General features: G+C 60.8%; 55 protein-coding genes (2 of these 55 running past the window's edge). 28 read left to right on the plus strand and 27 right to left on the minus strand.

Going from position 1 to position 56,571, the window contains the following annotated elements; all coding sequences use genetic code 11:
* On the minus strand, positions 1-758 hold the 5' end (the start) of the coding sequence (locus R1W00_RS10990; RefSeq protein ID WP_317262781.1) for an FAD-dependent oxidoreductase. The gene continues 1,738 nt to the left of window position 1, outside the view; the window shows 758 of its 2,496 coding nt (coding positions 1-758); its start codon is at positions 756-758; its stop codon lies beyond the left edge, outside the window.
* Between the two features lie 127 nt (positions 759-885).
* On the minus strand, positions 886-1,872 hold the full coding sequence (locus R1W00_RS10995; protein ID WP_317262782.1) for a D-glycerate dehydrogenase: 987 nt from the start codon (positions 1,870-1,872) through the stop codon (positions 886-888).
* A 126-nt stretch (positions 1,873-1,998) separates the two neighbouring features.
* On the opposite strand from R1W00_RS10995, the gene R1W00_RS11000 reads away from it, so the two are divergent.
* Together R1W00_RS11000 and R1W00_RS11005 are read left to right on the plus strand one after the other, a co-directional pair.
* Entirely contained in the window at positions 1,999-2,490 is a 492-nt protein-coding gene (locus tag R1W00_RS11000) for an SH3 domain-containing protein (RefSeq protein ID WP_317262783.1), read from the plus strand.
* Positions 2,491-2,543: 53 nt separating this feature from the next.
* Entirely contained in the window at positions 2,544-3,449 is a 906-nt protein-coding gene (locus R1W00_RS11005; protein ID WP_317262784.1) for a cation diffusion facilitator family transporter, read from the plus strand.
* A gap of 15 nt (positions 3,450-3,464) precedes the next feature.
* Here R1W00_RS11005 and R1W00_RS11010 read toward each other — a convergent pair whose 3' ends face one another.
* From R1W00_RS11010 to R1W00_RS11035, 6 genes are all read right to left on the minus strand, one after another.
* Positions 3,465-5,483 carry a M3 family metallopeptidase gene (locus R1W00_RS11010; RefSeq protein WP_317262785.1) on the minus strand — a complete coding sequence of 673 codons (2,019 nt, stop codon included), beginning with the start codon at positions 5,481-5,483 and terminating at the stop codon, positions 3,465-3,467.
* Positions 5,484-5,541: 58 nt separating this feature from the next.
* Positions 5,542-6,585: a molybdopterin-synthase adenylyltransferase MoeB gene (locus R1W00_RS11015; RefSeq protein WP_317262786.1), complete on the minus strand. Its 1,044-nt coding sequence runs from the start codon at positions 6,583-6,585 to the stop codon at positions 5,542-5,544.
* Entirely contained in the window at positions 6,586-7,053 is a 468-nt protein-coding gene (gene dut, locus R1W00_RS11020) for a dUTP diphosphatase (protein ID WP_317262787.1), read from the minus strand.
* Positions 7,050-8,246, minus strand: coding sequence for a bifunctional phosphopantothenoylcysteine decarboxylase/phosphopantothenate--cysteine ligase CoaBC (gene coaBC, locus R1W00_RS11025; RefSeq protein WP_317262788.1), 1,197 nt, complete (start codon positions 8,244-8,246; stop codon positions 7,050-7,052). Before coaBC ends, dut begins: the two co-directional genes overlap by 4 nt.
* Positions 8,247-8,345: 99 nt before the next feature.
* A complete protein-coding gene (locus tag R1W00_RS11030; RefSeq protein WP_317262789.1) occupies positions 8,346-9,146 on the minus strand; it encodes a ChaN family lipoprotein in 801 nt (266 codons plus the stop codon).
* Complete coding sequence (locus R1W00_RS11035) at positions 9,143-10,021, minus strand: RNA polymerase factor sigma-32 (protein WP_317262790.1); 879 nt, start codon at positions 10,019-10,021, stop codon at positions 9,143-9,145. The genes R1W00_RS11030 and R1W00_RS11035 overlap by 4 nt, the downstream gene beginning before the upstream one ends.
* A gap of 173 nt (positions 10,022-10,194) precedes the next feature.
* Between R1W00_RS11035 and R1W00_RS11040 the strand changes: the two genes are divergently transcribed.
* Positions 10,195-10,896: a glutathione S-transferase gene (locus R1W00_RS11040; protein WP_317262791.1), complete on the plus strand. Its 702-nt coding sequence runs from the start codon at positions 10,195-10,197 to the stop codon at positions 10,894-10,896.
* Between the two features lie 83 nt (positions 10,897-10,979).
* Positions 10,980-12,488 (plus strand): YifB family Mg chelatase-like AAA ATPase, encoded by a 1,509-nt coding sequence (locus R1W00_RS11045; protein ID WP_317262792.1) that lies wholly within the window; start codon positions 10,980-10,982, stop codon positions 12,486-12,488.
* On the opposite strand, the gene R1W00_RS11050 is transcribed toward R1W00_RS11045, so the two are convergent.
* From R1W00_RS11050 to rsmI, 4 genes are all read right to left on the minus strand, one after another.
* Entirely contained in the window at positions 12,464-13,399 is a 936-nt protein-coding gene (locus R1W00_RS11050; RefSeq protein ID WP_317262793.1) for an alpha/beta hydrolase fold domain-containing protein, read from the minus strand. The genes R1W00_RS11045 and R1W00_RS11050 overlap by 25 nt on opposite strands.
* Positions 13,372-14,310, minus strand: a complete 939-nt coding sequence (gshB, locus tag R1W00_RS11055; protein WP_317262794.1) for a glutathione synthase — start codon at positions 14,308-14,310, stop codon at positions 13,372-13,374. The genes R1W00_RS11050 and gshB overlap by 28 nt, the downstream gene beginning before the upstream one ends.
* A gap of 80 nt (positions 14,311-14,390) precedes the next feature.
* Positions 14,391-14,750, minus strand: coding sequence for a YraN family protein (locus tag R1W00_RS11060; protein WP_317262795.1), 360 nt, complete (start codon positions 14,748-14,750; stop codon positions 14,391-14,393).
* A complete protein-coding gene (rsmI, locus tag R1W00_RS11065; RefSeq protein ID WP_317262927.1) occupies positions 14,747-15,568 on the minus strand; it encodes a 16S rRNA (cytidine(1402)-2'-O)-methyltransferase in 822 nt (273 codons plus the stop codon). Before rsmI ends, R1W00_RS11060 begins: the two co-directional genes overlap by 4 nt.
* Before the next feature lie 134 nt (positions 15,569-15,702).
* Between rsmI and R1W00_RS11070 the strand changes: the two genes are divergently transcribed.
* The 3 genes from R1W00_RS11070 to murJ are packed head-to-tail and all read left to right on the plus strand — an operon-like array spanning position 15,703 to position 21,204.
* Complete coding sequence (locus R1W00_RS11070) at positions 15,703-16,878, plus strand: penicillin-binding protein activator (RefSeq protein WP_317262796.1); 1,176 nt, start codon at positions 15,703-15,705, stop codon at positions 16,876-16,878.
* A complete protein-coding gene (locus R1W00_RS11075; RefSeq protein WP_410901548.1) occupies positions 16,838-19,654 on the plus strand; it encodes a [protein-PII] uridylyltransferase in 2,817 nt (938 codons plus the stop codon). The genes R1W00_RS11070 and R1W00_RS11075 overlap by 41 nt, the downstream gene beginning before the upstream one ends.
* Entirely contained in the window at positions 19,654-21,204 is a 1,551-nt protein-coding gene (murJ, locus tag R1W00_RS11080; RefSeq protein WP_317262797.1) for a murein biosynthesis integral membrane protein MurJ, read from the plus strand. The genes R1W00_RS11075 and murJ overlap by 1 nt, the downstream gene beginning before the upstream one ends.
* Here murJ and R1W00_RS11085 read toward each other — a convergent pair.
* Positions 21,201-21,884 carry a rhomboid family intramembrane serine protease gene (locus R1W00_RS11085; RefSeq protein WP_317262798.1) on the minus strand — a complete coding sequence of 228 codons (684 nt, stop codon included), beginning with the start codon at positions 21,882-21,884 and terminating at the stop codon, positions 21,201-21,203. The genes murJ and R1W00_RS11085 overlap by 4 nt on opposite strands.
* A gap of 90 nt (positions 21,885-21,974) precedes the next feature.
* Here R1W00_RS11085 and trpS point away from each other — a divergent pair, with 90 nt between their 5' ends.
* The 12 genes from trpS (at position 21,975) to R1W00_RS11145 (ending at position 32,762) form a co-directional block, all read left to right on the plus strand.
* On the plus strand, positions 21,975-22,997 hold the full coding sequence (gene trpS / locus R1W00_RS11090) for a tryptophan--tRNA ligase (protein ID WP_317262799.1): 1,023 nt from the start codon (positions 21,975-21,977) through the stop codon (positions 22,995-22,997).
* Positions 22,998-23,274: 277 nt separating this feature from the next.
* Positions 23,275-23,730 (plus strand): universal stress protein, encoded by a 456-nt coding sequence (locus R1W00_RS11095; protein WP_317262800.1) that lies wholly within the window; start codon positions 23,275-23,277, stop codon positions 23,728-23,730.
* Positions 23,731-23,869: 139 nt separating this feature from the next.
* Entirely contained in the window at positions 23,870-24,487 is a 618-nt protein-coding gene (locus tag R1W00_RS11100; protein ID WP_317262801.1) for an FMN-dependent NADH-azoreductase, read from the plus strand.
* Positions 24,488-24,604: 117 nt separating this feature from the next.
* Complete coding sequence (locus tag R1W00_RS11105) at positions 24,605-25,168, plus strand: NifU family protein (RefSeq protein WP_317262802.1); 564 nt, start codon at positions 24,605-24,607, stop codon at positions 25,166-25,168.
* Positions 25,158-25,805 (plus strand): tRNA (adenosine(37)-N6)-threonylcarbamoyltransferase complex dimerization subunit type 1 TsaB, encoded by a 648-nt coding sequence (tsaB, locus tag R1W00_RS11110; protein WP_317262803.1) that lies wholly within the window; start codon positions 25,158-25,160, stop codon positions 25,803-25,805. Before R1W00_RS11105 ends, tsaB begins: the two co-directional genes overlap by 11 nt.
* The gene (locus R1W00_RS11115) at positions 25,802-26,221 is read left to right on the plus strand and encodes a GNAT family N-acetyltransferase (RefSeq protein WP_317262804.1); all 420 of its coding nucleotides are present in this window, start codon (positions 25,802-25,804) and stop codon (positions 26,219-26,221) included. Before tsaB ends, R1W00_RS11115 begins: the two co-directional genes overlap by 4 nt.
* Positions 26,222-26,368: 147 nt before the next feature.
* Positions 26,369-27,358: a BMP family ABC transporter substrate-binding protein gene (locus tag R1W00_RS11120; RefSeq protein ID WP_317262805.1), complete on the plus strand. Its 990-nt coding sequence runs from the start codon at positions 26,369-26,371 to the stop codon at positions 27,356-27,358.
* Positions 27,359-27,446: 88 nt separating this feature from the next.
* On the plus strand, positions 27,447-28,985 hold the full coding sequence (locus R1W00_RS11125) for an ABC transporter ATP-binding protein (RefSeq protein ID WP_317262806.1): 1,539 nt from the start codon (positions 27,447-27,449) through the stop codon (positions 28,983-28,985).
* Positions 28,985-30,082: an ABC transporter permease gene (locus R1W00_RS11130; RefSeq protein WP_317262807.1), complete on the plus strand. Its 1,098-nt coding sequence runs from the start codon at positions 28,985-28,987 to the stop codon at positions 30,080-30,082. The genes R1W00_RS11125 and R1W00_RS11130 overlap by 1 nt, the downstream gene beginning before the upstream one ends.
* Positions 30,082-31,047, plus strand: a complete 966-nt coding sequence (locus tag R1W00_RS11135; RefSeq protein ID WP_317262808.1) for an ABC transporter permease — start codon at positions 30,082-30,084, stop codon at positions 31,045-31,047. Before R1W00_RS11130 ends, R1W00_RS11135 begins: the two co-directional genes overlap by 1 nt.
* Before the next feature lie 63 nt (positions 31,048-31,110).
* Positions 31,111-32,019, plus strand: coding sequence for a sulfite exporter TauE/SafE family protein (locus tag R1W00_RS11140; protein ID WP_317262809.1), 909 nt, complete (start codon positions 31,111-31,113; stop codon positions 32,017-32,019).
* Complete coding sequence (locus R1W00_RS11145) at positions 32,016-32,762, plus strand: TIGR02186 family protein (RefSeq protein ID WP_317262810.1); 747 nt, start codon at positions 32,016-32,018, stop codon at positions 32,760-32,762. Before R1W00_RS11140 ends, R1W00_RS11145 begins: the two co-directional genes overlap by 4 nt.
* Here R1W00_RS11145 and R1W00_RS11150 read toward each other — a convergent pair.
* From R1W00_RS11150 to ccrA, 3 genes are all read right to left on the minus strand, one after another.
* Positions 32,753-34,297 (minus strand): ATP-dependent RecD-like DNA helicase, encoded by a 1,545-nt coding sequence (locus tag R1W00_RS11150; RefSeq protein ID WP_317262811.1) that lies wholly within the window; start codon positions 34,295-34,297, stop codon positions 32,753-32,755. The genes R1W00_RS11145 and R1W00_RS11150 overlap by 10 nt on opposite strands.
* 48 nt (positions 34,298-34,345) lie before the next feature.
* On the minus strand, positions 34,346-34,576 hold the full coding sequence (locus tag R1W00_RS11155) for a hypothetical protein (protein WP_317262812.1): 231 nt from the start codon (positions 34,574-34,576) through the stop codon (positions 34,346-34,348).
* Positions 34,577-34,687: 111 nt separating this feature from the next.
* Positions 34,688-35,977, minus strand: a complete 1,290-nt coding sequence (gene ccrA, locus R1W00_RS11160; protein WP_317262813.1) for a crotonyl-CoA carboxylase/reductase — start codon at positions 35,975-35,977, stop codon at positions 34,688-34,690.
* Between the two features lie 337 nt (positions 35,978-36,314).
* Here ccrA and R1W00_RS11165 point away from each other — a divergent pair, with 337 nt between their 5' ends.
* The 3 genes from R1W00_RS11165 to deoD all read left to right on the plus strand — a co-directional run bounded on the left by R1W00_RS11165 (position 36,315) and on the right by deoD (position 39,413).
* Complete coding sequence (locus tag R1W00_RS11165) at positions 36,315-38,282, plus strand: protein meaA (protein ID WP_317262814.1); 1,968 nt, start codon at positions 36,315-36,317, stop codon at positions 38,280-38,282.
* A 116-nt stretch (positions 38,283-38,398) separates the two neighbouring features.
* A complete protein-coding gene (locus R1W00_RS11170) occupies positions 38,399-38,698 on the plus strand; it encodes an H-NS histone family protein (protein WP_317262815.1) in 300 nt (99 codons plus the stop codon).
* A 7-nt stretch (positions 38,699-38,705) separates the two neighbouring features.
* Positions 38,706-39,413: a purine-nucleoside phosphorylase gene (deoD, locus tag R1W00_RS11175; protein ID WP_317262816.1), complete on the plus strand. Its 708-nt coding sequence runs from the start codon at positions 38,706-38,708 to the stop codon at positions 39,411-39,413.
* Here the strand turns inward: deoD and R1W00_RS11180 are convergent.
* The 11 genes from R1W00_RS11180 to R1W00_RS11230 all read right to left on the minus strand — a co-directional run bounded on the left by R1W00_RS11180 (position 39,410) and on the right by R1W00_RS11230 (position 47,985).
* A complete protein-coding gene (locus R1W00_RS11180) occupies positions 39,410-40,255 on the minus strand; it encodes an urea carboxylase-associated family protein (protein ID WP_317262817.1) in 846 nt (281 codons plus the stop codon). The two genes, deoD and R1W00_RS11180, sit on opposite strands and share 4 nt — an antisense overlap.
* Positions 40,256-40,593: 338 nt before the next feature.
* Positions 40,594-40,752: a hypothetical protein gene (locus R1W00_RS11185; protein WP_317262818.1), complete on the minus strand. Its 159-nt coding sequence runs from the start codon at positions 40,750-40,752 to the stop codon at positions 40,594-40,596.
* Between the two features lie 158 nt (positions 40,753-40,910).
* Positions 40,911-41,690, minus strand: coding sequence for a succinate dehydrogenase iron-sulfur subunit (locus tag R1W00_RS11190; RefSeq protein ID WP_317262819.1), 780 nt, complete (start codon positions 41,688-41,690; stop codon positions 40,911-40,913).
* A 14-nt stretch (positions 41,691-41,704) separates the two neighbouring features.
* Complete coding sequence (gene sdhA, locus R1W00_RS11195) at positions 41,705-43,510, minus strand: succinate dehydrogenase flavoprotein subunit (RefSeq protein WP_317262820.1); 1,806 nt, start codon at positions 43,508-43,510, stop codon at positions 41,705-41,707.
* A 13-nt stretch (positions 43,511-43,523) separates the two neighbouring features.
* The gene (gene sdhD / locus R1W00_RS11200) at positions 43,524-43,895 is read right to left on the minus strand and encodes a succinate dehydrogenase, hydrophobic membrane anchor protein (RefSeq protein ID WP_317262821.1); all 372 of its coding nucleotides are present in this window, start codon (positions 43,893-43,895) and stop codon (positions 43,524-43,526) included.
* Positions 43,896-43,907: 12 nt separating this feature from the next.
* Complete coding sequence (gene sdhC, locus R1W00_RS11205; RefSeq protein ID WP_303965163.1) at positions 43,908-44,291, minus strand: succinate dehydrogenase, cytochrome b556 subunit; 384 nt, start codon at positions 44,289-44,291, stop codon at positions 43,908-43,910.
* 168 nt (positions 44,292-44,459) lie between these two features.
* On the minus strand, positions 44,460-45,491 hold the full coding sequence (locus R1W00_RS11210; RefSeq protein WP_317262822.1) for a MaoC family dehydratase: 1,032 nt from the start codon (positions 45,489-45,491) through the stop codon (positions 44,460-44,462).
* A gap of 3 nt (positions 45,492-45,494) precedes the next feature.
* Positions 45,495-45,698 carry a DUF1737 domain-containing protein gene (locus R1W00_RS11215; RefSeq protein WP_317262823.1) on the minus strand — a complete coding sequence of 68 codons (204 nt, stop codon included), beginning with the start codon at positions 45,696-45,698 and terminating at the stop codon, positions 45,495-45,497.
* Positions 45,699-45,702: 4 nt separating this feature from the next.
* Positions 45,703-46,257 (minus strand): NnrU family protein, encoded by a 555-nt coding sequence (locus R1W00_RS11220; RefSeq protein WP_317262824.1) that lies wholly within the window; start codon positions 46,255-46,257, stop codon positions 45,703-45,705.
* A complete protein-coding gene (locus R1W00_RS11225; RefSeq protein ID WP_317262825.1) occupies positions 46,257-47,114 on the minus strand; it encodes a CoA ester lyase in 858 nt (285 codons plus the stop codon). Before R1W00_RS11225 ends, R1W00_RS11220 begins: the two co-directional genes overlap by 1 nt.
* 115 nt (positions 47,115-47,229) lie before the next feature.
* Entirely contained in the window at positions 47,230-47,985 is a 756-nt protein-coding gene (locus tag R1W00_RS11230) for a sulfite exporter TauE/SafE family protein (RefSeq protein ID WP_317262826.1), read from the minus strand.
* A 159-nt stretch (positions 47,986-48,144) separates the two neighbouring features.
* Here R1W00_RS11230 and mdh point away from each other — a divergent pair, with 159 nt between their 5' ends.
* The 6 genes from mdh to odhB all read left to right on the plus strand — a co-directional run.
* Positions 48,145-49,107 carry a malate dehydrogenase gene (gene mdh / locus R1W00_RS11235; protein ID WP_303965178.1) on the plus strand — a complete coding sequence of 321 codons (963 nt, stop codon included), beginning with the start codon at positions 48,145-48,147 and terminating at the stop codon, positions 49,105-49,107.
* Positions 49,108-49,382: 275 nt separating this feature from the next.
* Positions 49,383-50,576: an ADP-forming succinate--CoA ligase subunit beta gene (gene sucC / locus R1W00_RS11240; protein ID WP_303965181.1), complete on the plus strand. Its 1,194-nt coding sequence runs from the start codon at positions 49,383-49,385 to the stop codon at positions 50,574-50,576.
* Positions 50,577-50,581: 5 nt separating this feature from the next.
* Positions 50,582-51,145 carry a hypothetical protein gene (locus R1W00_RS11245; RefSeq protein WP_317262827.1) on the plus strand — a complete coding sequence of 188 codons (564 nt, stop codon included), beginning with the start codon at positions 50,582-50,584 and terminating at the stop codon, positions 51,143-51,145.
* A gap of 35 nt (positions 51,146-51,180) precedes the next feature.
* The gene (gene sucD, locus R1W00_RS11250; protein WP_317262828.1) at positions 51,181-52,068 is read left to right on the plus strand and encodes a succinate--CoA ligase subunit alpha; all 888 of its coding nucleotides are present in this window, start codon (positions 51,181-51,183) and stop codon (positions 52,066-52,068) included.
* Positions 52,069-52,417: 349 nt separating this feature from the next.
* Entirely contained in the window at positions 52,418-55,375 is a 2,958-nt protein-coding gene (locus tag R1W00_RS11255) for a 2-oxoglutarate dehydrogenase E1 component (RefSeq protein ID WP_317262829.1), read from the plus strand.
* A 6-nt stretch (positions 55,376-55,381) separates the two neighbouring features.
* On the plus strand, positions 55,382-56,571 hold the 5' portion of the coding sequence (odhB, locus tag R1W00_RS11260; RefSeq protein ID WP_317262830.1) for a 2-oxoglutarate dehydrogenase complex dihydrolipoyllysine-residue succinyltransferase. Its footprint extends 319 nt past the window's final position; only the first 1,190 of its 1,509 coding nucleotides appear in the window; its start codon is at positions 55,382-55,384; the stop codon falls past the right edge of the window.

Raw genomic sequence — 56,571 nt, forward strand, 5'->3', positions numbered from 1 at the left:
CGGTAGGCGACCAGTTCGGGATCGGGCTCGGTCACGATGAACTGGTGCTCAACGGGGATCGCGGGGATCTTGATGCCCAGCAGTTGCGCGGTGCGCTGTGCGTGGTTGCCGGTGGCGGTCACGACGTGCTCGGCGGTGATGACGATCTGTTCCTCGGTCGGGACAAGGTTGCCGCCGCGGTCCATCATCTTGGTGCAGGTGACAAGCCACGCGCTGCCGTTCCATTCATAGCCATCGACCTGCCATTTGCGTTCGATGGTCACGCCGCGCTGACGGGCGCCCTTGGCCATCGCCATGGTGACGTCGGCGGGGTTAATGTAGCCGTCGGTCGGGTGATAGATCGCGCCCTTCAGGTCGTCGGTATTGATCAGCGGCCAACGCTCTTTGATCTGCTCGGGCGTCATCCACTCATAGGGCACACCACAGGTTTCTGCGGTTGACGCATAGAGCATATATTCATCCATGCGCTCGTCGGTTTGGGCCATACGCAGGTTGCCCACGACCGAAAAGCCAGCGTTCAGGCCAGTCTCTTCTTCAAGCGTCTTGTAGAACTTGATCGAATAGTCGTGGATGTGGGTGGTGGCGTAGCTCATGTTGAAGTAGGGCAACAGGCCTGCCGCGTGCCAGGTCGAGCCGCTGGTCAGCTCATCCCGTTCCAACAGCATAACATCCTGCCACCCTGCACGCGCAAGGTGATACGCAATCGAGGTCCCGATTGCACCGCCGCCGACTACAAGGGCTTTGACATGGGTTTTCATGAGGCGCGACTCTTCTCTAGGGGTATGTTTTCCTAGGAATACCCAGATTCAGACGCGCCGCGCGTTTAGCCACCGACCGGAAATAGGAAAAAACCGACCTGTGTCGTTTTTCCGACCTCCAATCGCGTCACAGCATCGAGGGCACGACCATATCCGGCGGACGGTGGCCGTCAGCAAAGGTCTTGATGTTGATGATGACCTTTTCGCCCATCTCCATCCGTCCCTCGACCGTGGCCGAGCCCATGTGCGGCAACAGAACCACGTTGCTGAGTTCACGCAGGCGCGGGTTGATTTCATGGCCGTGCTCGAACACGTCCAGACCCGCACCGGCCAGCTCCCCGGCCCGCAACTGGCGCGTCAGGGCGTTTTCGTCGATCACCTCACCACGCGAGGTGTTCACGATCACCGCGTCCTTTTTCAACAGTTTCAGGCGACGCGCATTCATCAAATGGAACGTGGACGGCGTGTGCGGACAGTTGATCGACACCACATCCATACGCGCGATCATCTGGTCTAGGCTCTCCCAATAGGTGGCCTCATGCGCGGCCTCGACCTCGGGGCGCAGACGAGTGCGGTTGTGGTAATGGATCTGCATGCCAAACGCGCGCGCGCGGGTCGCCACGGCCTGACCGATGCGGCCCATGCCAAGGATGCCCAGACGGCGACCGCCGACTCGACCGCCCAGAAACGCGGTGGGGGTCCAGCCCTCCCATTGGCCGGACTGCATCACGGCCAGACCTTCGGGAATGCGCCGCGTCACGGCCAGAATCAGGGCCATGGTCATGTCGGCGGTGTCATCGGTGACAACGCCCGGCGTGTTGCTGACCAAGATGCCGCGCTGACGGGCGGTGTGAACGTCGATGTGATCCACACCCGCGCCATAGTTCGCGATCAGTTTCAACCGGTCACCGGCGGCCGCCAGCATCCCCTGATCAATCCGGTCGGTGACCGTCGGCACCAGTACATCGGCCCGCTGCATCGCGCGGATCAGATCTTCGCGCGACATCTTGTCGTCGGCCACGGACAACTCGACGTTGAAGAGTTCGGAAAGACGGGTCTCAACCACCTCCGGCAACCGTCGCGTGACGACAACACTTAGACGTTCTGCTGGCATTCAGGGCCCCCCGTTCTCTTTCCAAGCCTGTCCCTTGATGGCAAAGTGTCCCAGAACGGGGCGCTGCACAAGACCCCGACGCCAGAGATGGCGCAAACACGGCGAACGTATTTCATGAGGCGGCATATGCGACACTTGCTTTGGGCAGTTGCGTTGAGTGTGGGACTATCAGGTCTGGCACAGGCACAGGACGTGGGGCCCGTGACGAACCTGCCCCTGCCGCGGTTTGTGTCGATGAAGGCCAGCGAGGGCTTTGCCCGCCGTGGTCCCGGTCGCACGCATAAAATCGACTGGGTCTACAAGCACCGCAACCAGCCGTTGGAAATCACCGCCGAGTTCGGCCACTGGCGTCGTGTACGTGATCAGGACGGGTTTGGCGGGTGGATGCATTATTCCCTGCTATCGGGGGTGCGCACGGTTCTGGTGACCACGGATTTCGCGTCACTGCACCGCGCGCCGGACGCCGAAACCATGGTGACCGCCAATGCCGAGATGGGCGCGGTGGCGCGTTTGCTCGCCTGTGTCCCCGCGTGGTGCGAGATTTCCGCCGGTGGCGGTGCCGGTTGGATCAAGAAATCCGACATCTGGGGCGTCAACGACGACGAAGTGTTTGAATAGCCCCCAGAATCCAATAAGGGGACGCCCCCCGCAACAGATCGAAGGGCGCGCCGATGGCACAGAATGACGATACACGGTTGAACCTGTCTGCGGGCGTGGCCTCGGTCGGGGTGGCGTTTGTGCTGGTCGCGCTCAAGCTCTGGGCGTTGAGCCAGACCAACGCCCTGTCTGTGGCGGCGTCACTGGCCGATAGCGCGATGGATTTGATGATCTCGCTGGGCGGGTTGGTGGCGATCTATTATGCCGCGCGCCCCGCCGATGACGATCACACCTTCGGGCACAGCTCGGCCGAAGATCTGGCCGCGCTGGGACAGTCGTTGTTCATCCTGATGTCGGCAGGCGCGATTGGCTGGACTGCGTTTATGCGTCTGTTGTCGGGCACGCCGTCGACCCTGATGGATCAGGGCGCGGGGATCATCGTCATGGCGATCTCGATTCTACTGACCGTGGTTCTGGTCCTGTGGCAACGGCGCGTGGCCAAGCGCACCGGCAACCGCGTCGTAGCAGCGGATTCGTTGCATTACATCGGCGACCTGCTGCCCAGCATTGGCGCGATCGTCGCCCTGTGGGTCTCCTCGCAATTCGGGATTGGCCAGATCGACAATATCGTCGCCATTGCCGCCGCCGTCTTTATGGCCGTGGGTGCGGCGCGTCTGTTCACCGGCGCATGGAACGCGTTGATGGACCGCGCCGCCGATCCGGACCTGATCGCGGGGATTGAGGACATCGTGCGCGATTGGCCCGGCGTGCGCGGTTACCACGACCTGCAAACCCGCACGGCCGGCAGCAAGGTTTTCGTCAACATCCATATCGAATTGGACGGGGATCAGACCCTTTATGTTGCGCATGGGATCGGCGCAGGTCTGAAACGCGCGATTGTCGAGGCCTATCCGCAGGTCGATTTGATCGTGCACAAGGACCCCGCCCGCAACGCACAGGCGGCACGCGGCGGGGCCTGAACCCCGCCCCGATTGTTAGGCCAGACCGCGACCGGCCAACAGGGCCTCGGGCCCCGGCAAACGACCACGGAACGCGACATAGAGCTCATCCGCGTCTTGCGATCCGCCGGTCGACAGGATGAACTGCTCCAGCCGCTTGGCCGTGTCCGCGTCGAACGCATCCCCCACCTCGTCAAAGGCGGCAAAGGCGTCGGCGTCCATCACCTCGGACCACATGTAACTGTAATACCCGCTGGAATAGCCGTCGCCCGAAAAGACATGCGCGAAATGCGGTGTGGCGTGGCGCATGGTGATCGCATCGGGCAGGCCCATGTCCGACAGGATTTGCGCCTGTGCGGCCATCGGATCGGCGGGCGGTGTGCCTTGGTGGAACTTGATATCGACCATCGCGCTGGCGACATATTCGACCGTCTGGAACCCCATGTCATAGGTCGCCGCCGCCAACAGCCGGTCCAGCAGGTCCTTGGGCATCGGCTCGCCCGTCTCGGCATGGGTCGCGAATTCGGTCAGGACCTCGGGCACCTCCAGCCAGTGTTCGTACAGCTGGCTGGGCAGTTCCACGAAGTCACGCGCCACGGACGTGCCCGAGATGCTCTCATACGTCACATCGCTTAGCATCTGGTGGAGCGCATGGCCGAACTCATGAAACAGCGTGCGCGCATCGTCATAGGACAGCAACGCCGGTTGCCCCGCAGGCGGTTTGGCAAAGTTACAGACGTTATGCACGATGGGACGGACATCGCCGCCCAGCTTGCGCTGGCTGCGGCTGGCCGAACACCATGCGCCCGACCGTTTCGATCCGCGCGCGAAATAATCGCCCATGAACACGGCCACATGTTGGCCGTTGCGGGTGACCTCATAAACGCGGACATCGGGGTGATAGGCGGGCACGTCCAGAGGCGCGAACTCCAACCCGAACAGGCGGTTCGCGCAGGCAAAGGCGGCCTCGATCATGCGGTCCAGTTGCAGATAGGGTTTCAGGACGGCTTCGTCCAAATCATGCTCGGCCTTGCGGCGTTTTTCCGAATAATACCGCCAATCCCACGGGGCCAGCGGTTCATTCACGCCGTCCTGTGTCATCAGATCCTGCAGCACCTCGGCATCGGCCAGTGCGGTCGCCTTGGCCGGTTCCCACACCCGTTTCAACAGGGTTTCAACATTCGCGGGCGTCTTGGCCATTTCGGTCTCAAGCTTATACGCCGCGAAATCTGCGTATCCCAACAGGGTCGCGCGTTCATGGCGCAGGGACAGGATTTCGGCGGCGATATCGCGGTTGTCGGTTTCGCCCCCGTTGGCCCCGCGCGCGGTCCATGCGGCAAATGCTTTTTCGCGCAGATCGCGACGCGGCGAGAATTGCAAAAACGGCACGATCAACGACCGCGACAGGGTCAGAACGGGACCGTCTGCGCCCTTTTCCTCACCCGCGGCGCGGGCACCGTCCCGTACGAAACCGGGCAAACCGTCGAGGTCCGCCTCGGCCAGCGGCATAAACCACCCGCGCTCATCCGCCAGCAGGTTTTGCGAGAATTGCGTGCCCAGAACAGCCAGACGCGATTTCACCTCGGTCAGGCGATCGCGCGCATCGCCCTGCAACTGTGCCCCCTGACGGACGAACCCGCGATGGGTCAGTTTCAGAACCTGCGCCTGTTCATCGCTCAGGTTCAGGTCCGCGCGCGCCTGCCACAGGGTATCGATGCGCGCAAACAAGGCGGCGTTCATCGAAATCTCGGACGAATAGGCCGACAGTTTCGGCGCGAATTCCCGTTGCAGGCGTTCGCGTTCCGGCGTGCTATCGGCGCCCGCGACGGAATAGAACACCCCCAGCATCCGACCAAACCGGTCCCCCGCCAGTTCCAGCGCATCGATCGTGTTTTCAAACGTCGGCGGGTCGGTCTGATCGGCGATGGCGGCGATTTCGGCGCGCGCCTCATCAATCAGGACCTCGAACGCCTCTTCGAAATCAGCGTCGGAAATGTCGGCATAGGGGGGCAGGTCAAACGGTGTCGACCAGTCGCCAAGCAACGGGTTGGTCATCAAGAAAACTCCTTTGTCACACTCAAGCTAGGGTGCCCCGTGACAAAGTTCCAGAGCCCTAATGCACGTCCCCACAAACGGGGCAATCGGCGCGGCGTTTGACGGTCATCTGGCGGTTCTCACCATAAAGGGCGTCATAAAATTGCAACCGCCCGCGCAGGGATTGACCCGCATCGACGATGTCCTTGATCGCCTCAACCGCCATCATCGACCCAACCACACCGGGCAGGGCACCCATGACCCCCGCCTCGGCGCAACTGGGGGCCAGACCGACCGCCGGTGCCTTGGGGAACACACATTCGTAACATGGCGCATCACGGGCCGGATCATAGAGGCTGATCTGTCCTTCCCATTGGGTGATGGCGGCGGAAATCAACGGCTTGCCCGCCGCGACGGCGGCGCGGTTCACCATATACCGCGTGTCGAAATTGTCCGTCCCGTCAAGGATCAGGTCATAGTCCGCGAACATCTCAACCGCCGTTTCTGCGTCCAGACGGCGGTGATAGGGGCGCACGGTGATATGCGGGTTCAGGGCCAGCATCGCCTCTTGGGCCGAAAACACCTTGGGCATGTCCAGACGGTCGTCGGTATGGATGATCTGGCGTTGCAGGTTCGACAGATCGACCGTGTCATCATCCACGACGCCAATCGTCCCGACCCCAGCGGCGGCCAGATACATCAACGCGGGTGAGCCAAGCCCCCCTGCCCCGATCACCAGGACCTTGGCGTTTTTCAGACGTTTCTGACCGGGACCGCCCACCTCACGTAGGACGATATGACGGGCGTAGCGTTCCAGTTCGGTCGCGGTGAACTTGTCCGGCGCGACCACGGGCGCGGGCTCATCCGTGCGGGCACGGGCGCGCAGTTGCCCCAGCGCCCAGCGATAGCCATAGACCAGCGCAACCGCCCCCCCAAGGACCAGCCATTCGTTCCGCGTCCCGCCAAGGTTTTCGACCATCGGGTGACCGTCCGGCAGAACCGACAACAGGATCAGAACCCCAAGGTACAGCAGGCCCAGCATCACCATCCGCGCCCGCACCGGCACGTTCAGGATCGCGCCAAAGCCCCAGATCAGGACCGCAATCGCCAGAACCGAAACCATCTATGCGCGCCCCGTGCTGCCAAACCCGCCCGCGCCACGGTCCGTGTCGCTGAGGTCCTCGGCGGTGGCAAAAACGCCCTGCACGACGGGTGCCACGACCAATTGCGCGATCCGGTCGCCATGGGCGATCTGAAACGGCTGATCGGACAGGTTGATCAACAACACCCCCAGCGGCCCGCGATAATCGCTGTCGATTGTGCCGGGTGCATTGGGGATCGAAATCCCGTGTTTAAAGGCAAGACCCGAACGCGGGCGCACCTGAATTTCGAACCCTTCAGGGATTTCAACGCGCAAGCCCGTGGGGACCAACGCCCGCTCACCCGCCGCCAAGGTCAGGCCGGTCTCACGATCCTCGGGGCGCAGGTTCGCGCGCACATCCGCGCCCGCCGCGCCCGTGGTTTCATAGGACGGCAGGGCCACGCCCGTATCCGCCCAGTCGTCGAACAGCACCTTGATCATCGGGGTCATGTCAGGGCCTTTGCGATTTTGGCGGCCAGATTGCGCGCGACCTCATCCTTGCCCGCGCGAGGCCAGCTTTCGCCGCCCTCGGCGGTGATCACGGTCACGGCGTTTTCCGCGCCGCCCATGATGCCGGTTTCGGGCGACACGTCATTGGCCACGATCCAATCGCACCCTTTGCGCGCCCGTTTCAGGGTCGCGTTGGCGATCACGTCATCAGTTTCGGCGGCAAAGCCCACGACCAATTCGGGGCGGTGTTCCTCCAGCTGGCTGATGGTGGCCAGAATGTCGGGGTTCTGGGCGAATTCCAGCTGCGGCAGGCTGCCCGAACCGTCCTTTTTCATCTTGGACCCGCTGGCATTCGTCACCCGCCAATCGGCGACAGCGGCGGCAAAGATCGCGGCATCGGCGGGCAAGGCGGCGTGCACGGCGTCATACATGGCCTGTGCGGTTTCCACGGCAACGACGTCCACGCCCGCAGGCGGCGCGACAGAGGCGGGGCCGGTGATGAACGTGACCTTGGCGCCCAATGCGACAAGGGCCGCCGCAATCGCGCTGCCCTGCGCGCCCGAGGACCGGTTCGCGATATAGCGCACGGGATCAATCGGTTCATGCGTCGGACCCGAGGTCACAATGACATGGCGACCGGTCAGCGGCCCGTCGGCGAAATGATCCGCGACGGCGGCAACGATCTGATCGACCTCGGACAGACGACCGGGACCGAATTCACCACAGGCCATCGCGCCCTCTTCGGGCCCGACGCAGGTGATCCCGCCACCGGTCAGGGTCGCCAGATTGCGCCGCGTCGCGGGGTGTTCCCACATGCGCACATTCATTGCGGGGGCGATCATCACCGGTGTATCCGTCGCCATCAACAGGGTGGACGCCAGATCATTGGCCAGACCGTTTGCCATCTTGCCCATCAGATCGGCGGTGGCAGGCGCCACAAGGATCAGATCGGCCGAACGGGACAGTTGGATATGGCCCATTTCGGCCTCTTCGTTCAGATCGAACAGGTCGCGATAGACCTTGTGTCCGGCCAATGCGGCAACGGACAGGGGCGTCACGAATTCCTCGGCCGCGCGGGTCAGAACGGGCACAACCGTTGCGCCCTGATCACGCAACCGGCGCATCAGGTCCAACGATTTATACGCGGCAATTCCGCCGCCAATGATCAGCAAAATACGCTTGCCCGCCAGCATGTTTGCCCCCCGCGACTGTGGCTTTGGGATATGTCTACGCGCGGGGGGATGCGGTGACAAGCACGGCCTGACCCCGCCTTTGGTGCCGCCCGGCCCGACCTATTTCGAAAACGCGGCGCAGGGATCGTCGCGTTCGACCGGATCGGTGACGCGCCAGAGGTCAAAGGGCACATCGCCCTCGGGCGGCTCCTCAAACTGACCATAGGCGATGACGTCCGTGATGCCCGCATGGGCCAGCGCGGCGGGAATACCGCGATCACGGCGGGCGTGGCCGTTGCCGGTGATGACGATCACCGGACCGCCGGTGTCCGATAGGGCTTGCGCCGTCACGGCGGCGAATGTCGCATCGCGCAGGCGCTGGGCCTCAACCATGCCGCCCAGCATCTGTTCGGGCAGGGCGTTGCAATGGGCCACCTGTTGGTCGGCCTCGCGCGCGGCCTGCTGGGCATCTGGCAGGGGTTTATCCAATCCGAACCGCGCCGCATCGCCGTCAAACACCGCCGCCGCACCTGAACCAATGGCCGCACGTACCGTGTCACGCGGCGCGGCGGCACCGTAAACACGCGCCTCGCCCAGCGCGGCAAAGATCGGATAATAGATATCGAAATCCGCCCAACCGGACGCCTCCCACCCTAAAGCGGCCTCAAGAGCCGCTGCATCGCCCAAAAGCTCGGGCGAGGTCGCGGCGGCTTGTTCGGGCGACAGCATCTCAAACACCACGGCGGAGGGGCGCTGGGCCGCAATCACGTCGGCCTGAAATTGATGATGGTGCGGGTTATCATGCACCTCGCCCACGATCACGATGGGCGCGGGCGGGATGTCGGCAACTGTGGCGATGTCGCGTGCCCACGTGGGGCACCCCATCAGGCACAGGGCCGCGATATGTAAGGTCTGTCTCACATCAAGAAGTGATGGACCTCACGGCTCTGGGTTTCAAGGTTTTTGCGCATTTTTTGAAACGCGGCGGCCTCTAGCTGGCGGATGCGTTCCTTGGACAGGCCCAGTTCCTCACCCAGACTTTCAAGGGTGCGGCTGTCGTCCTTGAGCTTGCGTTCCTGCACGATATAGCGTTCGCGGTCATTCAACGCAGACATCGCGTTCAACAGCCATTCGCGCAGTTGTTCGGTGTCATGGGCGTGCTCAACAGCGGCATCGGCCTGTTCGCCGGTATCCTCAATCGTGTCAATCCATTCCCGCCCCTCGTCCTCGGACGACTGGGTGGCGTTCAGGGAAAAATCCGACCCCGACAGGCGACCCTGCATGGTTTCGACGTCGTTTTCGGACACGCCAATTTCGATCGCGATGCGTTGTTTCAACTGATGGCCGTCCAGCTCTTCACCGGCGGCGGCGGCCTCACGTTCGATTTGGGCCTGAACGCGGCGCATGTTGAAAAACAGTGCCTTTTGCGCCGAGGTTGAGCCGGTGCGCACCATCGACCAGTTTCGCATGACATAATCCTGAACGGAGGCCTTGATCCACCAGACGGCATAGGTCGAAAAGCGCACGCCACGGTCGGGATCAAATTTCTCGGCCGCTTTCATCAGGCCAAGGTTTGCCTCTTGGATCAGGTCATTCATCGGCGCGCCATAACGTTTGAACTTGGACGCCATCGAAATTGCCAGTCGCATATAGGCGGTGATCAGGCGGTGAAGCGCCTCTTCGTCACGTTGATCGCGCCACGCATAGGCCAGCTGTGCCTCGGTTTCTGCGTCGAGCAATTCCGCCTTCATCGCGCGGCGTGAAAATTTCTGGTCGGCCTGTCCGTCGAATGCCATGTCCCGCTCCTGATCTTACCGGTCGGTTTCATGATGGGTACGTGGGCAAACGCGGATTGGATCACTTTGGTTCCGGAAATTTACCGAACGGGCGGCACGGTTCAGCGTTCGTGATCGGTGCCATCACCAAATATCGTTTTGTATGGCGGGGCTTTGCGGCTAGCCGTTGGGGTATGAGCTATGATCTTTTTATTGGTGATAAAACCTTGTCCAGCTGGTCTTTGCGCGGCTGGCTGTTGTTTGAAAAATTCGGCATTCCGGTCACAGAGCACGCGATCGGGATGTATCAGGGCACGATGTCCGAGGACATGAAGCCCCTCTTCCCCGCCCGCACCGTACCCGTAATGCGCACGCCCGAGGGCCATATCGTGCAGGACACGCTGGCCATGGCCGAGACCCTGAACGACCGTCATCCCGATGCGGGCATGTGGCCCAAGGATGCAGGCGCGCGGGCACTCGCGCGTTGGATCACGGCGGAAATGCATTCGGGCTTTGGTGCCCTGCGCGGGGCGTGCCCGATGAACCTGCAACGTATCTGGTTGGGGTTTGAGCCATCCGACGCCGTTCTGGCCGATCTGGCGCGGCTAGAGACCCTGTGGTGTCAGGCGCGCACAACCTATGGGCAAAACGGTCCGTGGTTGTTTGGTGACTATAGCATCGCCGATGTGTTCTACGCCCCCGTCGCGACGCGTATCATCACCCACAAACTACCGGTCAGTGACATGGCGATGGATTATGCGCACGCACATATCAACGACCCCGCCTTCCTGAAATGGCGCGAGGGCGCGTTGACCGAGGACTACGGCGACACGTTCAAGGGCAGCTATCAACTGCCCCTCGACTGGACCCCGTGGCCCGAGAGCCTGTGGTCTTAACGCCCGTCCGCGCGCGTTAACCCCGCATTAACCCTGTTCGCCCAATGGTTAACCATCGGGTGAACAGGTCAGGATGGTCGGTCATGGTGGCACGCGCCTACACGGTCGCGTTTGAAGGGGTTGAGGCGCGCCTCGTCGAGGTGCAATGCGCCGTCACCCCCGGTCTGCCCGCGTTTTCCATTGTCGGCCTGCCGGACAAGGCCGTCAGCGAGGCCCGCGAACGCGTCCGCGCCGCGATGGCGTCGATGATGCTGGCCCTGCCGTCCAAACGCGTCACCGTGAACCTGTCCCCTGCCGATCTGCCCAAAGAGGGGTCGCATTTCGACCTGCCCATCGCCCTAGCCCTCTTGGCCGCGATCGAGGTGATCCCAAGCGATGAGGTTGAGCGTTCCCTTTCCCTTGGGGAAATGTCGCTGGACGGGGTATTGATGCCCGTTGCCGGTGCCCTGCCCGCCGCCGTTCTGGCCGCCGAAGAGGACCGCACGATGCTCTGCCCCGCGCCCAGCGCGCCCGAGGCCGCATGGGTCGGCGCGACCGAGGTCATCGGCGCGCGCACCCTGTCCGATGTGATCCGCCATTTCACCGGCGCGGCCGTCCTTTCCCCCGCCACCCCGGGTGAGGTCACCGCCGCCCCCGCCACCCGCGACATGCGCGACGTCAAGGGACAGGAACGCGCGAAACGGGCGCTGGAAATCGCCGCCGCCGGACATCACCATATGATCATGACCGGCCCGCCCGGCGCGGGGAAATCCATGCTGGCCGCGCGGATGCCGGGGCTGTTGCCCGATCTGACGCCCGCCGAGGCCTTGGAAACCTCCATGATCCATTCGTTGGCCGGTCTGATTTCTGAGGGCGGCATATCGCGCAGCCGCCCGTTTCGCGATCCCCACCACACCGCATCGGTCGCCGCGATTGTCGGGGGCGGGCGCGGGGCCAAACCGGGTGAGGTGTCTCTGGCCCATCACGGGGTTCTGTTTCTGGACGAAATGCCCGAATTCAACCGCGCGGTTCTGGAAACCCTGCGCCAGCCGTTGGAAACAGGGCGGGTGACCGTGGCTCGGGCGAACAACCATGCGCATTATCCGTGCCGGTTCATGTTGCTGGCCGCCGCGAACCCGTGCCGTTGCGGGCATCTGTCCGATCCGACCGCCGCCTGTTCCCGTGCGCCTGCGTGTGGCGAGGACTATCTGGGCCGGATTTCGGGACCGTTGCTGGACCGGTTCGATTTGCGGGTCGAGGTGCCGCCGGTGTCCTACCGCGATCTGGACCTGCCCCCCTCGGGCGAGGACAGCGCGATAATCGCCGCCCGCATCCGTACCGCGCGCGACGTTCAAACCGCGCGGTTCTCAGAAATGGATGGGGTCGGCACCAACGCCCATGCCGAGGGTCATGTGTTTGAGGAGATCGCGACGCCGGATGCCGAAGGGCAGGCGATGCTGGGCCGTGCGGCGGACCGGTTTAACCTAAGCGCGCGGGGCTATCACCGTGTGTTGCGGGTGGCGCGCACCATCGCCGATCTGGACCACAGCGCGGACGTCCGCGCGCCCCATGTGGCCGAGGCGCTCAGCTATCGCTTGCCGTCCCAGCCCTGATCGACCAGCCATCTGGCCAGCGTATCAATCGTGCCCATCGCCTCGGGCAGCATCCGCCCGAAAATCGGCCATGCGTGGGGCAGGTTCTGCTCAATCACCTCATGCACCAGCGTGCCATTCGCGCGCAGCTTGTCCGCCATCCTGCGCGTGTCATCCAACAGGGCCTCGGTTGCCGAGGCGGTCAAAAACGTCGGCACATCAACGGGATAATCCCCGAACAGGGGCGACGCGTGCGGATGAACCGCCGATTGCCCCTGTAGGTAATAGTCCGAAATCTCGAACCGGCGCGCGATGGGCAACATCACCTCGGTTTTCGCATTGGCCAGAACGGACGCGCCCGAAAACGTCAGGTCGGTCCACGGTGAAAACGCGAAACAGGCGTGCGGTAAGGGCAGGTTTTCCGCCGCAGCCGCCGCCACAACGGCCAAGGCCAGTCCGCCCCCCGCACTGTCCCCGCCAATCGCGATCTGATCGGGTGAAATGCCGCGCTCAATCAGCCCGCGATAGGCCACCAGACCATCGTCAAAGGCCGCCGGAAACGGATGTTCGGGCGCCAGACGATAGGAGGTCATCCACGCACAGGCGCCACAGCGGATCGCCATCTGCGCCACAAGGGTTTTGTGCGTATCCAGCCCGCCCATGATGTAGCCACCACCATGGAAATACAGCAGATGCGCCGCCCCCGTTTCGGGGCCGGTGATGCGCAATCCGGGCAGATCGCGAACGATGTTCACGGGGGTGTAGGTCGCGCCTCGGGGGCTGCGGAAAAACAGGCGCGCCTTGCGCCGGAACGATTGGCGCGCCTCCTCAACAGATGCAATGCGGGCCAACGCGGGCTTTTCCACATGGGTCAGCGCCGCGTTCAGAACCCGCCCGCGCAGGCTTAGCGTTTGTCCTCGATCACCTGCCATACCTGCGCCGCCACGTTGGTGCCATCGAACCGCTCCAGCTCTTGCATACCGGTGGGCGAGGTCACGTTGATTTCGGTCATGTAATCGCCGATCACGTCGATACCGACGAAAATCTGGCCGTTCTCGCGCAGGGTCGGGCCGATGGCCGCACAGATTTCCAGATCGCGTTCGGTCAGCGCGACCTTTTCCGGACGTCCACCCACATGCATGTTCGAGCGCGTTTCGCCCTCGGCCGGCACACGGTTGATCGCCCCGACGGGTTCACCGTTCACAAGGATCACACGCTTGTCCCCCGCAGAGACGGCGGGCAGGAATTTCTGCACGATCATCGGTTCGCGCGACATGCCGGTGAACAGCTCATGCAGCGAGGCAAGGTTGCGGTCGCTGTGATCCAGACGGAACACGCCCGCCCCGCCATTGCCATAGAGCGGCTTCAGGATGATATCGCCGTGCTCGGCCTTGAACGATTTGATCGTCTCCAGATCGCGCGCAATCATGGTCGGCGGGATGAAATCGGAGAACTGCAGCACCAACAGCTTTTCAGGGAAGTTGCGCACCCAGAACGGGTCATTCACGACCAGCGTCTCAGGATGGATAAAGTCCAGCATATGCGTCGTGGTGATATAGCCCATGTCGAACGGCGGGTCTTGGCGCAGCCACACAACATCCCAATCGCCCAGATCTTCGACCGTTTCGTCGCCAAGGGTGAAATGGTTGCCGATCTCACGCCGCACGGTCAGGGGCCAGCCCCGCGCCTTGACCCGACCATTGTCCCAGAACAGACGATCGGGCGTGTAGTAAAACAGGGTATGCCCCCGCGCCTGCGCCTCTTCGGCCAGACGGAACGTCGTGTCGGCGTTGATGTCGATCCCGTCGATGGGATCCATTTGAATAGCGACCTTCAAAGACATGCACAGTCCTTTCCATAGTTGGGCCATACATGGACCGTGACGGGGTGTGTTGCAATCTCACATTCCCGTTAGGCCGGTGTTCAGGTCCCCAGAGCGTTCTCGATAATCTGTATCTGTCCGGCCTGATCTACAAGGGCCACATCGAACCGCATCGGGGTCAACTGCCCCGTCGGCAGGCGCCCGACATATTCGGATGCGGCGGCAAACAGGCGGCGGGTTTGGGCCGGCGACAGATGGGTCGCGGCGCGGGCGAAACTTTTGCTGCGCTTGACCTCCACAAACGCGACCGTTTCTGCGTTCTGCACGATCAGGTCGATTTCCCCGCCCTGCCCGCGCCAGCGATGTTCTAACACCTCATAGCCCCGCGCGGCGTAATCGCGGGCGACGATGTCCTCGGCGGCCAGACCGCCGTAATGGGCGTGCTGACCCCGTGATTTCATTTCTGGTGCGCCAAGGCCATTTGGTACACCTGACGTTTCGGCAGGTTCAGGGCGGCGGCGACCTCGGCAGCGGCGTCCTTGACCGAAAGGCGCGTCAGGGCCTCGGTCAGCGCGGCCTCGACATCCTGTTCGCTGGCCTGTTTGGGCTCAGCGCGGTCGATCAACACGACGATCTCACCCTTGACCGGATGCTCGGCCAAGGAGGCCGCCAATTCGCCCAAAGTGCCGCGTCGGGTTTCCTCGAATCGTTTGGTCAACTCACGGCACACCACCCCGCGCCGATCCTCGCCCATGATACTGGCCAGATCGGCCAGTAACGCGGCGACACGTTTGGGTGATTCATACATGATCAACGTCGCCTGAATCTCGGCCAGATCGGCGATCCAACTGCGCCGCGCGGATTTTGCCGTGGGCGCGAAACCGGCGAACATGAACCGGTCCGACGGTAGGCCCGCAACCGTCAGCGCCGCCAGAATGGCCGACGGTCCGGGCGCGGTCAGAACGTCTATGCCTGCATCAATTGATGCACGTGCCAGCTGATACCCCGGGTCGGCCACAAGGGGCGTTCCCGCCTCGCTTGCATAGGCGATTGAGGCGCCGCCGGCCATTTGTGCGACCAATTTGTCACGCACTCCGGGGGGGCTGTGCTCATGATAGGCGATGACATGCCGATCCCCCAAGGCAACGCCGTGAATCTGCATCAGATGTCGTAAGGTGCGGGTATCCTCGGCCACCAGAACATCGGCCGAGGCCAGAATATCAAGCGCGCGCAACGTGATATCACGGGCCGCACCAATAGGGGTCGCCACGAAATACAGTCCAGGGTTGAGTTTGGTTTCGATTGGGGTCAAAGAACACCCGCTTTCTTTATGTAACGTTTACTTGCAGGGGCTTAGGTCTTAACCTGCGCCGCAAGTTGGGCCCCGGGAACCGGGATTGAGGAGTTTGATTTATGTTGGCTATTTTCAAAGGCCGCTGCAAGCCGTTCGCCAAACCTGCGGCACTTGGGGCAGCGATGTTGGCATTGGTCGCGTGTCAGCCGGTTGCAACCGGTTCGGGCCCCAGCATCAACACCCGCAACGCCGTGCCCGTGGCCCTGTTGGTGCCCGGCGGATCGGCCAACGCTGCCGATGATCTGGCCGCGACCAGCCTGCAAAACGCGGCGCGTCTGGCGATTTCGGACCTTGAGGGCGTGGAAATCGACCTGCGCGTCTATAACACTGCTGGCAACCCCGATCAGGCCGCCGCCATGGCCCAAGAGGCCGTGTCCGAGGGCGCCAAGATCATCATCGGCCCGCTTTATGCGCAAAACGCCAATGCCGCCGGCCTGGCCGTCGCATCGCGCAACGTGAACGTGCTGGCCTTTTCCAACAACACCGAGATCGCGGGCGGCAACGTCTTTGTCCTTGGCCCGACCTTCCAGAACACCGCCAACCGCATGGTGTCCTATGCTGCGCGTCAGGGCCGTGATCAAATCCTGATCGTGCGTGACCAGAACGTCGCCGGTGAACTGGGCGCGACCGCCATCCGCAACGCCGCGTCGCGTTCGGGCGCGACCATCGTGGGCGAGCAATCCTATGAATTCTCGCAAAACGGTGTGGTTCAGGCGATCTCGGGGATCGCGTCGGCCACCCGCAGCAGCGGTGCCGAGGCCCTGTTCTTTACCGCCGATAGCGCGGGCGCCCTGCCCCTGTTGACCCAGTTGTTGCCGGAAAACCGCGTGGACCCGTCGCAATATCAATTCATGGGCCTGACCCGCTGGGACATCCCGCCCAGCACACTGTCCTTGCCCGGTGTTCAGGGCGGTTGGTTCGCCCTGCCCGATCCGGCACTGACCACCGCGTTCGAGAGCCGCTATCAAGCCGCATTCGGTCAACCGCCCCTGCCATTCAGTGCCTTGGCCTATGACGCGATTGCCGCTATTGGTGCGCTTGTCCAACAGGGGGACAGCAACGCGCTGACCGTCGGCAGCCTTACCCAAGCGCAGGGTTTTGCCGGTGTGAACGGTGTGTTCCGCCTGAAAGCGGACGGAACGAACGAACGCGGCCTAGCGGTCGCAGAAATCCAGAATAATCAGGTGGTAGTGATTGACCCTGCACCAAGAAGCTTCGGCGGCGCCGGTTCCTGACCAACGTCCCAATGACCCCCGCGATCGCACGCCGGATGGATTGATCTGTCCGGCGTCGACTATTTTCGACCAAGCCGCGCTGGACGCCGCGATTGAGGCCGCACGCCAAAACGGCGACGCGCCCCGCGACATCCGCAATATGGTGGTCAAGCACCTGAACGAGGCGCGCAAACACGGCAATGACGTCATCGCCGCGGCGTTTACCAAACACCCGTTTGCCGCCGAAAAGACCGTTCGCGCCTATGCCTATCTGACGGATTGTCTGGTGCTGAACGTGTTTCGCACCTCGTCCCAGATCCTGCACCCGCTGAGCACCCCGACCGAGGGCGAGCGTATGTCGGTCATCGCCGTGGGCGGCTATGGCCGCGCGGAAATGGCCCCGCATTCGGACGTCGATCTGTTGTTCGTGACGCCTTACAAGGTGACCGCTTGGGCCGAGAGCGTGATCGAATCCGCGCTCTATATGCTGTGGGACCTCAAGCTGAAGGTCGGCCATTCCAGCCGCACGATCAAAGACTGTCTGCGCCTCGGACGTGAGGATTACACGATCCGCACCGCCCTGTTGGAGCACCGGTTCCTCTGTGGCGACGAAAAGCTGGCGGATGAGTTGCACAACCGCCTGTGGAGCGATTTGTTCAGTTCGACCGCCGCCGATTTCGTCGAGGCCAAGCTGCAGGAACGCTCGGATCGGCACCGCAAACAAGGCGGTCAGCGTTACGTTCTAGAACCCAACATCAAAGAGGGCAAAGGCGGTCTGCGCGATCTGCAATCCCTGTTCTGGATCGCGAAATACGTACACCACGTGGACGACCCCGAGGCGCTTGTCGATCTGGGCGTGTTCACGGCGGACGAATACCGCCAGTTCGACAATGCCGAGAACTTTGTCTGGGCCGTGCGTTGTCATCTGCACCTGATTTCCAATCGCGCGATGGATCAGTTGACCTTTGATATGCAGATCGAGGTCGCCAGCCGCATGGGATACACCGATCACGGCGGGCGTCGTGCGGTTGAACATTTCATGCAGGACTACTTCTACCACGCCACCCATGTGGGCGATCTGACGCGGATTTTCCTGACCGCGCTGGAGGCGATGCACGTCAAAAAAGAACCCGCGATCCTTGGGTTCTTTCGCCGTCGTCGCAAGACCAAGCCCCTGTATGAGATCATCCATAACCGTCTGGCGATCAAGGATGACACCGAGTTCTTTCAGGACAAGTTGAACATCCTGCGCCTGTTCGAAGAGGCCCTGCGCACGGGGATGTTGATTCACCCCAACGCGATGCGCGCGATCGCGGCGAACCTCCATCTGATCGATGACGAGATGCGCAACGACAAGAACGCAAAGCGTCTGTTCATGGACCTGCTGTTGAAACACGGCAACCCCGAACGCTCGTTGCGGCGGATGAACGAATTGGGGGTGCTGGGCGCCTTTGTGCCCGAGTTCAAACCCATCGTCGCGATGATGCAGTTCAATGTCTATCACCACTACACGGTGGATGAACACACGATCCAGTGCATCTCGGTTCTGGCCCAGATTGAGCGCGAAGAACTGGTCGAAAGCCTGCCTGTCGCCAGCCGCATCCTTAAGGATGGCGTGAACCGCAAGGTTCTGTATCTGGCCCTGCTGCTGCACGATATCGGCAAGGGTCGGCCCGAGGATCATTCGGTTCTTGGCGCGAAAATCGCGCGCAAGGTTGCACCGCGCATGGGGCTGAAACCCGAGGAATGCGAAACGGTCGAATGGCTGGTGCGCTATCACCTGCGCATGTCCGATATCGCCCAGCGCCGCGACCTGTCCGATCCGCGCACCGTGCGCGATTTCGCCAAGCTGGTCAAAACCCAGAAACGTCTGGACCTGCTGACGGTCCTGACGGTCTGTGACATTCGCGGCGTGGGTCCGGGGACGTGGAACAACTGGAAGGCGCAGTTGCTGCGCAATCTCTACAGCCACACCGCCGAGGCGCTTGAAAACGGCCTAGAGGCGGTCAACCGCGAGGCCCGCGTGGCCGATGCCAAAAAGGACCTGCGCAATGCGTTGGTCGATTGGGATCGCACCGCCCTGCGCACGGAAACCAAACGCCACTACGACCCGTATTGGCAGGGCTTGCAGACCGACACCCACGTCGTGTTCGCGAACCTGCTGCGCGGAATTTCCAACGGTGAAATCCGCATCGACATGAAACCGGATGAAGACCGCGACGCGACGCGGGCGTGTTTCGCGCTTGCCGATCACCCCGGGATTTTCTCGCGTCTGTCGGGCGCGCTGGCGCTTGTCGGGGCGAACGTTGTGGATGCGCGGACCTATACGTCCTCGGACGGCTATGCGACCGCCGTGTTCTGGATTCAGGACGCCGATGGCGCCCCCTATGAACAGCAACGCCTGCCCCGTCTCAGCCAGATGATCCAGAAAACCCTGCTGGGTGAGGTCGTCGCACGCGAGAAACTGGCCGACCGTGACAAGCTGTCCAAGCGCGAAGCAGGCTTCCGTTTCCCGACCTCGATCACCTTCGACAACGAGGGGTCCGAGATCTACACGATCATCGAGGTCGACACGCGCGACCGTCCGGGCCTGCTGCACGATCTGACGCGGACCTTGGCCGAGAACAACATCTATATCGCCTCGGCGATGATCGCGACCTACGGGGCGCAGGTGGTGGATACGTTCTATGTCAAAGACCTGTTCGGGCTGAAACTGCACTCGCAGGGTCGGCAGGACGCATTGGACAAGAAACTGCGCGCCGCCGTTGAAGCCGGTGCGCAAAGGGCCAAGAAATAATGGCGCCGGTGCGGTTGCTATCGGGGTTTCTGACCGTCGGGTTTTGGACCCTCTGCAGCCGCGTCCTCGGCTTTGTGCGCGACATTTTGATCGCGGCCTATCTGGGCACGGGACCGGTGGCCGAAGCCTTTTTGGTTGCCTTTTCCCTGCCCAATATGTTCCGTCGGTTCTTTGCCGAGGGTGCGTTCAACATGGCCTTTGTGCCGATGTTTTCCAAAAAGGTTGAGGCAGGCGAAGGCGCACATGAATTCGCCCGCGACGCCCTGACGGGGCTGGCCAGTATCCTGATCCTGTTCACCCTGATCGCCCAGTTGTTCATGCCCGCTCTGGTGTTGATGATGGCCTCGGGGTTTGCGGGGGATGAACGGTTCGATCTGGCCGTCGCCTTCGGGCGGATCGCGTTTCCCTATATCCTGTTCATTTCCATTGCCGCGCTGCTGTCGGGCGTTCTGAACGCCACGGGACGGTTTGCCGCCGCCGCCGCCGCGCCGGTTCTGTTGAACGTGCTGTTTATCGGCGCGCTCTGGATCGGGGGCGCGGCCGGTTGGGACACGGGCCTGACACTGGCATGGACCGTGCCGATTGCGGGTGTGGCGCAAATGGCGCTGGTCTGGGTTGCGGCGTCGCGCGCGGGGTTCCGTTTGATCCCCACCCGCCCGCATATGACGCCCGAGTTGCGCCGCTTGGCCATCATCGCCGCGCCTGCCGCGATGGCCGGTGGGGTGGTGCAGATCAACCTGTTGGTTGGCCGTCAGGTTGCCAGCTTTTTTGAGGGCGCGATCGGTTGGCTGAACTATGCGGATCGCCTGTATCAACTGCCCCTTGGGGTGGTCGGAATTGCCGTTGGCGTGGTCCTGTTGCCCGATCTGTCGCGCCGTCTGCGCGCGGGGGATGAGGACGGGGGCGGTCACGCCCTCAGCCGCGCGGGCGAGTTCGCCCTGTCGATGACCGTGCCTGCCGCCGCCGCCCTGATCGCGATCCCCGTGACCCTGATTTCGGTGCTGTTCGAGCGCGGCCAGTTCAGTGCCGAGGACAGCCAGTTCACCGCGCAGGCATTGATGGTGTATGGCCTTGGCCTGCCCGCGTTTGTTCTGCAAAAGGTGCTGCAACCGCTTTATTTCGCGCGCGAGGACACGAAACGTCCGTTCTATTTCGCGCTGGCCTCGCTGGTGATCAACGCGGGCGTGGCGATTGGATTGATCGGCACGCTGGGCTTTATCGCCGCTGCATGGGGCACGACGCTGGCCGCGTGGGGAATGGTCGCGCTGCTGTGGATCTGGTCGCGCAACATGGGGGCGGCGGCGCGGTTTGACGCGCGGTTCTGGACCCGTGTGCCGCGTATCTTTGCCGCCTCGGCCATCATGGGCGTTGCGCTGTTTGGCGCGGCGCATCTTATGGCGCCTCTGTTGGCGATGGGCGGGGTGAAATACCTCGCGCTGCTTGCCCTCGTCATCCTTGGCTGCGTGATCTATTTCGGCGGCGGCCATGTGATCGGGGCCTTCCGCCTTGGGGATTTCAAATCGGCATTGCGCCGCGGCGAGCGCGGTTAATCGCGCCGCATCTTGGCCATCAGGCGGGACCAGCCGCCCGGACTGACCACAAAGGACAGGGCGAACCCCGCGACAAAACCGAACAGTTCCGCCACCCAATCGGGGCTGGACCCGAACAGCGCGCCAAACAGCAACTGTAGCCCCATCAGAAACCCGATCAGGGTAAAGGCACTGGCCTGATTAAGGCCCCGCGCGCCCAAGGTCACCCAGAGCAGAAACGAATACGCCCCGATCAGACCGTATGCCCCCGGAAACGCCCCGACCAACAGGATCGGTTTGGGCACAAGGATCGTGTACATGATCGCGCCGAAGATCGAGCTGCCGAAAAACACGGCCAGAACGGCCCATGCGCGGAAAATCTCGCCCACCATTTTGCCCAGCGCCAGAATGAACACGATGGCAAACACCGCTTGGGACAATTGGGCGTGCACAAACGGATAGGTCACGAACCGCCACAGCAACTCCACCGGATAACGCCCCGTTTCCACCATCCAGCGCAGCGCCTCGGCCGAAAAGGCGAAATCCTGAATGGCGGCCAAACGCCAACCGACCGCTCCCGCCCCGCCGATCAGGCCGCGCGCGCCCATGTTGAACATCAGTTCGGCCATGGCCATCGGCACGACCAAGGCCCAGACCACAGGGGGCAACGGATTAATCGGGGCCTCGTTCAGATCGGTCATAGCGGGTCCTTTGCGCGTGGCGTCATGTTGACGGGCTGTCCCTGCATGGGTAAGCGAGCAGTACATGAAATTCCAGACGGAGAGTATATTATGACGGAGGTGGTCCACACACCGCGCGTCTTTTCAGGGATCCAGCCCTCGGGCAACCTGACTTTGGGCAATTATCTGGGCGCTATGACCCGGTTCGTCGACATGCAAAACAACAGTGGCATGCCCACAATTTTCTGCATGGTCGATCTGCATGCCATCACCGTCTGGCAAGACCCTGCCAAACTGACCAACGCCACGCGTGAATTGTGCGCAGGCTTTATCGCCGCCGGTATCGATCCGGAACAATCGATCCTGTTCAACCAGAGCCAAGTGCCCGAGCACGCGCAACTGGCGTGGATTTTCAACTGCGTCGCGCGCATGGGTTGGATGAAGCGCATGACCCAGTGGAAGGACAAGGCCGGCAAGAACCAGGAAAACGCGTCGCTGGGCCTGTTTGCCTATCCCGCGCTGATGGCGGCCGACATCCTGATCTATCACGCGACGCATGTGCCCGTGGGCGAGGACCAGAAACAGCATCTGGAACTGACCCGCGACATCGCGATCAAGTTCAACAACGACTTTGGCGTGGATTTCTTCCCCGTGACCGAGCCGGTGATCGAGGGCGCGGCCACCCGTGTCATGAGCCTGCGCGACGGGTCGAAAAAGATGTCGAAATCCGATCCCTCGGACATGAGCCGCATCAACCTGACCGACGATGCGGATGCGATTGCGAAGAAGATCCGCAAGGCCAAGACCGACCCCGATCCCTTGCCCGAGACCTATGACGATCTGTCCGAGCGTCCCGAGGCACGTAATCTGGTCAACATCTACGCCGCAATGTCGGGCAAGACCCCCCAAGAGGTCGTCACCGAATTCGCAGGTCAGCAATTTGGCACATTCAAACCGGCGCTGGCCGATTTGGCGGTGGATAAGCTGGCCCCGATTTCGACCGAGATGTCGCGCCTGATGCAGGACACCGCCGAGATCGACCGCATTCTGGGCCGCGGGGCCGAGCGTGCGCGCGAGATCGCTGCGCCGATCCTGAAACAGACCTACGACATCGTCGGCATGATCCGGTCGTAACATTTCACGCGGGCGGGGATCACTTTCCGCCCGTGTCACATTTCGGTTGTACGAATCCCCTAGCCTGACCCGTGACCGGCACCTGCGCCGGTTACCCCGAGGCATGTTCCCCCAAAAGACCTTCTCGGGCATCGGGCGCTTGGTTTCCCCGCCGAATTCGCCCCGCGCCTCTGGTTCCCCGCCAGAGGCGTTTGTTCTTCTTTGGACCTATGCGATGCGACTTTGCTTGCATGACGGGCCAAGCCTGCGCAGTATCCCCGAACAAGGAGGCCCCGCCATGCGTAAATTTCTGGTCGTGCTGGATGACAGCCGCGAATGCCTGAATGCGATGCGTTTTGCCGCCATGCGTGCGGCAAACACCGGGGCCGGTGTGCAAATCCTGTCCGTGATTCCCCCCGAGGAATTCAACCACTGGATCGGGATTGGCGACCTGATGCGCGAAGAAGCCCGCGAACGGATCGAGGCCCATTATGAGGTCTTTGCCAAATGGATGCGCGACCGCCATGCGATCACGCCCGAACTGGTCATCCGCGAGGGCGAGGCGGTCGAACAGATCCTTCAACAGGTGAACGAGGACCCCGAGGTCGGCGTTTTGGTCCTTGGCGCGGCCAGCGATAAAAAGGGTCCCGGCCCCATCGTCAGCCATATGATGAAGTCCTCGGGCACCCTACCGATCCCCCTGACCATCGTTCCGGGCAGCATGTCCAAGGAACGGCTTGAGGCGATCACCTGACATTCCCCGATTTTAAGGCATGGCGTGGATACCTGTTTCAATACATCACGTCTGCGTAACCGCCTTCTTTACGTGTAGACAGTTACCTCCCTATATGAGAACCCTCTAAGGGAATTTTTACTGGTTACGTGAGGCTACCATGACCAAACTTCTGCACATCATCGCATCGCCCCGTGGTGCAAACTCGAAATCGAACGCGCTGGCTACGACCTATGTCGAAGCGGCCAAGGCCAAGAACCCCGACCTCGAAGTCGACGTTCTGGACCTGTTTGCCGAAGATCTGCCCGCATTTGATGGCGATCCGGCGGCTGCAAAGATGACCTTCTTTGGTGACGGCGTTATGGACGCATCCAAGCAAGCCGCTTGGGACAAAGTCGCCGAAATCACCAACCGCTTTATCTCGGCTGATCACTATGTTCTGGGCGTTCCGATGTGGAACGGTGGCGTTCCCTACCGTCTGAAGCATTACATCGACATCATCACCCAGCCCGGCATGCTGTTCGGTTTCGACCCCGAGCGCGGCTATTTCGGCCTGCTGGAGAACAAAAAAGCGACCGTCATCACCTCGTCGGGCGTTTGGGCCCCGGGTGCGGATGCGAAATACGGCACCGACTTCCATTCGAACTATCTGGAATGGTGGCTGCAAACCATCGGCGTCAGCGACATCGATCTCGTGCGCTATCAGCCCTCGCTGCTGACCGCTGATCCGGCAGCCGGTTACGCCAAAGCCGAAGCCGAAGCCAAAGAATTGGCATAAGTTAAACAGCCTGGACAGGTAGGGGTGGGGCGGTCAATGTGATCGCCCCTTTCCGTTGCTATAGTTGACTTGGGCTGTCAGAATTATCATATCACTCCCAAACCAGCGGAGACGCCTATGTTCATTCAAACCGAATCGACCCCGAACCCAGCCACCCTGAAGTTTCTTCCGGGCCAAACCGTTCTGGAAACGGGAACTGCCGATTTCCCCGGCGCCGAGAGCGCGGATAAATCGCCCCTCGCCACCCGCATCTTTGCGGTCGACGGCGTGACCGGCGTGTTTCTGGGCACGGATTTCGTGACGGTCACCAAGGATGAGGCGACCGCGTGGGAACATATCAAACCCGCGATCCTTGGCGCGATCATGGAGCATTTCCAGTCGGGCCAACCGGTTCTGGCCGGTGATCAGCCCGCCGCGCCCGCCCATGCGGAACATGATGGTCCCGACGGCGAGATCGTCGATCAGATCAAACAACTGCTGGACACCCGCGTGCGTCCCGCTGTGGCACAGGATGGTGGCGACATCACCTTCCACGGGTTTGAACGCGGTGTGGTTTACCTGCACATGCAAGGCGCCTGTGCGGGCTGCCCGTCCTCGACCCTGACGTTGAAAATGGGGATCGAGAACCTGCTGCGCCACTACATCCCCGAAGTGCTTGAGGTACGCCCCGTTGCGGCCTGAACCTCTGGTCCTCGGCTTTGACACATCGGCCGCGCATTGCGCGGCCGCTTTGCTATTGGGCGACCGCGTTCTGGCCGAGATGACCGAGGACATGACCCGCGGACAGGCCGAGCGCCTGTTCCCGATCCTTGAACAGGTCCTGTCGATGGGCGGCCATGATTGGGCCGACCTTGACGCCATTGGCGTCGGCATCGGGCCCGGCAATTTCACCGGCATCCGTATTTCTGTATCGGCGGCGCGGGGTCTGTCCCTGTCCCTTGGCGTGCCTGCGGTGGGCGTGTCGGGCTTTGACGCGCTGGCCTACGGGGCGGATGGACCGGTTTTGACGTCGATCGACGGGCGCCGCGATCAGGTCTACCTGCAACAGACCGGAGGCGAGCCGTTTCAGGCGCATCTGGATGATCTACCGACCGAATTGGCCCACACCGGTCCGACCGTGATCGGACATGGCGCTGAGCGTCTGGCCGCACATACCGGCGGCACCATCGCCGCCCCCGCCGCCCCCGTGGCCGCGGCGATTGCCGCCATTGCAGGCGCGCGCGCGGCATCGGGTCAGGTCGCGCGCCCTGCGCCCCTGTACCTGCGTGCGGCGGATGCGGCCCCTGCGGCGGACCAACCGCCCAAAATCCTGACATGACGCCCGACGAACTGGCCGATCTGCACGCGCTGTGTTTCACGACACCGCGCCCGTGGAAGGCCGCCGAGTTCACCGACCTGTTGGACATGCGCGGTGTGTTTCTGATCACCCAAGGGCGCGGCATGATCATGGGACGCGTGATCGCGGATGAGGTTGAATTGCTGACCCTTGCCGTCCATCCCGATGAACGCCGTTCGGGGATGGGGCGGGCCTTGGTGGACGCCTTTGTAACCCGTGCCCGCGATATGGGCGCGACCACCGCGTTTCTGGAGGTCGCCGCGCCAAATACCGCCGCGATTGCCCTATACGAGGCGACCGGATTTGAAACCACGGGAACGCGCCCCGGATATTACCGAACCCCCGATGGACAAACGCAAAATGCGCGGATCATGTGCCGCGACCTTGGGCGACGTTAGGTTAACCTTTGCCATTCCTGAACAAGGGGTCAAAAAGCGGTTGACCACCTGATCCGCCTTGCGCCTTAATCACAGGCATGAATTGGCAAAAGGATGCAGCCGCTGCGCGCGGACAAGACATCCGTTTCAACACATGGGAGTTGTTTGATGACGATTAAAGCCACGTTTCTGGGGGCTGTAGCGACGCTTGCACTGGGTGCGGGCGGGGCGCTGGCCGACCCGGCTCTGATCTATGACCTTGGCGGTAAATTCGACAAGTCGTTCAACGAGGCTGCGCATAACGGCGCAGAAAAGTGGAAAGCCGAAACCGGCGGCAGCTATAACGAAATCGAACTGCAGTCCGAAGCCCAGCGTGAACAGGCCCTGCGCCGCTTTGCCGAGGCAGGCAACAACCCGATCATCATGACCGGCTTTGCGTTCGGTAGCGCCTTGGGTGAGGTCGCACCGGATTACCCCGACACCAAATTCGCCATCATCGACATGGTCGTTGATTCCCCGAACGTCCGTTCCGTTGTGTTCAACGAACATGAGGGCTCGTATCTGGTCGGTATGATGGCCGCGATGGCCTCGGAATCGGGCACCGTCGGCTTTATCGGCGGTATGGACATTCCTCTGATCCGGAAATTCGCCTGTGGCTATGCCCAAGGCGTCAAGGCCGTGAACCCCGATGCAACCGTTGTTCAGAACATGACCGGCACCACCCCCGCCGCATGGAACGATCCGGTTAAGGGCGGCGAGTTGACCAAGGCCCAGATTAGCCAAGGCGCGGACGTGGTTTACGCGGCTGCGGGCGGCACCGGTGTTGGTGTTCTCAGCGCGGCAGCGGACGAAGGCATCCTGTCGATCGGCGTGGATAGCAACCAGAACTACCTGCACCCGGGCAAGGTTCTGACCTCGATGATGAAACGCGTGGACAACGCCGTTTACGAGGCGATGAGCGAAGGCGCAGACCTTGAAACCGGTTTCAACGTGATGGGCATCGCCAACGGCGGTATCGGTTACGCATTGGACGAATATAACGCCGAGCTGGTCAGCGCAGAGATGCAGGCCGCCGTCGATGATGCGGCTGCGAAAATCGCGTCGGGCGAGATCGCCGTGCACGACTATATGTCCGACAACGCCTGTCCGGTTCAGTAATTCCTGACACCGACATGCAACCGGCGGGTCCGCCCGCCGGTTGTTTTTTGCCAAAGGGCCCTGCCCCCGAATTTTCAGACCTCTGCCCATGACTGACCAAGTGCCGTCGATCGAACTGCGCGGGATTTCCAAAGCGTTTGGCCCCGTTCAGGCGAACAAAGACATTTCCATCCGGGTGATGCCCGGCACGGTTCACGGGATCATTGGCGAAAACGGCGCGGGGAAATCAACGCTGATGTCGATCCTCTACGGCTTTTACAAGGCCGACGCGGGCGAGATCATCATAAACGGCAAACCCACCGCCATCCCCGACAGTCAGGCCGCGATTGCGGCGGGCATCGGCATGGTGTTTCAGCATTTCAAGCTGGTCCATAACTTCACGGTCCTTGAAAACGTCATCATGGGGGCCGAGGACGGCGCGATGCTGCGCCCGTCTCTGGCCAAGGCCCGCAAGGAACTGCGCCGTCTGGCGGATGATTACGAATTGCAGGTCGATCCCGACGCCTTGATCGAGGACCTTTCGGTCGGCCACCAACAACGGGTCGAGATCCTGAAGGCCCTTTATCGTCAGGCCGATATCCTGATCCTTGATGAACCGACCGGCGTTCTGACCCCTGCCGAGGCGGACCACCTGTTTCGCATTCTCGACAACCTGCGCGCCGAGGGCAAAACGATCATCCTGATCACGCACAAGCTGCGCGAGATTATGGAGATCACCGACACCGTTAGCGTCATGCGCCGTGGCGAGATGACCGCGACCGTCAAAACCGCCGAAACCTCGCCCGAACAACTGGCCGAACTGATGGTGGGCCGCAAGGTTCTGTTGCGCGTGGATAAGGTTCCCGCGCAACCCGGCCGCCCGATTTTGGAAATCGAAAACCTGAACGTCACGGATGAGGACGGCGTTGCGCGCCTGAAAGACGTGTCTCTAAACGTGCGGGCCGGTGAAATCCTGGGTATCGCGGGCGTGGCGGGCAACGGGCAATCGCAGCTGCTTGAGGTTCTGGGCGGGATGCGCACGGGCACGGGTATCGTGCGGATGAACGGCGATACGCTTGACCTGACGGGGCGGCATTCGGACGGGGCATCGCGGCGCGCGCGCGGCATCGCCCACGTCCCCGAGGATCGCCAGCACGAGGGCCTGATCATGCCGTTTTCGGCATGGGAGAACACGGTCTTTGGCTATCACAACGATCCCGCCTATCAGAAAAACAGCCTGATCATGGACAACGCGGGCATCCGCACCGAAACGGCGGCCAAGATGGACCGCTTTGACGTACGCCCACCCGATCCGAACCTGCCTGCGCGCAATTTCTCGGGCGGGAACCAGCAGAAAATCGTTCTGGCCCGTGAAATTGAACGCAACCCCGACCTGCTGCTAATCGGACAACCGACGCGCGGCGTGGACATCGGCGCGATTGAATTCATCCACCAACGCATCATCCAATTGCGCGATGAGGGTAAGGCGATCCTGTTGGTCAGCGTCGAGCTGGACGAGATCATGTCGCTATCGGACCGCATCGCGGTGATGTTTGACGGCAAAATCATGGGCGAACGCCTGCCCGCCGAGACGAATGAAACCGAACTGGGCCTGTTGATGGCCGGTGTCGACGAAAGGGCCGCGTAATGCAGCGTATCCCGAATTGGGCCGATGTGGTTCTGGTCCCCCTGTTCAGCCTGCTGATCGCGTTCCTGCTGTCCGGTGTGGTGATTTTCGCCATCGGGGAAAACCCGATTGCCGCCGTCAAAATGATGATCAGTGGCGCGGTCGGATCGACCTATGGCTGGGGCTATACCCTTTATTATGCAACGAATTTCCTGTTCACGGGGTTGGCCTTTGCGGTGGCGTCACACGCGCGTCTGTTCAACATCGGTACTGAGGGTCAGGCGACCCTTGGTGGTCTGGGCGTGGCATTGGTCTGTCTCTATATTCCGTGGCCGCACTGGGCGCTGGCCCTGCCTGCGGCGATGATCGGCGGCGCCCTGTTCGGCGCGGCATGGGCGTTTTTGCCCGCATGGCTACAGGCCAAACGCGGCAGCCACATCGTGATCACGACGATCATGTTCAACTATATCGGCTTTTCCCTGTTGAACTATGTTCTGGTGAATGTCCTGCGACCCGTTGGCGCGATGGATCCGGCCACGGCCAAGTTCCCCGAGGGCGCGCATCTGCCGACACTGCACGACATTCTGGGCGTGTTCGGCATCCCGTTTTCCAAGGCCGCACCCGCCAACATCAGCTTTGTGATCGCGCTGATCGCCTGTTTCCTTGTGTGGGTTCTGATCTGGCGCACGCGTCTGGGCTATGCCCTGCGATCCTATGGCCAGAGCGAGAGCGCGGCCGTCTACGCCGGCATTTCCCCCACCAAGATCATCGTCATCGCCATGCTGATTTCCGGTGGTCTGGCCGGTCTGATGGCGGTCAACAACGTCATGGGCGAGGCCGAGCGCCTTGTCCTGAACTCGGTCGAGGGGGCGGGGTTCATCGGGATCGCCGTGGCCCTGATGGGACGCAACCATCCGTTCGGCATTTTGCTGGCATCAATCCTGTTCGGGGTCCTTTATCAGGGCGGCGCGGAACTGGCCCTGTGGATGAACATCCCGCGCGAATTGATCGTGGTCATTCAGGCACTGGTCATCCTGTTCACCGGCGCGCTCGACAACATGGTGCGCATGCCGATTGCCTATGTGTTTAACCTGCGCCGCCGCAAGGAGACCGCATAATGGATTTCCTGACGCTTCTCCAAGTTTCCGACAGCACCGTGCGCCTTGCGACACCGTTGTTGCTGGCCTGTCTGGCGGGTCTGTTTTCCGAACGGGCGGGGATTTTCGACATCGGCCTTGAGGGCAAGATGCTGTTCGCGGCGTTCTTTTCCGGCGCGATTGCGGCGGTGACCGGATCGGCGTGGCTGGGTTTGGTTGCGGCGATTTTTGCGTCGCTGATCCTGTCGGTGATCCATGGTCTGGCCTCAATCACCTTTCGCGGGAACCAGTTGATTTCGGGCGTCGCCATCAACTTTCTGGCGGCGGGTCTGACGGTTGTGGTCGCACAGGACTGGTTCGGTCAGGGCGGGCGTACCCCGTCCCTGACGGGGGATGCGCGGTTCACGCCGATCACCCTGCCCTTTGCCGAAGGTCTGGGCGCGGTTCCGGTCCTTGGGCCGATTTATCGCGATCTGCTGTCGGGGCATACGATCCTTGTCTATGTCGCCTTTGCCTGTGTGCCTCTGACGTGGTGGGTTCTCTATCGCACGCGGTTCGGTCTGCGTCTGCGCGCCGTGGGTGAGGCCCCCGAGGCCGTCGATACGGCGGGGATTTCGGTTGTGCGTCTGCGCTATAGCGCCGTGATCATCTGTGGCGTTCTGTGTGGGATCGCGGGGGCGTATTTGGCCACCGCCCTGCAGGCCGGTTTCGTCAAGGATATGACCGCCGGTCGGGGCTATATCGCGCTGGCCGCGTTGATCTTTGCGAAATGGCGACCGTGGTATGCCCTGTGGGCGACGTTGTTGTTCGGGCTGTTGCAGGCGGTCGCACTGCGGTTCCAGAACATCGACCTTGGGGTCTTTGTCCTGCCGGTGCAGTTCATGGACGCGCTGCCGTTTATCCTGACGGTGATCATCCTTGCAGGCTTTGTCGGTAAGGCAATCCCGCCCCGCGCGGGCGGCGAACCCTATGTCAAAGAACGCTAAAACCTGATCACAGTCCGATTTCGCGTCTTGCGTAGATCCCGCAATTGGGCCTAGGGATTATGTATGCAGATTTATCTTCCCATCGCTGAGGTATCGGTCAACGCGTTCTTGCTGTTGGGCCTTGGCGGGTTGGTGGGGATTTTGTCTGGCATGTTCGGCGTGGGCGGCGGGTTTTTGATGACCCCGCTGATGTTCTTTATCGGCATTCCACCCGCTGTGGCCGTCGCGACCGGCGCGAACCAGATCGTTGCCTCGTCCTTTTCCGGTGTTCTAGCGCATTTGCGCAGGCGCACCGTCGATTTACGGATGGGCGGGGTCCTGTTGATCGGGGGTCTGATCGGCGCGGGCTTTGGCGTTTATATCTTCAACCTGCTGCGCGAAATGGGTCAGGTCGATCTGTTGGTGCGGCTGTGTTATGTCCTGTTCCTTGGGGTGATTGGCGCGCTGATGTTTGTCGAGAGCCTGCGCGCGCTACAAAAATCGCGCAGTGGCAAGCGCCCCACCCGCAAGAAACACAACTGGGTGCATGGCCTGCCCCTTAAGGTGCGGTTCCGGACCTCGGGTCTCTATATCTCGGTCATTCCGCCGTTGCTGGTCGGGTTGCTGGTCGGGGTGTTGGCCGCCGTTATGGGCGTTGGTGGCGGGTTCATCATGGTGCCCGCGATGATCTACATCCTTGGGATGCCGACCAAGGTGGTTGTGGGCACGTCCCTGTTTCAGATCATCTTTGTCACCGGTTTCACCACCGTTTTGCACGCGGCGACCAACCACACGGTGGACATGGTTCTGGCGGTTCTCATGCTGATCGGCGGGGTGGTTGGCGCACAGATCGGCACGCGGATCGGCGTACGGATGAAGGCCGAACAGTTGCGCATCCTGCTGGCACTGATGGTGCTGTTGGTCTGTGGCAAACTGGCGCTGGAACTGTTGATTGAACCGGCGGAACTCTATTCGATCGGATCGGACGGATGAGGGTCGCGCGCGCCTTGATCCTGTTGTTGCTGATGGCCCTGCCCGCACAGGCCGAACGGGTCGTCGCGGGCCTGAGCCAAGCGCGCGTGTCCATCACCACGGACTTTAGCGGATCGGAAATTCTGGTGTTCGGGGCCGTCAAACGTGAGGCCCCCGCGCCCGAGGGGCCGGATCTGAACGTGGTCGTCACCGTCGCGGGCCCGTCCGAGCCGACCACCGTACGCCGCAAGGATCGTCGCGCCGGTATCTGGGTCAACGCGGATATGCAGGATATCGGCCCCGCGCCGACCTTTTACTCCGTTGCGACTTCGGCCCCCCTGACCGAAATCCTGTCCCCCGAAACCGACCGCAAGCACCGGATTTCCATCCGCCGTGCCATTCGCGGCGTGGGGGTGACGGACAACAACTATATCGACGCGTTGATCCGTATCCGTCAGGACGAGGGCCTCTATCAAATCAATGACAGCGCCGTGACCTTGCAACAGGACACGCTGTTTCGGGCGGGCATCGCCCTACCTGCGAACCTGACCGAAGGGGCCTATGCCACGCGGATTTTCCTGCTGCGCGGGGGCGATGTGATCGACCGCTATGACACGGTGATCGTGGTGCGCAAGGTGGGACTAGAACGCGCGCTCTACAACTTGGCCTATGACCAACCGCTGATCTACGGGATCCTATCTCTGGCGATTGCGATCATTGCGGGTTGGGCCGCGTCGGCCGTGTTCCGCTATTTTCAGCCCTGATCGATATCCTCTTGCGCCTCTAGGGTCAGGGGCGCGGGGGCCGCAACCAAATCCGATGTCCCCAAAGCCGCCGTTGGGCGCGCCAAGCTGCGCCGCACGACCCAATGCAGACGTTTCTCCGCCCGCGTGATCGCCACATAGGCCAGACGTTTCCACAGGGGCGTTCCGGCCTCAACACGGCCCATGCGCGCGGCGACCTCTAGGTCGGGGGCAAAGACCTGCACCTCTTCCCATTGGGACCCCTGCGCCTTGTGGATCGTCACCGCCGCGCCATGTAGGAACGCGGCACCCATACGTGCGGCATAGGGGATGAACGGTTCCTCTTCGCCGGGCAGTTCGATCTTGATGATCGACGCCGCGCTGACTTGCGGGTTTTCGGCACCCACGACATGCAGCTGGGAAAATCCGGGCTTGCGCCCTGCCCCCATGTAAATCACCTGCGCGCCCTTGATCAGGCCCCGCGCCTCAAGGTCCAGACGTTTCTTGCGGTGCTTCATCGGCAACTCGATCCCGTCACAGATCAGTGGTTCCCCCGGCAACAGGGCATCATGCGGCGCACCATAGGCCGCGCGGAACGCTTGGATCAATTTGACCCGCGTATCATTGCGCCACACCAACACGGGCGAGCGCGCCATCAGGCCCGCGTCCACCCGCCCCGCATAGACGACGCGGTCGTCTTTTTCCGCGATCTCGGCCACCAAGCGGTCGAATTTGTAATAGTCCATCCACGGATCGGCCAACGCATGGGCAAGGTCCAGAATCGGGTTATCGTCTGCCTGTCGGTGAATGCGCTTCAGTTCGAACACGCGGTCCTCGGGCAGACGGTCGAACACCATGCTGCCCGACTGTTTCACCGGCGCCAACTGGGCCGGATCGCCGAACACCATCAGGGTCGGGAAAATCTCGCAAAGGTCTTCGTATTGCCGGTCGTCCAGCATCGAGCCTTCGTCGATCAGACCGATGTCCAGCGGATCCTCGCGCCGTTTCCAGCCGGTGATAAAATCCGACCCGCGCAGCCCCGCCGCCGCCAAGGCCCCGGGAATGGATTTGTTGGTCTGATAGAACGCACGGGCCCGGTCCAGCGCCGTGTCGGTCAGCCCCTCGATCTCGGGGCGTTCGGCATTCCCTTCTAGCCACTCGGCGATCTTTTCGTATTCGGGATCGTACATCGGCGTATAGAGGATGCGGTGAATGGTCGTCGCGGGCACGCCGCGATTGCGCAGCACGCTGGCCGCCTTGTTCGTCGGGGCGAGAATGGCAAGGGTGCGGCGGTCCTTGCGGCGCTTGCCCTCATAATCGCCGGACACCACGTCGACGCCCGCCTCTTGCAGCGCCTTGACCAGTTCAGCCAACAACAACGTCTTGCCCGACCCCGCCTTGCCCACAACGGCTACGGGCGATGTGCCCTGATCGTCGGATCGGGGCGACAAGAGCGCCTCACCCTCTAAATGGACGCCAACGCCCTGCAGGATCTCGGCAATCTGATCAAAGGCTTCGGCCTGATCTTCGGAAAACTGGATGGCAGGTGTCGACATGGCGCCACATTAGTTCTGCGCGCCGCCCCGCACCAGCGTGAAACGCGCCTACAGCGTTTTTCGTCTGTGACTGTCCAGCGACGTCACCACATCATCGGTCGGACGCTGGGCGGGTTCAACGCCGCCAAGGTCCTGTCGCGCAATTTCTTTTGTTCTGCCAAGCTCTTGCGCCAGATGCGACAAGCCGTTCGCCAAGGCAAACGCCCTGAGATCATCAAGAACTTCGAGTATCCATTCATCCGCCATGTTGCACCGGCCCAAGGTTAGTTGGTCAAGCATTTACAACCATAACGTGAAAAATGTCATTGCATAGTCGTTTTCAGAAATCGGCAACAGAAAACCCCGCCGCGGGCGCGCGACGGGGTCTCTGAGTTCCTGAATTCGGGCCGCTTAGGCTTGGCCAGCTTCCAGAACATCCTCAAGGGTGCGCAGGCCGGTTTTCGGGGCCTGAACCAGTACGGCCATGTTGCCGGGCTTGTGTTCGTTGCGCAGCATCTTGGTGTGGGCCTGCGGGATTTCTTCCCACGGGAACACTTCGGACATGCAGGGGTCCAGACGACGCTCACACATCAGACGGTTGGCCGAAGCAGCCTGTTTCAGGTTGGCAAAGTGGCTACCCTGCAGACGCTTTTGGTGCATCCACATGTAACGCACGTCAAACGTGGTGTTAAAGCCCGAGGTGCCGGCGCAGATCACAACGATACCGCCCTTTTTCACGATCAGGGTCGACACGGGGAAGGTCGCCTCGCCGGGGTGTTCGAACACCATGTCGACGTTCACACCTTTGCCGGTGATTTCCCAGATCGCCTTGCCGAACTTACGGGCCTCTTTCAGCCATTCGTTATACTCGGGGCTGTTGACCGTGGGCAGTTGGCCCCAGCATTTGAAATCCTTGCGGTTGATCACGCCCTTGGCGCCCTGATCCAGAACGAACTGACGCTTGGATTCGTCCGAGATCACACCGATCGCGTTTGCACCGGCCGTGTTGGCCAGCTGGATCGCGTAGGAGCCCAGACCGCCCGACGCACCCCAAACCAGAACGTTCTGGCCAGGCTTCAGTTCATGCGGGTGGTGGCCGAACAGCATGCGGTATGCGGTCGCCAGCGTCAGGGTGTAGCATGCGCTCTCTTCCCAAGTCAGGTGCTTGGGACGCGGCATCAGCTGTTGCGCCTGAACGCGGGTGAACTGCGAGAAGGACCCGTCGCCGGTCTCATAGCCCCAGATACGCTGGGTCGGCGAGAACATGGGATCACCACCGTTACATTCTTCGTCGTCACCGTCATCCTGGTTACAGTGGATGACAACCTCGTCGCCCACTTTCCAGTTTTTGACCTTGTCACCAACGGCCCAAACGATGCCAGCGGCATCCGAACCGGCGATGTGGTAGTCCTGACCGTGGACGTCAAAGGGCGAAATCGGCTGACCCAGACCGGCCCAAACGCCGTTGTAGTTCACACCAGCGGCCATAACCAGAACCAGCACTTCGTGGCTGTCGATCTGCCAGGTGTCGACCACCTCTTTCTGGAACGACTGCTCGGGTTCACCGTGACGGTCACGACGGATCGCCCATGCATACATTTTCTTGGGAACATAGCCCATCGGGGGCATTTCACCGACCTCGTACAGGTCTTTTTCCGGTGCGTCGTACGTCAGTACATCCGTGTTCGTGTCCAGAGCCATTTGAGCCTCCTAGAGTTAAATTCTGTGCCGCATCGCAGAATCAATGCGTGATCTGGGTCATCAAGTAAAGGTGCAAAAGTAACTTTGCAACCAAAGTCGGGCATATTTTGTAATTTTATGTCGCGACGGAATTTCCGCATCCGTGCCGAAAACCACCTCAAAACACCGTTTACCTAGCGGAATCGGTAAAAATCGGATGAGATGGGATCGTGGTTACGACTATACGCGAAAGAACGCCGCGTCGCAGCGAATTGACACGGCCATAATATTTCCCTTATGTCCTGTTGGACGAAATTTTGTTGCTGAACCGACTCAAGACCGATTCAAGGGGCCCGCGATGACTGAGACGCAAAAAGACCGCCCGTGGCTGTTTAGAACCTATGCAGGCCACTCGACCGCAAAGGCATCCAACGCCTTGTACCGCGGCAACCTTGCCAAGGGTCAGACCGGCCTGTCGGTCGCCTTCGATCTGCCGACCCAGACCGGCTATGACAGCGACCACGAACTGTCCAAGGGCGAGGTCGGCAAGGTCGGCGTGCCCGTCGCCCACCTTGGCGACATGCGGATGCTGTTTGATGACATCCCCTTGGAGCAGATGAACACGTCGATGACGATCAACGCCACCGCGCCGTGGCTGTTGGCCCTTTATATCGCCGTGGCCGAGGAACAGGGCGCGGATGTGTCCAAACTGCAAGGCACGGTTCAAAACGACATCATCAAGGAATACCTGTCGCGCGGCACTTATATCTGCCCGCCCAAACCGTCCCTGCGGATGATCACGGATGTGGCGGCCTATACCCGCCAGCACCTGCCGAAATGGAACCCGATGAACGTGTGTTCCTATCACCTGCAAGAGGCGGGCGCGACGCCGGAACAGGAACTGGCCTTTGCCCTTGCGACCGCCACCGCCGTTCTGGACGACCTCAAGGGCAAGGTCAGCGACGCCGACTTCCCCGCCATGGTGGGCCGGATTTCGTTCTTTGTGAACGCAGGCATCCGGTTCGTGACCGAGCTGTGCAAGATGCGCGCGTTTACCGAGCTGTGGGATGAAATCTGTCGCGAACGCTATGGCGTTGAGGACGCGAAATACCGCCGCTTCCGCTATGGGGTTCAGGTGAACTCGCTCGGCCTGACCGAGCCCCAGCCGGAAAACAACGTCTATCGTATCCTGATCGAAATGCTGGCCGTGACGCTGTCGAAAAACGCCCGTGCGCGTGCGGTTCAGCTGCCTGCGTGGAATGAGGCGCTTGGCCTACCGCGTCCGTGGGATCAGCAATGGTCGCTGCGTATGCAACAGATTCTGGCCTATGAAACCGACCTGTTGGAATACGGCGACCTGTTTGACGGCAACCCCGCCGTTACCGCCAAGGTCGAGGAACTGAAAGACGGTGCGCGCAGCGAACTTGCCCAGATCGACGCGATGGGCGGGGCCGTGGCCGCAATCGAATACATGAAATCCCGTCTGGTAGAATCCAACGCCGAGCGTATCGGCCAGATCGAAACCGGTGACACGATTGTTGTCGGCGTGAACCGCTGGACCGAGGGTGAGCCCTCGCCGCTGACCTCGGGTCCCGAGGCGATCATGGTCGCCGACCCCGAAGCCGAGGCCGACCAGATCGCCCGCCTGAACGCATGGCGCGCCGACCGCGACAGCGCGGCCGTCGAGGCTGCGCTTGCCAAGGTCCGTCAGGCCGCCGCAACCGGTGAAAACATCATGCCCGCCTCGATCGAGGCCGCCAAGGCCGGTGCCACCACCGGTGAATGGGGCGACGTGGTGCGTAATGCATTTGGCCTTTACCGTGGTCCGACCGGTGTGTCCAAGAACCCGTCGAACCGCACCGAGGGCCTTGAGGATATCCGCGAACAGGTCAACGCCGTGTCCGACCGTCTGGGTCGCCGTCTGAAGTTCCTCGTCGGCAAACCCGGCCTGGACGGCCATTCCAACGGCGCCGAACAAATCGCCGCCCGCGCCCGCGATTGTGGCATGGACATCAGCTATGAGGGCATCCGCCTGACGCCTTCCGAAATCGTCGAGGCCGCGCGCAACGATGACGCCCATGTGGTTGGCCTGTCGATCCTGTCAGGCTCGCATATTCCGTTGATCGGCGAATTGATGGACAAAATGCGCGCCGAAGGTCTGTCGCATATTCCGGTGGTCGTTGGCGGTATTATTCCCGACAAAGACGCGGAACGTCTTTTGGCAATGGGGGTGGCCAAGGTTTACACCCCCAAAGATTTCGAACTGAACCGTATCATGTTCGATATCGTTTCGCTGGTTGATCCGGCCCCTGTGGCGGCCGAATAGGTTAACAACCACGCCCTTGTGAAAGTTGCCCATCTGGTGCAAGCTCTGGTTTTCAATTGTATTTTTTGAAAACCTGTGCGCTTTATCAGGTGGGCAATTTTTTATGGGGAAACATAATGAACCTAGAGACTCTCACTCGCCAAGAACTGCTACAACTGCAAGCTGATGTTGAAAAAGCATTGAAAAAGCTTGAGGTTAAAAACCGCGCTGCCGCATTGCGCGCCGCCGAAGATGCCGCCAAGGAATTCGGCTTTAGCCTGTCTGATCTGACGACCGAAGACGGCAAACCCGCATCCGCACCGAAATACCAGAACCCCGCCGATCCGACCCAAACTTGGACCGGTCGCGGCCGCAAACCGAAATGGATTGTGGACGCTCTGGAAAGCGGCAAAGATCTGGACGAACTGAAGGTATAAAACACAAATGACCATCCATATCGGTGCCAAACCCGGCGATATTGCAGAAACGGTTCTGATGCCTGGCGACCCCTATCGGGCGAAATGGGCGGCGGAAAAGTTCCTGAAAAATCCGACACTTGTGAATGAAGTGCGCGGAATGCTGGGATACACCGGTGAATGGAATGGTCATCGTGTCACCATTCAGGGCAGCGGTATGGGGATGCCGTCGCTTTCGATTTATGCCAATGAGCTGATCCGGGACTATGGGGCGAAAACCCTGATCCGGATCGGTTCCTGCGGCGCCTTTCAGGATAATGTAAAGGTCCGCGATGTGGTGATTGCGATGGCATGTTCTTATGTGTCATCGCCCTCATCTACCATTCTGCGCGACTTGAATTACGCACCTTGCGCGGATTGGGAATTGCTGCGTCGCGCGGTCGATGCCGCGCAATCGCAGGATGTAACCACCCATGTCGGCTCGATTTATTCCAGCGACACGTTTTACGACGAACGCGCCGATTTGACCGAGCAACTGATTCGTCACGGCGTATTGGCCGTCGAAATGGAGGCGGCCGAGCTCTACACGCTGGCTGCGCGGTATGGGGTTCGGGCATTGGCGGTGTTAACCGTTTCCGATCACGTCGTCACGCATGAGGCATTGCCCAGCGATCAACGCGAACGCAGCTTTGGCGAAATGGTTGAGATCGCCCTGCACGCGGCGTTTGACACCTAAATCCCGTGGGAACGGGAATAGCCGTTCCTATCCGGAGATGTCCAATCGGTTAATGCATCCGCGCGGGGTTTAAACACCTCAACCAATAGCGCGTGACATTTCGCATCGTCCGAGGAATGCGACGATCCGCAATCCCCACCGGGACAGGCGGACAAATTGCCCAGCAAATCAATCTCGGCAAAAAACTCGATATAATCGCCTTGGCGCGCGGGGCTGGCCTTCATGAAATACTGCCCCGTATCGGCGGTAAAGCCCGTGCACATGAACACGTTCAGGACATCGTGGATGTGATGTTCGACCTCATCCGCCGGTCGTCCCGTGTGGGCGGCCAAGGCGCGCGTCAGGTTCGAGTGACAGCAGTAGTGATAGTCCTCACCACCGGACAGCACATGGTGCGTATATGGGTCACAGCGCGTGCCTATGACATCATGCACCCCGCCGCCAAACTCATCGCGCCCGTACCAATGCAGGCTGTCGCCCGTCACTGTCGCCATGGGCCGTAGATAGGGAAAGTTGGACCACAGCCGGTCGCCAATCCCCACATGCGTGCCATGCAAGGCGCGGGTTTTTCCGGAAAAGAACCGCTCAGCCAGGTCATTGGCGTTGAACAGGTTCAGGTCCCCCACCTGCGACCCGTCGGGGCAGGAGATGCGAAAGAAATGCCCCGACGGCACCGTGAAACAGGCGGCATCGCGCGGCTCGACGCGCGTGGTGCTGATGACCTCGGCGCCCTCACGCGCGGCGTGGTAGGTGTCCATCGGGGCCGTGGGCAGCGTGTCATTCGGATAGCAGATCACAGGCGCAATCGCGCGGCGGGCCTCGGCGTCGGGGGGCGTGGTCATTTCGGGGAACCTTTGGTTTTCTCTGCGCAAAATGTAGGGGCCTTGCCGTCCTCGGTAAAGGCCACGGCACCACAGGCAAAGCACACATACTTGGCATGTCCGTCACGGTCGCCTCGCCGGTCCGCGCGCCACCTGCACCGCCTCATGTCGGGACGTGAAAACAGCACCACAAGGACAAAGGCCACGATCAGGCCGATTACAATAAACATCCCCTGCCCCATCCGTTTGGCATCGCGTTCCGTCACAGCCTAGGCAAGGTCCGGACAAATTTAAAGGGTGCCCATGGGCACCCTTGATGACACATATCGTGCATTTGAACGTCGAAACGTCCGCGCAGATCAGGCTGCGTTGTAGTATTCGAACAATTGGGCCGGTTCTTGCTCCTGTTCGTCATGGGCGACGAATTCGGCGGGCTCGTAGTAGGACAGGCTCTCTTCGAGGATGGCGAGCGCGTCTTGCGCGTTAGCCTCGACAGCGGGGTGTTGGATCGGTTGCATTATCGCATTCCTAAGGTTGTTCACCCTCCCCGAGGCGATACCTAGACCTTTGTCGGCCAAGTTACACCCGACAATGCGGCAACCTCGCTATGCGTTCAGCGCAACAAAAAACCGCGCAAAAAGCGCGGTTTTTCGGGTGTTCAACCTATGGTCCGGAATCAGACCATGCGTTCGACCATCATCTTCTTGATCGACGCGATTGCCTTGGCCGGGTTAAGACCCTTGGGGCAGGTTTTCGCGCAGTTCATGATGGTGTGGCAGCGGTAGAGCTTGAACGGATCTTCGAGTTCGTCCAGACGCTCCCCGGTGGCCTCATCACGGCTGTCGATGATCCAGCGATAGGCGTGCAGCAACGCAGCCGGGCCCAGATACCGATCGCCGTTCCACCAATAGCTGGGGCACGAGGTCGAGCAGGACGCGCACATAACGCATTCATACAGACCGTCGAGTTTCTTGCGATCCTCGATCGACTGACGCCATTCCTTGGCAGGACGGTTGGTCTTGGTTTCCAGCCACGGCATGATCGACGCGTGCTGAGCATAAAAGTGCGTCAGGTCAGGGATCAAGTCCTTGACCACCGGCATATGCGGCAGCGGGTAGATTTTCACGTCGCCCTTGATCTCGTCCATGCCATAGATACAGGCCAGCGTGTTGATCCCGTCGATGTTCATCGCGCAGGACCCGCAGATCCCTTCGCGGCACGAGCGGCGGAAGGTCAGGGTCGGGTCAACCTTGTTCTTGATGTAGATGAGCGCGTCCAGAACCATCGGGCCGCAATCATCCATATCGACGAAATAGGTATCGACGGACGGGTTTTTATCGTCATCCGGGCTCCAGCGGTAAATCTGGAACTTGCGGACGTTCGTGGCACCCTCGGGCTTGGGCCAGGTTTTACCGGCCGTCACCTTAGAGTTCTTGGGAAGTGTGAACTGTACCATGTAAGTAACCCTCCTTAGAACGTCCGCGCCTTGGGCGCGATTTTTTTCAGGCTGATGCCGCCGGCGTCTTCGGTCGTCAGCGGATCCTCGATCACCGGACGGTAGGTCAGGTCAACCTTGCCGCCTTCGACATGGGCGATCGTGTGAACGCGCCAGTCGCCGTCGTTACGCTCGGGGAAGTCCTCGTGCGCGTGGGCACCACGGCTTTCGTGACGGGCCTCGGCGCCGGTGATGGTGGCCATCGCGTTCGGCATCAGGTTCGTCAGTTCCAGCGTTTCCATCAGGTCCGAGTTCCAGATCAGCGAGGTATCGGTGACCTGTACGTCGTCCATCTTGCCCGCGATGGCGGTCATCTTTTCGACGCCCTCGGCCAAGGTTTTCGAGGTCCGGAACACAGCCGCATCCGACTGCATGGTTTTCTGCATCTCAAGGCGCAGCTCGGCCGTGGCCATCGTGCCCTTGGCATAGCGCAGACCGTCGAACCGTTCGAACGCCTTGTCGATCGCGGCCTGCGGGGCAACGGGCGTTGCGGCGGCGGGATCAACAACCTGACCGGCGCGGATCGCGGCGGCGCGGCCAAAGACCACAAGGTCGATCAGCGAGTTCGAGCCCAGACGGTTCGCACCGTGGACCGACGCACAACCGGCCTCACCCACGGCCATCAGACCGGGCACAACGGCGGTCGGATCTTCGGCAGTCGGGTTCAGAGCCTCACCCCAATAGTTGGTGGGGATACCGCCCATGTTGTAGTGTACCGTCGGCAGAACCGGGATCGGCTCTTTGTTGACGTCCACACCGGCAAAGATCTTCGCGCTTTCCGAAATACCCGGCAGACGTTCGGCCAGAGTTTCGGGCGGCAGGTGGTTCAGGTGCAGGTGGATGTGGTCGCCATCTTTACCAACACCGCGACCTTCGCGGATCTCCATGGTCATCGAGCGCGAAACATAGTCACGCGGCGCGAGGTCCTTGTAGGTCGGCGCGTAACGTTCCATGAAACGCTCGCCTTCCGAGTTGGTCAGATAGCCGCCTTCGCCGCGGGCACCTTCGGTGATCAGACAGCCCGAACCGTAGATGCCGGTCGGGTGGAACTGAACGAATTCCATGTCCTGCAGGGCCAGACCTGCACGGGCCACCATACCGCCGCCGTCACCCGTACAGGTGTGCGCCGAGGTCGCCGAGAAATAGGCACGGCCATAGCCGCCGGTCGCCAGAACGGTCATTTTCGCGTTGAACACGTGGAACGTACCGTCGTCCAGCTTCCAACACAGAACGCCTTGGCATTCGCCGTCTTCGCTCATCAACAGGTCGATGGCGAAATATTCGATGTAGAATTCGGCGTTGTTCTTCAGCGACTGACCATAAAGCGTATGCAGGATCGCGTGACCGGTCCGGTCCGCAGCGGCACAGGTCCGTTGTACGGGCGGGCCTTCACCGAATTCGGTGGTGTGGCCGCCGAACGGGCGCTGGTAGATTTTGCCTTCTTCGGTGCGCGAGAACGGCACACCGTAATGTTCCAGTTCGTAAACCGCTTTGGGCGCTTCGCGGGCGAGGTATTCCATCGCGTCCGTGTCGCCCAGCCAGTCCGAGCCCTTGACCGTGTCATACATATGCCACTGCCAGCTGTCGGGGCCCATGTTGCCGAGGCTCGCCGCGATACCGCCCTGAGCGGCAACCGTGTGCGAGCGCGTCGGGAACACCTTGGTCACACAAGCGGTGCGCAGGCCCTGTTCGGCCATGCCCAGCGTCGCCCGTAGGCCGGCACCACCGGCACCAACGACCACGACGTCATAATCATGCGTCTCGTATTCGTATGCAGCCATTCGTCTTTGCTCCTTACAGCGCGATGCGGGCGATTGCGAAAAGGCCAATCGCAGCCAGCGCATAGCTGAGGCAGATCATCGCGATGATCAGAATTTTGCGCGTCAGACCCGAGGTATAGTCCTCGATCGCGACCTGTACGCCGTTCTTGAAGTGCATCATGCTGACCGCGATGGTCAGGCCTGCAATCACCGCCGGGAAGGGGCGGCCAAAAAAGGCGATCACTTCTTCATAGGGTTTGCCCAGCATCGGGCCAAAGGTGAACACGAACAGCGGCACCAGAACCAACAGCCCGACCGAGCTGACGGTCATGGACCAGAAATGTTGCGTGCCCTTGTGGGCCGAGCCCAAGCCGCTTGCGCGTTTGCGATCTGTCAAGAATGCCATGATGAGAACTCCTTAGATCACAACAACGGTGAAGATGGCCAAGGCCACCGACCCGATGATCACGCCCCACGCCATCTGTGTGGCGGTGGTCAGGTCGAACCCGCGGCCCGTATCCCAGACCAGGTGACGCACACCGGCCAGCGTGTGATACCACAGCGCCCAGACCGACCCGAACATCACCAGATCCCCGATCCACGAGGTGATGACGCCGTCGGCGAATGCGAAATATTCAGGCCCCGATGCGGCGGCAAGGAACCACCACACGACCAACACAGCACCCGCCAAAAGGGCGATGCCGGTGATCCGCGTCAGAATCGAGGTAATCGAGGTCAGTTGCGGCCGGTACACTTGCAAATGCGGGGAAAGCGGCCGGTTCCCCCTGTTCACGTCAGCCATGATGATCCCTTCTCCATGTCTGGTTCTGCGGATATGTCATAGCGATATGACGGTTAGAGTCACGCCGTGTTAGCGCCAAACAGCCGTTAAAATTGAAAAATCTGTCTAAAAATTACCGTTTGTGATCACGCAAATACATCGCGTGATCACAAAACGGCAAAAATGTTATCACACAGGCATCAGGGCCCAGTAATCCAGATCCAGCAGGACCTCGGGCAGGTATTTGCCGTCTTCGCCCTTCAATGCACCCGGGGTGCCGCCATCCGTGGCGACCAGACGCAGACGGATCGCACCAACGCCCGGCGCGGCGGTTTCGGCCTTGTCCAGAACCTCGGACCACGCCTTGACCGTCTTACCCGAGAAACACGGGTTCGCATGTGCCCCGCCGTTCAGACCGACGATCATCTGCGCATTTGCCAGACCGTTGAACGACAGCGCGCGCGCCATCGAAATCACGTGGCCGCCATAGATCAGGCGTTGGCCATCGGGGCGGAAGGTGGCGTCGAAATGCACCTTGGCAGTGTTCTGCCACAGGCGGGTGGCCTGCATATGCTCGGCCTCTTCGATGGTGACGCCGTCGACGTGGTCGATGATCTCGCCCACCTCATAGTCCCCAAACCGGTGCGCCTCACCAGCCAGCGTAAAGTCGTAATTGGTGAAATCCAGACCCTCGGGGATCACCAGATCCGAGGCGGGCACGGTTTTGGCCAGATCGGGCAGAACGGTTTCGGGCGCGGGCGCATCCAGATCGCGTTTGCGCACCATGACCCAACGCACATAGCTCAGGACCTCTTCGCCGCGCTGGTTCAGACCACGGGTGCGCACGTAAACGACGCCCGACTTCCCGTTCGAGTTCTGTTTAAGACCGATTACCTCGGATTCCGAGCGCAGCGTGTCGCCCTCATAGACCGGACGCAGGAACCGCCCCTCGGCATAGCCAAGGTTCGCCACCGCGTTCAGCGACACATCCGGAACGGTTTTGCCAAACACCGTGTGAAAGGCGATCAGATCGTCCAGCGGAGACGCGGGAAGGCCGCAGTCTTGGGCGAACTGATCCGAAGAATAGAGCGCATGGCGCGCCGGATAGAGCGCGTGATACATCGCGCGCTCGCCCCCCGACAGGGTGCGCGGCACGGCGTGCTTGATCACCTGCCCTACACTGTAATCTTCGAAAAAACGTCCCGGATTGGTTTTCGCCATGGTCTATAGTGCCCCTAGTTTCACATCGGGCGAATACTCGCCCTCAACTTCTTTCACCACCGCCTGCGCACAGCGCATTTTGCCCGTCCCCGCATCAAAGGCGTAGGACGGATCACCATAGAGGTCCCAGCCCTTGCTCAGGGCATCGGTCACCTTGTGGCAAAAGGCAGAGGTGTCTTCTTCGGTCAATAAACGGTATGCTTTCATGGTCTCACCCGAACGGAAAATATCCCAACAGAACGTGGATATAGGCGATGACGCCATAGACCACCACGGTGCCCACGATGGATTTGATCTCGGGTCCTGCGCCTGTGGGTACGTCTGCGGCGGGTGTGGGTCGGGGACCGGATTTGTTGATCACGATCATCTCGACCAAGGCCCAGACGAACAGACCGCCAAACAGGATGAACGACGGCAAATCCCCGTTCACAAGGATATGCGCCAGCGCCCAGACCTTGACCCCAGCCAACATCGGGTGACGCATCCGCCGTCCCAGTGCGTTCTGTGTCCCGCTTGAGGCAAACAGATAGACCGACAGGATCATCAACAGGTTGTTGATCCCCGTGGTCGGTGCCGTACGCCCCCAAAAATACGGGCCGTCCGCCATGCGATAGCCGACGACCATCAGCGCGACACTGGCAAACAGAACGATGGCGATGATGCCACGTCCCTTGGCCTCTCCCAGACCGGCGCGCATCTCGGGCGCCAGACGTTTCAACAGGTGGGCAGCCGACCAGACGGCCACCCCCAAGATCAATAGCAGCATTACATACCTTCCAACTCCGCGATCGCGGCCGCCTTGGCCAACGTTTCTCGCGCAGTCACGATATGCAGATTTTCAACGATTTTCCCATCCACAACTGCGACACCTAGGCCATTTGCCTCGGCTTCCTCGAAGGCCGCGATCTGACGCTGGGCCAGATCGATCTCGGCCTCGGTCGGCGCAAAGGCCGCGTTGGTGATTGCCACCTGTGCGGGGTGGATCAGGGTTTTGCCGTCAAAGCCCATGTCGCGGCCTTGCTCGCATTCGGCCTGCAGGCCCTCGTCGTCTTTGAACGCGTTATAAACGCCGTCGATCACCGGAATGCCTTCGGCGCGACCGGCCAGCAGGCACAGTTGCAGCGAGGTGAGCATCGGCAGACGATCCGCGCGGAACCGGCATTTCAGTTCCTTGGCAAGGTCGTTGGTCCCCATCACGAAACCGGCCATGCGCGGATGCGCGGCGATTTCGGCGGCGTTCAACATGCCCGCAGGGGTTTCCATCATCGCCCACAGCGGCACGTCGGGGATCAGGTCCGCAACGGCTTGGACATGGGCGGCACTGCTGACCTTGGGGATCAGGATCGCCTCGATATCGGCACCGACAAAGGCCGCGATATCCTTGGCGCCCCATTCGGTGTCCAGACCGTTGACCCGCACGATGCGCGCACGCGACCCGAAATCCCCGTCCTTCAGGGTTTGGGCCAGCAATTCGCGGGCGTTGTCCTTTTCGTCGATGGCCACTGCATCTTCGAGGTCAAAGATGATAGCGTCCACCGGCAGGCCCTTGGCCTTTTCCAGCGCCCGTTCCTTGGATCCGGGGATATACAGTACCGACCGATATGGGCGCGCGACCTGAGCCATGATGATTCCTTCCCTACGCAACTTTGTTGCGCAAACCATCACAGATGCGCACGATTGCGCAACCCCCGATTTGCCGCGATGCAGCGTAATGCGACGAATTGGCGAGGATTTGTCGCTAGGTCAGTGCATCCCAGATCAACTTTGACCCCGTCATCATCAACAAAACGTAGGTTAAACCGAAAAAGTACCGCTCTGGCAGGAGGTGGTGCGCCTTTACCCCCAATAGGGCGCCGATCACCATGAACGGCGCAAGGAACAGGTCGGCCTTGAACGTGTCCCATGAAAAGATGCCCAGAAACGCATAGGGCACGAATTTGAGGCAATTGATCACCCAAAAGGTAATGACGGTCGTGGCCTGAAAGGTGGTTTTGCCCATGCCTTGGGCCAGCAGGTAAACGGCCACCGGCGGGCCACCGGCGTGACTGACGAAACTGGCAAACCCCGCCGTGGCCCCCGCGACATACCCCGTGGTGTTCGAAACGGGTCGGACCCTGAGCGTGATCAGCTTGTATTTCAACGCCAACTGCCAGAACACAAAGGCAATCGCCACCGCCCCGATCAGGAACCGGAACACGTCGGGATTGGTCATCCGATAGATCAAAACCGCCAGCACAACACCGGGGATCGCGCCCAGCATCATGTTGCGCGCACTGGGCCAATCCCACTGTTTCCAATAGGGGCCAAGCGTCGTCACATCTGCCAGCATCAACAGCGGCAAAAGGATCCCCAGCGCCATTTCCGGCGGCAGCACCAGCGCCAGAATCGGCGTCGCCGCAAAGGACGCACCGGACCCGAACCCGCCTTTTGATACACCTGCAAAGAGAACTGCCGGAACTGCAATCGCGAAAAATGTAAAATCGAATTCCAACATGTAACTACCTTGTAAACTGGGGCATTTTGTCACCTCATAGCGCAATGTTAGCGCCATAAGAAGGCCCTTAATCCCCCGCGCCGCGCTGCAGCGGGCTTGCGCCAAGGCCCCGAAATCGCTAGGCAACCGTCACTTTTCAAACAGACAGGGATCTCATTCATGTCCAGACCCAAGATCGCCCTTATCGGCGCAGGCCAAATCGGTGGCACCCTTGCTCACCTGGCCGCCATCAAGGAACTTGGCGACGTTGTTCTCTTCGACATCGCAGAAGGCACGCCGCAGGGTAAAGCGCTTGATATCGCCGAATCCGGCCCCTCCGAAGGGTTCGATGCATCCCTGAAAGGGACCAACGATTACGCCGATATCGCGGGCGCAGATGTCTGCATCGTCACCGCAGGTGTTCCCCGTAAACCGGGTATGAGCCGCGACGACCTGCTGGGTATCAACCTGAAAGTCATGAAGTCGGTTGGCGAAGGCATTGCTGCCCACGCGCCGAACGCATTCGTTATCTGCATCACCAACCCGCTGGACGCGATGGTTTGGGCCCTGCAGAAATTCTCGGGCCTGCCGACCAACAAGGTCTGCGGTATGGCCGGTGTTCTGGACAGCGCACGCTTCCGTCACTTCCTGTCGGTCGAATTCAACGTCTCGATGAAAGACGTCACCGCATTCGTTCTGGGCGGTCACGGCGACACGATGGTTCCCTCGGTGCGTTACTCGACCGTTGGCGGCATCCCGCTGCCCGATCTGGTCGAAATGGGCTGGACCACGCAAGAGAAACTGGACGCCATCGTTCAGCGCACCCGTGACGGCGGCGCAGAAATCGTTGGCCTGCTGAAGACCGGTTCGGCCTTCTACGCTCCGGCGACCTCGGCGATCGAAATGGCCGAAGCCTACCTGAAAGACCAAAAGCGCGTTCTGCCCTGTGCGGCATACTGTGACGGCGAAATCGGCGTAAACGACATGTACGTTGGCGTTCCGACCATCATCGGCGCAAACGGTGTCGAGAAAGTCGTCAACATCAAGCTCAACAAAGAAGAGCAAGAGATGTTCGACAAGTCGGTCGACGCTGTTAAAGGTCTGGTCGAAGCCTGTAAGGGCATCGACGGCTCGCTGGCCTAAGGCCCGCCAGACAGACATTCGCGAAAGCCGGCCCCCTGCGGGTCGGCTTTTGCATTCGGGGCGACCGCTGTGCCACATCGCGTTGCGCCTAATGTTTCAAGGGGTTTGCGACATTTGTCGCGATTCTACGCCCTTTGTGATCACACTTTTCAAGACTGTGATCACAAAACCCGAATTCTGGTCGATTTTAAGATACTGATAGCGGAAACCGTTTTTAAACGGGTGTCCGCCATGTCATGACACAATCGAAATTGAACTAGAACGGGACTTTCTTCATGAACATTCATGAATATCAGGCGAAGGCTCTCCTTCGTTCCTATGGCGCCCCGGTCTCTGAAGGCCGTGTCGTTCTCAAAGCTGACGAAGCTAAAACCGCAGCAGGCGAATTGGACGGCCCGCTGTGGGTCGTCAAAGCGCAGATCCACGCAGGTGGGCGCGGTAAAGGCTCGTTCAAAGAGGCAGATGCTGGCGAAAAAGGCGGTGTACGCCTCGCCAAGTCGGTCGAAGAGGCCGCTGAAGAAGCCAAAAAGATGCTGGGTCGCACCCTTGTCACGCACCAGACCGGTCCGGCTGGCAAGCAAGTGAACCGCATCTACATCGAAGACGGTTCGGACATCGAACGCGAACTGTACCTCGCCCTGCTGGTTGACCGCGTCACCAGCCGTGTGTCGTTCGTTTGCTCGACCGAAGGCGGCATGGACATCGAAGAAGTCGCTGCCAGCACGCCCGAAAAAATCCTGAGCTTCTCGGTTGACCCCGCAACGGGTTACCAGCCGTTCCACGGTCGCCGCATTGCATTTGCTCTGGGCCTTGAGGGCAAACAGGTCAAAGAATGCGTCGCCCTGATGGGTATCCTCTACAAAGCCTTCATGGAAAAAGACATGGAGATGCTGGAGATCAACCCGCTGATCGTGACCGACACCGGCAGCCTGAAACTGCTGGACGCGAAACTGGGCTTTGACGGCAACGCGATCTATCGCCACGCCGATGTTGCTGCCCTGCGCGACGAAACCGAAGAAGACCCCAAAGAACTGGCCGCGTCCAAGTTCGACCTGAACTACATCGCACTGGACGGCGAAATCGGCTGTATGGTGAACGGTGCGGGTCTGGCCATGGCGACGATGGACATCATCAAGCTCTATGGTGCTGAACCGGCAAACTTCCTCGACGTTGGCGGCGGCGCCACCAAAGAGAAAGTGACCGAAGCCTTCAAGATCATCACCTCGGACCCCAACGTTAAGGGCATTCTGGTGAACATCTTTGGTGGCATCATGCGCTGTGACGTGATCGCCGAGGGCGTGATCGCTGCTGTGAAAGAGGTCGGTCTGCAAGTGCCGCTGGTTGTGCGCCTCGAAGGCACCAACGTTGAGCAAGGCAAAGAGATCATCAACACCTCGGGTCTGGACGTGATCGCAGCGGACAACCTGTCCGACGGTGCTGAGAAAATCGTGAAAGCGGTTAAAGGCTAATCTCGATGAGCGTCCTGAACTCTCTGTGCAAAATTTCATTCGCTTCGCTTGTTGCGGTGGTCCTGGCTGGATCGGCGCAACAAGTGCAAGCCAATGAAAAACTGGCCGAGCGCCAGAAGCCAGACCAAGCCACCCAGGCTTTTGTTAATGGCTGCATTGAGAATTGGGACAACCGATCCCAAGCTCTTTCTGTAATGTCTGCAAACGGAGTCAACACTGTCTCCAGCAGTAGCAAATATCCGAAGGGGTTCCTCGTATATCCCGGCACGCCGAAAGTCGTTTTCTTGGGAGGCATCTACGATGGCTTGCCCAATGTTACGCTGCGCTGCCGTGTTTCCATTCGGGGATACTGGGCCGGTCGGGTCGCTTCCGAGGTTGCGGCAAGTCTATCCAAGAATGGCTATCGCCTGATCGAAGATCGAAATGCCAAACCAAAATCTGATGGTGCTTACTTCGCCATTCGCGGCACCTTCAAAAAAGGTAGCGACACTTTCGCTGTCTCTGTCGCACAGGGACGCACAAATGTCGGGAAAGAAACTGTGCTCAACTTTGCCAAAATCGGCGACTGAGCATTCAGAACGAATTCTAAGTAGGAGAGAGCCACATGGCAGTCCTCATCGACGAAAACACCAAAGTTATCTGTCAGGGCCTAACCGGCTCGCAGGGTACGTTCCACTCGGAACAGGCAATTGCATACGGCACCAAGATGGTTGGCGGCGTGACCCCCGGCAAGGGCGGCACCACGCACCTTGACCTGCCGGTCTTCAACTCGGTCCACGAAGCCAAGGCCGTCACCGAGGCCAACGCGACCGTGATCTACGTTCCCCCGCCCTTCGCGGCTGACTCGATCCTCGAAGCGATCGACGCAGAAATGGAACTGATCGTTTGCATCACCGAAGGTATCCCGGTTCTGGACATGATGCGCGTCAAACGCGCTCTGGTTGACAGCACCTCGCGCCTGATCGGCCCGAACTGCCCCGGTGTGATCACCCCCGGCGCTTGCAAAATCGGCATCATGCCCGGCCACATCCACAAGCGTGGTTCGGTCGGCGTTGTGTCGCGCTCGGGCACGCTGACCTATGAGGCCGTGAAACAGACCACCGACATCGGTCTGGGTCAGTCCTCGGCCGTTGGTATCGGCGGCGACCCCATCAAAGGCACCGAGCACATCGACGTGCTGGACATGTTCCTGGACGATGATGAGACCCAGTCGATCATCATGATCGGTGAAATCGGTGGTTCGGCCGAAGAAGAAGCAGCCGAATTCCTGAAAGAGCAAAAGAAAAAAGGTCGCTGGAAGCCGACCGCAGGCTTTATCGCTGGTCGTACGGCCCCTCCGGGTCGCCGCATGGGCCACGCTGGCGCGATCGTTGCTGGCGGCAAAGGCGGTGCCGAAGACAAGATCGAAGCCATGAAATCGGCTGGTATCATTGTTGCCGACAGCCCCGCAACGCTGGGCGAAGCCGTGCAAAAGGCGATCGAGCTCGGCTAATGCCGGCCGGGAACGCCATATGCGCGGGCTCGGATAGAGACGCTATTGGTCCGGGGCGGTTTCATCGCCCCGGCCAACGCCCATTTACGGGGCGTGTTTTGCCGCGTGCTCAGGTTTTCGCACAAAACGCCGTTCATTCTTTTGACACGTTTTCGTTGGTTTGCTTGGCAACCGACACATCCGCGCCCCAAATGGGGGCAACCAAATCGCATCTCGGTGCGTTGGCCCGCCGCAACAAGACGGTGGACCATATGACAAATCTTGCGTGGGCACCGTCGCGTCGCCTGCGCCCCGCCCCGGGTGATCAGCGCCCTCATTCGTACGGTCCCAACCCACTAGAGGTTACCCAATGAACGACCAAAGCCCCAACGATATCTTCCACGCTTCCAGCTTCCTTCAGGGGCACAACGCGGAATATATTGAGCAACTGTACGCGCAATATGCCAACGACCCGAACGCGGTTGATGAGGCATGGCAGGAATTCTTTCGCGCCTTGGGCGACGCCGAAGTGGACGTCAAGAAAGAGGCCACCGGCCCCTCTTGGCAGCGCACCGACTGGCCGCCGACCCCGAATGATGATCTGACGATGGCGCTGGACGGGCAATGGCCTGCGGACCCTGCGCCTGCGGACATGGGCAAAAAGATCGCCGCCAAGGCCGCCGACAAGGGCGTCGCCATCAGCGATGACCAGATGAAGCGCGCTGTGCTGGACTCGATCCGCGCGCTGATGATCATCCGCGCCTATCGTATCCGTGGCCACCTGATCGCCGACATCGACCCGCTGGGCATGCGCGACCAGACCCCCCACCCCGAGTTGGACCCGAAATCCTACGGCTTTACCGAGGCCGACATGGATCGCCCGATCTTTATCGACAACGTTCTGGGCCTGCAGATGGCCTCGATGCGTCAGATCATTTCGATCGTTCAGCGCACCTATTGCGGCACCTTTGCCCTGCAATACATGCACATCTCGAATCCCGAAGAAGCCGGCTGGCTGAAAGAGCGGATCGAGGGTTACGGCAAAGAAATCCACTTTACCCGCGAAGGTCGCCGCGCGATTCTGAACAAGCTGGTCGAGGCCGAAGGTTTCGAGAAATTCCTGCATGTGAAATACATGGGGACCAAGCGTTTCGGTCTGGATGGCGGCGAAAGCCTGATCCCCGCGATGGAACAGATCATCAAACGCGGCGGTGCCTTGGGTGCCAAGGAAATCGTCATCGGCATGCCCCACCGCGGCCGTTTGAACATCCTTGCCAACGTGATGAGCAAACCCTACCGCGCGATCTTCAACGAATTCCAGGGCGGCAGCTTTAAGCCCGAGGACGTTGATGGTTCGGGCGACGTGAAGTACCACCTTGGCGCATCGTCGGACCGCGAGTTTGACGGCAACACGGTTCACCTGTCGCTGACCGCGAACCCCTCGCACCTTGAGGCGGTGAACCCCGTTGTTCTGGGCAAGGCCCGCGCCAAAACCGACCAGAAAAACGACCACGACCGCACCAGCGTGATCCCGATCCTGCTGCACGGTGACGCCGCATTCGCGGGTCAGGGCGTTGTGGCCGAATGTTTCGCCCTGTCGGGTCTGCGCGGTCACCGCACCGGCGGCACGATCCACATCGTTGTGAACAACCAGATCGGTTTCACTACCGCGCCGCACTTCTCGCGCAGCTCGCCCTATCCGACGGACAACGCTCTGGTGGTTGAGGCCCCGATCTTCCACGTGAACGGCGACGACCCCGAGGCCGTTGTCCACGCCGCCAAGGTCGCGACCGAGTTCCGCCAGAAGTTCCAGAAAGACGTCGTCATCGACATCTTCTGCTATCGCCGCTTTGGTCACAACGAGGGCGATGAGCCCATGTTCACCAACCCGGTGATGTACAAGAAGATCAAAAAGCAAAAGACCACCCTGTCGCTTTATACCGACCGGTTGGTGGCTGATGGCCTGATCCCCGAGGGTGAGATCGAGGATATGAAGGCCGCGTTCCAATCCTACCTTAACGACGAGTTCGAGGCCGGCAAGGAATACAAACCGAACAAGGCCGACTGGCTGGACGGTCGTTGGTCGCATCTGGACCGCGAAGGTGAGGATTACCAGCGCGGGGAAACGGCGATCAAACCCGAAACCTTTGACGAGATCGGTGGCAAACTGACCGCGGTTCCCGACGGGTTCTCGGTGCACAAAACCGTTGGCCGTCTGATGCAAACCAAACAGGCCATGTTCGAAACCGGCAAAGGCTTTGACTGGGCCACGGCCGAGGCTCTGGCGTTCGGCTCGTTGGTGACCGAGGGTTATCCGGTGCGTCTGGCCGGTCAGGACTCGACGCGCGGGACCTTCTCGCAACGTCACTCGGCCTTTATCGATCAGAACACCGAAGAGCGTTACTATCCGCTGAACAACATCCGCGAAGGTCAGGCCCATTATGAGGTCATCGACTCGATGCTGTCGGAATACGCGGTTCTGGGCTTTGAGTATGGCTATTCGCTGGCCGAACCCAACGCGCTGGTCATGTGGGAAGCACAGTTCGGCGACTTCGCCAACGGCGCGCAGATCATGTTCGACCAGTTCATCAGCTCGGGCGAACGCAAATGGCTGCGGATGTCGGGTCTGGTGATGCTGCTGCCCCACGGGTTTGAGGGTCAGGGCCCCGAGCACAGCTCGGCCCGCCTTGAGCGCTTCCTGCAGATGAGCGCCGAGGACAACTGGATCGTTGCGAACTGCTCGACTCCGGCGAACTACTTCCACATCCTGCGCCGTCAGCTGCACCGCAGCTTCCGCAAGCCGCTGGTTCTGATGACGCCCAAGTCGCTGCTGCGCCACAAGCTGGCCATCTCGACCAAAGAGGATTTCGTCAGCGGCTCGTCCTTCCACCGCATCCTGTGGGATGACGCGGAACAGGGCAACTCGGACACCAACCTCGTCGCCGACGACAAAATCAAGCGCGTGGTGCTCTGCTCGGGCAAGGTCTATTACGACCTGCTGGAAGAGCGCGACGCACGCGGTATCGACGACATCTACCTGATGCGTGTGGAACAGTTCTATCCGTTCCCCGCCATCTCCTTGGCCAAGGAACTGGGTCGCTTCGCAAACGCCGAAATGATCTGGTGTCAGGAAGAGCCCAAGAACCAGGGCGCATGGACGTTCATCGAACCGAACCTCGAATGGGTTCTGACGCGGATCAAAGCCAAACACCCGCGTCCCCGCTATGTAGGCCGTCATGCGTCGGCCTCTCCGGCAACCGGCTTGGCAAGCCAGCACAAAGCACAGCAAGAGGCGCTCGTGAACGAAGCGCTGACGATCGAAGGGTAAGTCAATATGTCCACTGAAGTACGCGTACCGACTCTGGGTGAAAGCGTCACCGAGGCCACTGTTGCAACGTGGTTCAAGCAACCCGGCGATACCGTCGCCGTAGACGAAATGCTGTGCGAGCTGGAGACCGACAAGGTCACCGTCGAGGTGCCTTCGCCCGCCGCTGGCACGCTGGGCGAAATCGTTGCCGCCGAAGGCGAAACCGTTGGCGTTGACGCCCTGCTGGCCACGATCTCCGAGGCTGGCGCGGCGGCAAGTGCTCCGGCCGCCAAAACCGAAACGGCGCCTGCCGCCGCCCCCGCAGATGCGGGCGGGTCGGCTGTGGATGTGATGGTCCCGACCCTTGGCGAAAGCGTCACCGAGGCCACTGTTTCCACGTGGTTCAAACAGGTGGGCGACACCGTCGCACAGGACGAGATGCTGTGCGAACTGGAAACCGACAAAGTGTCGGTTGAGGTGCCTGCACCCGCCGCTGGCGTTCTGACCGAAATCACCGCCGCCGAAGGCGCGACCGTTGATGCCTCGGCCAAACTGGGCGTGATCTCGTCGGGTTCTGGCGCGGCGGCTGCTCCGGCAGCGGCCCCCGCTGCTGCGGCTCCGGCCGCCTCCACCGGCAAGGACGTTGAAGACGCCCCCGCCGCCAAGAAAATGATGGCCGAGGCTGGCCTGTCCGCCGGTTCGGTTCAGGGCACGGGCCGCGACGGTCGTGTCATGAAGGAAGACGTGCAAAAAGCTCTGGCCGCTGGCACCGCCGCTGCATCGGCTGCGCCTGCTCCGGCTGCTGCGCCGCGTGCGCCTGTCGCCGCCGAGGACTCGGTGCGCGAAGAGCGGGTCAAAATGACCAAGCTGCGCCAGACCATCGCCAAGCGTCTGAAAGACAGCCAGAACACCGCGGCCATGCTGACCACCTATAACGAGGTGGACATGTCGGCCTCGATGGCGCTGCGTAAAGAATACAAAGACCTGTTTGAAAAGAAACACGGTGTACGTCTGGGCTTTATGTCCTTCTTTACCAAGGCTTGCTGTCACGCCCTGAAAGAAGTGCCCGAAGTGAACGCCGAAATCGACGGCACGGACATCGTGTACAAGAACTTTGTTCACATGGGCATCGCCGCCGGTACGCCGCAGGGTCTGGTTGTTCCGGTCATCCGTGACGCCGATCAGATGTCGTTTGCCGAGATCGAAAAAGCGATCGC

This window comes from Rhodovulum sp. FJ3 (assembly GCF_032918305.1).
Classification (GTDB): Bacteria; Pseudomonadota; Alphaproteobacteria; order Rhodobacterales; family Rhodobacteraceae; genus SAT37.

Bases quoted from the DNA above. Each gene is read 5' to 3' on its own strand.
- R1W00_RS11100 (WP_317262801.1), top strand. From the start codon at position 23,870: ATGACCAAACTTCTGCACATCATCGCATCGCCCCGTGGTGCAAACTCG.
- R1W00_RS11115 (WP_317262804.1), top strand. From the start codon at position 25,802: ATGACGCCCGACGAACTGGCCGATCTGCACGCGCTGTGTTTCACGACA.
- R1W00_RS11165 (WP_317262814.1), top strand. From the start codon at position 36,315: ATGACTGAGACGCAAAAAGACCGCCCGTGGCTGTTTAGAACCTATGCA.
- R1W00_RS11220 (WP_317262824.1), bottom strand. From the start codon at position 46,257: ATGCTGCTATTGATCTTGGGGGTGGCCGTCTGGTCGGCTGCCCACCTG.
- R1W00_RS11140 (WP_317262809.1), top strand. From the start codon at position 31,111: ATGCAGATTTATCTTCCCATCGCTGAGGTATCGGTCAACGCGTTCTTG.
- R1W00_RS11005 (WP_317262784.1), top strand. From the start codon at position 2,544: ATGGCACAGAATGACGATACACGGTTGAACCTGTCTGCGGGCGTGGCC.
- dut (WP_317262787.1), bottom strand. From the start codon at position 7,053: ATGACCCCGATGATCAAGGTGCTGTTCGACGACTGGGCGGATACGGGC.
- R1W00_RS11085 (WP_317262798.1), bottom strand. From the start codon at position 21,884: ATGACCGATCTGAACGAGGCCCCGATTAATCCGTTGCCCCCTGTGGTC.
- deoD (WP_317262816.1), top strand. From the start codon at position 38,706: ATGACCATCCATATCGGTGCCAAACCCGGCGATATTGCAGAAACGGTT.
- ccrA (WP_317262813.1), bottom strand. From the start codon at position 35,977: ATGGCTCTGGACACGAACACGGATGTACTGACGTACGACGCACCGGAA.
- R1W00_RS11070 (WP_317262796.1), top strand. From the start codon at position 15,703: ATGTTGGCTATTTTCAAAGGCCGCTGCAAGCCGTTCGCCAAACCTGCG.
- R1W00_RS11255 (WP_317262829.1), top strand. From the start codon at position 52,418: ATGAACGACCAAAGCCCCAACGATATCTTCCACGCTTCCAGCTTCCTT.
- sucC (WP_303965181.1), top strand. From the start codon at position 49,383: ATGAACATTCATGAATATCAGGCGAAGGCTCTCCTTCGTTCCTATGGC.
- sdhC (WP_303965163.1), bottom strand. From the start codon at position 44,291: ATGGCTGACGTGAACAGGGGGAACCGGCCGCTTTCCCCGCATTTGCAA.
- R1W00_RS11170 (WP_317262815.1), top strand. From the start codon at position 38,399: ATGAACCTAGAGACTCTCACTCGCCAAGAACTGCTACAACTGCAAGCT.
- R1W00_RS11190 (WP_317262819.1), bottom strand. From the start codon at position 41,690: ATGGTACAGTTCACACTTCCCAAGAACTCTAAGGTGACGGCCGGTAAA.
- R1W00_RS10995 (WP_317262782.1), bottom strand. From the start codon at position 1,872: ATGCCAGCAGAACGTCTAAGTGTTGTCGTCACGCGACGGTTGCCGGAG.
- R1W00_RS11150 (WP_317262811.1), bottom strand. From the start codon at position 34,297: ATGTCGACACCTGCCATCCAGTTTTCCGAAGATCAGGCCGAAGCCTTT.
- R1W00_RS11155 (WP_317262812.1), bottom strand. From the start codon at position 34,576: ATGCTTGACCAACTAACCTTGGGCCGGTGCAACATGGCGGATGAATGG.
- mdh (WP_303965178.1), top strand. From the start codon at position 48,145: ATGTCCAGACCCAAGATCGCCCTTATCGGCGCAGGCCAAATCGGTGGC.
- R1W00_RS11035 (WP_317262790.1), bottom strand. From the start codon at position 10,021: ATGGCATTCGACGGACAGGCCGACCAGAAATTTTCACGCCGCGCGATG.
- R1W00_RS11245 (WP_317262827.1), top strand. From the start codon at position 50,582: ATGAGCGTCCTGAACTCTCTGTGCAAAATTTCATTCGCTTCGCTTGTT.
- R1W00_RS11230 (WP_317262826.1), bottom strand. From the start codon at position 47,985: ATGTTGGAATTCGATTTTACATTTTTCGCGATTGCAGTTCCGGCAGTT.
- R1W00_RS11010 (WP_317262785.1), bottom strand. From the start codon at position 5,483: ATGACCAACCCGTTGCTTGGCGACTGGTCGACACCGTTTGACCTGCCC.
- R1W00_RS11145 (WP_317262810.1), top strand. From the start codon at position 32,016: ATGAGGGTCGCGCGCGCCTTGATCCTGTTGTTGCTGATGGCCCTGCCC.
- R1W00_RS11050 (WP_317262793.1), bottom strand. From the start codon at position 13,399: ATGGCAGGTGATCGAGGACAAACGCTAAGCCTGCGCGGGCGGGTTCTG.
- R1W00_RS11130 (WP_317262807.1), top strand. From the start codon at position 28,985: ATGCAGCGTATCCCGAATTGGGCCGATGTGGTTCTGGTCCCCCTGTTC.
- R1W00_RS11210 (WP_317262822.1), bottom strand. From the start codon at position 45,491: ATGGCGAAAACCAATCCGGGACGTTTTTTCGAAGATTACAGTGTAGGG.
- R1W00_RS11185 (WP_317262818.1), bottom strand. From the start codon at position 40,752: ATGCAACCGATCCAACACCCCGCTGTCGAGGCTAACGCGCAAGACGCG.
- R1W00_RS11095 (WP_317262800.1), top strand. From the start codon at position 23,275: ATGCGTAAATTTCTGGTCGTGCTGGATGACAGCCGCGAATGCCTGAAT.
- trpS (WP_317262799.1), top strand. From the start codon at position 21,975: ATGACGGAGGTGGTCCACACACCGCGCGTCTTTTCAGGGATCCAGCCC.
- sdhD (WP_317262821.1), bottom strand. From the start codon at position 43,895: ATGGCATTCTTGACAGATCGCAAACGCGCAAGCGGCTTGGGCTCGGCC.
- R1W00_RS11125 (WP_317262806.1), top strand. From the start codon at position 27,447: ATGACTGACCAAGTGCCGTCGATCGAACTGCGCGGGATTTCCAAAGCG.
- R1W00_RS11225 (WP_317262825.1), bottom strand. From the start codon at position 47,114: ATGGCTCAGGTCGCGCGCCCATATCGGTCGGTACTGTATATCCCCGGA.
- R1W00_RS11215 (WP_317262823.1), bottom strand. From the start codon at position 45,698: ATGAAAGCATACCGTTTATTGACCGAAGAAGACACCTCTGCCTTTTGC.
- R1W00_RS11180 (WP_317262817.1), bottom strand. From the start codon at position 40,255: ATGACCACGCCCCCCGACGCCGAGGCCCGCCGCGCGATTGCGCCTGTG.
- R1W00_RS11105 (WP_317262802.1), top strand. From the start codon at position 24,605: ATGTTCATTCAAACCGAATCGACCCCGAACCCAGCCACCCTGAAGTTT.
- sdhA (WP_317262820.1), bottom strand. From the start codon at position 43,510: ATGGCTGCATACGAATACGAGACGCATGATTATGACGTCGTGGTCGTT.
- R1W00_RS11120 (WP_317262805.1), top strand. From the start codon at position 26,369: ATGACGATTAAAGCCACGTTTCTGGGGGCTGTAGCGACGCTTGCACTG.
- gshB (WP_317262794.1), bottom strand. From the start codon at position 14,310: ATGTCTTTGAAGGTCGCTATTCAAATGGATCCCATCGACGGGATCGAC.
- R1W00_RS11040 (WP_317262791.1), top strand. From the start codon at position 10,195: ATGAGCTATGATCTTTTTATTGGTGATAAAACCTTGTCCAGCTGGTCT.
- sucD (WP_317262828.1), top strand. From the start codon at position 51,181: ATGGCAGTCCTCATCGACGAAAACACCAAAGTTATCTGTCAGGGCCTA.
- coaBC (WP_317262788.1), bottom strand. From the start codon at position 8,246: ATGCTGGCGGGCAAGCGTATTTTGCTGATCATTGGCGGCGGAATTGCC.
- R1W00_RS11015 (WP_317262786.1), bottom strand. From the start codon at position 6,585: ATGGTTTCGGTTCTGGCGATTGCGGTCCTGATCTGGGGCTTTGGCGCG.
- R1W00_RS11000 (WP_317262783.1), top strand. From the start codon at position 1,999: ATGCGACACTTGCTTTGGGCAGTTGCGTTGAGTGTGGGACTATCAGGT.
- R1W00_RS11045 (WP_317262792.1), top strand. From the start codon at position 10,980: ATGGTGGCACGCGCCTACACGGTCGCGTTTGAAGGGGTTGAGGCGCGC.
- R1W00_RS11060 (WP_317262795.1), bottom strand. From the start codon at position 14,750: ATGAAATCACGGGGTCAGCACGCCCATTACGGCGGTCTGGCCGCCGAG.
- R1W00_RS11135 (WP_317262808.1), top strand. From the start codon at position 30,082: ATGGATTTCCTGACGCTTCTCCAAGTTTCCGACAGCACCGTGCGCCTT.
- murJ (WP_317262797.1), top strand. From the start codon at position 19,654: ATGGCGCCGGTGCGGTTGCTATCGGGGTTTCTGACCGTCGGGTTTTGG.